The organism is Campylobacter sp. CNRCH_2016_3089 (genome assembly GCF_025772505.1).
In the GTDB taxonomy this organism is placed as follows: domain Bacteria; phylum Campylobacterota; class Campylobacteria; order Campylobacterales; family Campylobacteraceae; genus Campylobacter_D; species Campylobacter_D lari_D.
In genome coordinates, this window is record NZ_JAKMSF010000007.1 from 57,672 (window position 1) to 105,739 (window position 48,068).

Sequence of the window (48,068 nt, forward strand, 5' to 3'; positions counted from 1 at the left end):
TTTAATAGAATTAATATGCATGCTAGGATTTTTATCATCATGGAAAGGACAAACGCATACATAGCCTGAACCTTGTTTTTTTACTTCAACATAATGAGCTATAATATCAACAATATCTGTTTTTTGTAAAAGTTGTTCTATACTTGCTTGTTCTATCATATTTAAACCTTAAAGAAAATTATATAAGCATTTAGCTATAATTGTTATAAATTTGAAAGTTAAGTTGCAAGATTATGGATTTTTTCTTTGTAGAATACCGCGATCCTTTATTCGGTCTTATTGTTTTGACGGCTTTGATTTTTATTGTTGCTAGCTCACATTATATATGGCGGTTTTTTGCAAGCAAAGATCAAAAAAGCAAGCTTGATCGTTTTGTAAAAAAATTTGAAATCAATTCTACTCATCAGCAGATTTTAAAAAATGCCAATTTAAGTATAGAAAATTTAAATTTCCTAGCTCAAATTTTTACCAAAAGTGGTGAATTTGAAAAAGCTGTGGGAATTTATCTCATAGCTTTACAAAAGACAAATGAGGCTAACCAAAAAGAATTTATCTTTTTTTCATTAGCACAAGTTTATCTAAAAGCAGGATTTTTAGAGCGTAGTGTAGAAGCTTTGTTAAATGCTTTAAAAATCAAAGCACGCAATAAAGAAAGCTTAAAACTTTTAAAAATTGTGTATTTAAAACTTAAAGATTATGATAAGGTTTTAGATGTTTTAGAATGTTTGTTTGAGCTTGGAGAAAATATATATGCAGAAAAAGCTTTGATAAAGGCTTTAAAAATTCAATCAAGTTCTAAAGAGCAAGAGCAAAAGATTAAAGAAATTTTAATTTTTAGCAAAGATAATGAGTATGTTTTAAGATTTTGTTTTTTACACTATAAAGATAAACTTACTCAAATGCCTAAATTTGAAAATGTTATTGATTTGCTTAATGAGTGCAAAAGCCCACTTAATCTTGAAGATGAAAAATACCATGAGTTTTTTTATGCAAAAAATTTAAGTACAAAATCTATTCCTATTAAAAATCATAAACTAAAAATTTTAAAAATTTTAAATGATAATAAGCTAAGTGCTAATCTTAGCTTTACTTATGTGTGTAATAATTGCAAAAATCAAAGTCCTTTGTTTTTTTATCATTGTCCATTTTGTTATGAATTTGGAAAATGTGAGATTTATTATGAGGTAAAAGCTTGAAAAATATTGAAATTTATACAGACGGTTCGTGTTTAAATAACCCTGGTTTTGGAGGGTGGGCTTATGTTTTAACTTATAAAAATCATCAAAAAGAACAAAGTGGGGCATGTGAGAATACAACAAATAATCGTATGGAGTTAATGGCCATTATACAAGCTTTGAAAGCTTTAAAAGAGCCATGCGAGGTAAAATTATACACAGATTCAAATTTAATGGTGCAAAGTATTAATGAATGGCTTGAAGGTTGGATAAAAAAAGATTTTAAAGGTAAAAAAAATATTGATCTTTGGAAAGAGTATTTAAATGTTGCTAAAGATCATAAAATAACTGCTTTTTGGATCAAAGCACACAATGGCCATGAATTAAATGAGCGTTGTGATGAGCTAGCAAGAAATGCAGCCTTAAAGCTCCAAGAAGAAAGGTCAATAAATGCTTAAAAAACTCCAAGAAAGATTAAGTTATCATTTTAAAAATGAGCAATTGCTCATCGAAGCTTTGACACATAAAAGCTATAAAAAGCCTTATAATAACGAAAGATTAGAATTTTTGGGTGATGCTGTAATGGATTTAGTAGTAGGGGAGTTTTTGTTTTTTAAATTCCAAAAAGACTCAGAAGGAAACCTTTCTAAGCTTAGGGCAGCTTTGGTAAATGAAAAATCTTTTGCAACCTTAGCACAAAAACTTGATCTTGGAGCATGTATTTTTATGTCTATTGCAGAAGAAAATAATGATGGACGCAATAAACCTTCTATACTTTCTGATGCCTTTGAAGCTTTAATGGGAGCTTTGTATTTGGAAATAGGTTTTGAAAAAACTAAAAACATAGCATTAAATTTACTCAATGAAGTTTATCCACATATTGATACACAAAGTTTATTTAAAGACTATAAAACAAGACTTCAAGAAATTACACAAGCAAATATGGCAGGCACACCTGAGTATGTAGTGATGAAAGCTTTTGGACCTGATCATAAAAAGCAATTTGAAATTGCAGTAAAAATTCAAGGTATAGAAGTAGCAAGATCTATAGCAGGTAGTAAAAAAGAAGCCCAACAACAATGTGCCAAAATAGCACTTGAAAAATTAGGAAAACTATGAATAGCTTTGGAAAAAGATTTAAATTTACAAGCTTTGGCGAATCTCATGGTCAAGCTATAGGTTGTGTGATAGATGGTATGCCAGCAGGGGTGAAGTTTGACTTTGATTTTTTGCAAGAAATGCTAGATAAAAGAAAACCAGGTCAAAATAAATTTAGCACTCCTAGAAAAGAAGAAGATAAAGCTCAAGTTTTAAGCGGGGTTTTTGAGGGTTATACAACAGGAACTCCTATAAGTGTATTGGTGTATAATGAAAATACACGCTCAAAAGATTATGAAAAAGATGTGTTTCGTCCTGCACATGCTGATTTTACTTATTATCACAAATACGGCATTAGAGATTATAGAGGTGGTGGAAGAGCTAGCGCTAGAGAAAGTGTAGCAAGAGTGGCAGCAGGGGCGTTAGCTTGTATGCTTTTAAAAGAGTTTGATATAGAAATAATGAGTGGAGTTTTTGGGGTAGGAAGTATTGATAGCAAACTTAGTAATGATGAGTTCGATTTTAATTATGCTAAAAATAGTGAAATTTATGCTTTAGATAAAAATTTAGAGCAAAGTTTTAAAGATGAAATTTTAAAAGCTAAAAAAGCTAAAAACAGCATAGGCGCTAGAGTTTTTACTAGAGTGAAAAACCCTATTAAAGGCTTAGGTGAGCCTTTGTATGATAAGCTTGATTCTAAACTTGCTCATGCGATTATGGGTGTAAATGCAGTTAAGGCTGTAGAAATAGGAAGTGGCATTCAAAGCAGTTATATGTATGGAAGCGAAAATAATGATGAGCTAAAAGATGGAGTATTTTTAAGCAATCATAGCGGAGGTATATTGGGTGGAATTTCTAATGGAAATTTTATCGATATAAAAACATATTTTAAACCAACTCCTTCTATATTTTTACCCCAACAAACACAAAATATTCAAGGAGAAAATATTATACACGAGTTACAAGGTAGACACGATCCTTGTGTGGGTATAAGAGGCAGTGTTGTAGTAAATGCTATGGTAGCTATATGCATGGCCGATGCTTTACTTTTAAATGCAAGTTCAAATTTGCAAAATTTACAATGTATTTATGGAAAAAATAAATAAAAATTTAATACTTATTTTGATATGATGATAAAATATCTTTAAAAAGGGAGCAATATGAAAAAAAATATCGTATTTTTTGAAGTTAGAGGTGGTAGCGATAAAGGTGAAGATGGCCATAGAAAAGACACCATGCCTATGGTAAATGCTTTAAAAGAGCAAGGTTGGAACGCTGAGGTTATCTTTTTTGAAGTTGAAAAAAAAGACGAAATTTATGAATATGTAAAAAACAATGCTGATGCTTATGTTTCTAGAATTAACCCAGGAAATTTAAAAGAAGAAAATGAATACTTTGATATGTTAAGAAAACTTTGTGCAAATGGTGTTATAGGTATGCCTCATCCTGATGCGATGATAGGATATGGCGCTAAAGATGCACTTACTAAGCTTAATAAAACAGCTTTAGTGCCTGAAGATACTTATGCGTATTATGATATTAAAACTTTTAAAGAAAGTTTTGTAAAAACCTTAGCAAAAGGCGAGAGGGTTTTGAAGCAAAATCGTGGTTCAACAGGTGAGGGAATTTGGCGTGTGAGATTAATAGATGAACTGCCAGCAGGGACTACAAGTGTGCCATTAAATGCAAAAATCAAATGCACAGAAGCAAAAGACAATCATACAGAAGAAAGAGAGCTTGGTGAATTTATGGATTTTTGTGAGCAATACATTGTGGGTGATAATGGTATGCTTGTAGATATGACTTTTTTACCGCGTATTAAAGAAGGTGAAATTAGAATTTTAATGCTTTATCATACTCCAATTTATGTAGTGCATAAAAAGCCTGCAGAAGGTGCTGATGCATTCTCTGCTACACTCTTTTCAGGTGCAAAATATAGATATGATGAGCCAAAAGATTGGCAAGAATTGGTAGATTGGTTTTTAGCGACCTTACCAGAAATTCGTTCAAAGCTTGGAAATTACGATATTCCTTTAATTTGGACTGCCGATTTTATCTTAGATACAGATGAAAATGGTAAAGATAAATATGTTTTAGGTGAGATTAACTGCTCTTGCGTAGGATTTACTTCTCCTGCTGAATTTGTTGAGCCTATTGCTAAAAAAGTAGCTCAAAATATCATTAATATCGTGAGTAAAAATTAACCCTTGTTTAACAAGGGTTTTAACTCATTATGCTTTTAACTATACTTTATATTATCGGAATTACTGTTGATGCAATGACGGGGGCTATTGCTGCAGGACGGCACAAAATGGATCTTTTTGGAGTGATATTTATAGCTTTGGTAACAGCTATTGGTGGAGGTTCTATCAGAGATATTTTACTTGATCATCATCCATTAACTTGGATTAAAACTCCTGAATATGTCATTTTGATTTGTGTTGCGGCTATGATTACAACAAAAATTGCTAAATATGTTATAAGACTTGAAAAACTTTTTTTAATTTTAGATGCTATAGGTTTGGTTGTTTTTAGTGTTTTAGGTGCACAAATTGCAATAGAAATGGGGTATGGTTTTATAGTGGCTGTGAGTTCAGCTGTGATTACAGGTGTATTTGGCGGGATATTAAGAGATATATTATGTGCTAGGATACCACTTGTATTTCAAAAAGAAATTTATGCAGGTGTGGCCATATTAACAGGAGCTTTGTATTATATATTGCATATTTTAGGCATAGATGAATTATGGGTAATTCTTGCTTCATTGATTGTAGGAACTATAGCAAGACTTTTAGCGATACATTATGGTTTAAGTTTGCCTATATTTTCTTTTAAAGATGGAGAAAATAAAGAAAGCTAATTTTATTTTTTAGATTTTAAAATGCAAGTTTTGTTATTTATAATGTTTTTATAAAATCCCTGCGAGCTTTGCTAGTAAGCAATATTTATTTATATTTTATTTTAGAATATTTATTTGATATATTAAATTTATATTAAGCTTAAATATTGAAACTATCGTTTATGCTATTTTTATTTAGGAGTTAAAAGAGTGGTGACCCATACGAGACTCGAACTCGTGTTACCGCCGTGAAAGGGCGATGTCCTAACCGCTAGACGAATGGGCCAAAACATTAAATTAAGAAATGAAATTATATCTTATTTAATTTAAAAAAAGCTTAATTATTTAATAAAACGCAGGTAAAAATAGCCAAATACACCAGAAGCTAATGAGGCTAGTAAGATTGCAAAGTTATCTACAAAATTAAATATATCACTCACCTCATAAGCAAGAGCATCTATAAAAAAGCTCATGGTAAAACCTATACCTGTGAGTATGCAAACTCCATAGAGTTGTTTAAAATTTGCATCTTTTGGTAGTTTTGCAAGTTTGAATTTAATCGCCATATAGGCAAAGCCAAATACACCTAGTTGTTTTCCAACAAAAAGTCCCAAAAATATACCCATGCTTACACCACTAAAAAGCATATGAAATTCTATTTTAGAAAGATCAACTCCTGCGTTTGCAAAAGCAAAAAGTGGCAGTATTATAAAAGCTATCCAAAATTTTAAACCATGCTCAATTTCTTCTAATAAAGCATGATTGTTTTTTGTATATACAGGAATGAATAAAGCAGTAATAATACCTGCTAAAGTCGCATGTACTCCACTTTTTAATACACTAAGCCAAAGCAGAGCACCAAGTATATAATAAAATGATTTTCTTTCATTACCTAAGCGATTAAGTAAAAACAAGCCAATAATGCAGCAAAAGGCAACAAAAAAAGCCAAAGTTGAAAGCTCACCTGTATAAAAAATAGCAATGATTAAAATAGCTCCTACATCATCAAAAATCGCCAAAGAAACTAAAAATATTTTTAAAGAGCTTGGTATGCGTTGTTTTAGCATTGCAAGTATAACTAGAGCAAATGCAGTGTCAGTTGCTGTTGGTATAGCCCAACCTTTTAAAACATAAGTATCATTAAAATTAATAGCACAAAATATCAAAGCAGGTGCTACTATACCACCTATGGCAGCTATTAAGGGTAGAGTAATATTGCTAAGAGTTTTAAATTCTCCTTGAACAAATTCTTTTTTTAATTCAAGTCCTATTGCAAAGAAAAAAATTGCAATCAGTCCATCATTAATCCATAACAAAGAAGGTTTAAAAAGCTCCCAAGCTCCTATTTTTATACCCATTTCTACACTTAAAAAATTCATATAGTGTTGTCCATAAGGGCTATTTTTGAGTAATAAAGCAAAGATTGTTGCTATTAAAAGCAACAATCCTCCTAAAATTTCAAGAGATAAAAAGCTTTGGAGGTTTTTAAATTTCATTTTTTGAAACTATAAATGAGTTTTAAATAAACATAGCCAATCACAGCGCTTAACAAAGAGGCTATTAAAATAGCAAGCTTATCTGAATATGCAAAAATATCACTATTTTGGTAAGCTAAGCCATCTATAAAAAAGCTCATGGTAAAACCTATACCTGTGAGTATGCAAACTCCATAGAGTTGTTTGAAATTAACATTTTGTGGAAGTTTTGCTAAGCCTAGTTTTATACTAATATATGAAAATAAAAAGACACCTATTTGTTTTCCTAAAAATAAACCTAAAATAATACCTAAGCTAACCGAAGAAAACATAAAGCTTGGATCCATATCTTTTAAATCAACACCTGCATTTGCAAAGGCAAAAATAGGTAAAATAAAATAACTTACCCAAGGCGCTAAATCATGTTCGATTTCTTTTAAAAAAGATTTTCCATTTTTTGTTTCAAGTGGTATGAACAAAGCAGTAATCACACCCGCTAAAGTTGCATGCACTCCACTTTTTAGCATGCTTATCCAAAATACTATAGCTATAATGATATAAAAGGATTTTTTAGTAACATGAAAATGATTTAATAAATAAAGTGCTAATATACATACCAAAGCAGCGATCATAGCAAATACTGAAAGCTCGCTTGTGTAAAATAAAGCAATCACAATAATCGCACCCAAATCATCAAAAATAGCCAAGGAAAGCAAGAATAATTTTAATGAAGTAGGTACTTTTTTACCTAAAAGCATTAAAATTCCTACTGCAAAAGCCACATCAGTTGCTGTTGGTATAGCCCAACCTTGCAAAGCAAAAGCATCTTTATAATTAAAAAATGCAAAAATCAATGCAGGTACTATCATACCACCAAGTGCAGCAAATACAGGTAAAGACATAGCTTTTATACTATTTAGCTGTCCTCTTGTTACTTCATACTTTAATTCAAGCCCTATGGCAAAGAAAAAAATCGCAATAAGTCCATCATTAATCCATAAAAGCAAAGGTTTGAAAATTTCTAAACTTCCTGCTTGAAACCCAAAAGGAATATTTAAAAAGTTGGTGTATTGATCTGTTAAAGAGCTGTTTTGTAAAATTAATGCAAGTAAAGTGAAAAATATTAGCAAAACACCCGGAAAAGTTTCGCTTTTAACAAAGGTTTGAAGTCTTTGCATATAAATAGCCTTTTTAAATTTTTAATTAATGCGTTATTTTAGCATAAAAAGGCTTGAAATTTAAAAGTTTAAGCAGAAAAACTGCTTAAACAGGTATAACGCGTATATTTGGACTAAGTTCTTCTTGTAAGATATTTTCTATGGCATATAAAGTTGCGCCACTTCCGCTTGAGCAACCACTGCAAGCTCCAAGATAGCGTATATATACATCTATATTTTTACTTTCACTTTTTTGTATATCAATTACTTCCAAATCCCCACCATCTCCGTGTAGCATCGGACGCACATCGCTATCTAAAACAGCCTCTACTGCTTTTAATTGTTTAACCATGGTCATATCATCAAAAGCAATATCTGCTTTACTTTGATCTTTTAATCTCTCTCTTTCCATTTCAGCTCTAGTTTCAGCTAAAATATCTACAAGGTAATAATCTTTTTTCTCATGTCCTCCAGGTTTAACACAAGATTTACAAAAAGCTCCTGCTTTTGTAAATTGTGTGATTTCTTCTACTGTATGTAAATCATTTAGTTTAATTACCTCTTTGATAGTTCCAAGGCTTACCCTAGCACATTCACAAACTATAATTTGATCTTCAAAGTCTTCAGGATTGACTCCTTTATAATGTGCTGCTGCTTGTTTGATAACATCATAAGCCATAACCGAACAATGCATTTTTTGAGGTGGAACCGCAGGAGTTTGCGGATTATCTCTCATAGCAAATTCAACATCTAAATTTGTAATTTTAACAGCTTCATCCACGGTTTTACCTATGCAAAGATCAACCATAGTATCACTACTTGCTATTGCTGTTCCACAGCCAAAGCTTTTAAATTTAGCATCAATGATTTTATCTGTTTTTTCATCCACTAGCCAATAAAGTCTAACTGCATCACCACAGCTTTCAGCTCCAAAATCTGCAATAATAAGTTTTGCATTTGCTTTTTGTGCATCTTCTTGTGTAAATTCGCCCATATGTTGAGGGTTATTCATTCTATCTTGTACTTTTTGAGAATACTCATCCCAAATAGATCCGCCAATTAAATTATTTTTTGCCATTTTTTATCCTTTAAATATTTTCAGGCTTATACGCATAAGTACTTGAGATTGCTCTAAGTCTTTGCGTTGCTTTTTTTATCTGCTCTGCTGTATAATCAATTTCATCTTCTGTGTTAAATCTAGATAAAGAAAGTCTTAGGGCAGTATGAGCTAAATCATTTTCAGCACCAATTGCTTCCATGATAGGGTTGCTCTCAAGTGCTTCACTAGCGCAGGCTGATCCAGTGCTTGCTGCTATGCCATTTTTATTTAAATCCCAAAGCATAGCTTCACCTTCTACGCCTTTAATGCTTGCTAAAATTGTATTTGGAACTCTTCTTGATCTATCTCCAACTACGCTTGTATCAGGCATTGCTAAAATTAAATCTTCTAGTTTGTCTCTTAATCTTCTAATGTGTGAATTTTCAAAGTCAAGCATAGTATTTGCAATTCTTAAAGCTTCTGCCATTGCTATAATATATGGCACATTTAAAGTTCCACTTCTTCTGCCACCCATATGCTCACCACCATGTAAAAGTGGAGTTAGTTCTATATCTTTTTTAATATAAAGCCCACCAACTCCTTTTGGACCATGGAATTTATGTGCAGAAAATGAAGCAAAATCAACTCCAGCTTTTGCAAAATTAACTTTGATTTTCCCAACAGCTTGGGTTGCATCAGTATGGAATAACGCTCCGTATTCATGAGTAATTTGAGCCATTTCTTCTATAGGAAAAATCATACCAGTTTCATTATTTGCCCACATAATACTCACTAGGGCAGTTTTATCTGAAATAACTTCTTTTAAATCTTTTACGCTAGAAACACCCTCATAATCAACACCAAGTTCTATAACTTTTACCCCTAAAGATTTTAAAAACATAGCACTAGCAGCTACTGCGGGATGTTCCACGCTAGAAATAATTACTTCATTTCTATCGTTATTTAAAATTTTATCAAAATACACACCTTTTAACACCCAATTGATACTTTCTGTAGCACAGGAAGTGATAATAATATCATCTAAATCACTTGCTCCTACACCTATATAAAGTTTATCCATAGCTTCTTTTAAGGCAGGATGGGTTGCACTACCCCATTGATGAAGACTATTTGGGTTTCCAAAATGCTCTTTTAAAAAAGGCTTCATAAGCTCGTAAGCTTCTGGTGCAAGTTGTGTTGTTGCGTTGTTATCTAAATATACTTTCAAATTATACTCCTTTAATTAGGATAATTTTTATCTTTTTTGTTAATATACACTAAAATATTAAATTTAATATTAAATCAAGTAAGTTTTTAACTTGTGTAATAATTTACATTATTATTTTAGCACAAGTTAAGCCATAGCATTTAAATAAGAATGTAAAATTTTGTTAATACTAGCTTGTTTTTTTCTATTTTCTAAAAATTGAGTATCTAAAAGTTCTTTTTGAGTATTGATTTTTTCAAGATCAATATTAGGATTGTTTTGATTGAATTCTTCTTTTAAAACTTCAATTTCTTTACTAACTTGCTCGCTATAAAGACTATAAATAGAACTTGAATTGGCAAATTCTTTCATGTTAATGCTATGTTGATAGTTAATATATTGTTGAAAGAAAACTGAAAGCTTATCTTCTGAAGTGTTGTTTTTATCTACTCCATTGATATATAAATATAAATCAAAACTCATTTTTTCTTTATTGTTTTCATTAATATAATCTTGCATACTCATTTGACCTCTCATGAGTTTTTGAAAATTTACACTAGAGGACATATCCAACTCAATAGGCGATAGAAAAAAATTAGCTTTATTGTGATTTTGTTCTTTTAAATCATGATAAATATAATTGAGCAGCAATCCACTTTTAGAAACCTCCCCTTGTTTATTTAAATAAGGTTTGATAACAGGATTACTAGCTGTATTTTCTATGCTTGCGTTAAACGCAAAATCACCTATTTTATTATCAAGCATTAAGGTGTTTAAATTTTTATTTGATTCTTTTGCATTTTGTAAATTTTTAGCATTTTCATAAACTTTTAAAATTTTACCCTCATAAGTATAACTATAACCTTGATTTAACTCTGAAATTTGAGCTTTACTTAAAAAATCATTGTCATTGTTTTGAAACTGTGGATTTATAGTTTTTAATGTGTTGTGATAAGTGTTTAAAAGTCTTGGTAAATCTATTTTGTTATAATTTAAATTCTCATCAAGCTTTATAAGTTGTTTTGAAATTTCTCTTATACTTTTTATATTAATATCATAATCAAGAGGCAAAGCAGCTGCTTTATTAAGATCTTTTTCAAAAAAACCTTGCTCATTGATTCTAAAACCAAATTCACTTGCATAAGTAATTTTATAGTCCAAATTAGAACCATTGATATCAAGTAAATCACTTTTAATATTAGTATTTTCTTTTTTTTCTTCTATGTGTCCAGTTTTTGCAAAAGGATAATTTGCAAAATTCTGATACGGATTAACATTAGAATTTACAAACATAACTCTTCTCTTCAAAAATATTGCTTAACTTTTAAAAAGCAAAAGCTATGCCAAAATTTTTGAATTGAAGAGAAAAATTTTAAGCGTAAATGTCAAGTAATCCTGAACTAGCAGTAGGAGTAGTAGTTGGAGCAGGGTTTGCATTTACGCCTTCAAGTACTTGCATTACTGCATTTTCATTAACTTCTATGGTTTTTTTCATCATAGTAGTTGCAATGTTAAGCATTAAGTTTGCTTGATTGTTTGTAACTTCGCCCATAACATACTCCTTTTGTTTGGATCAAAGGTATTATCGGCAAAGTTTGGTAAATATTAAGCTATATTATAAATTTTTGATAAGTAATGATTGTGGGTGTTTTCTTTTGCTTCAAGCATATCGATATAATTTTTAAATTCATCCATATCTTTAAAAAGATTTTTCATTGTAGTGCTAATTTCATTAGAAAAATTTTGAAGATTATTTTGGGCTTTTAAATATCTTTCGATTTGATAAATTCTCGCCACTTCTCTTTCATATTCATCTTGAGTCATTCTTTTTGCACTGAATTCTTCATTTAGAACTTTTTTATTATTAATAATAAAAGATTTTTTTTGATTATTGATTTTAAATTCGATTATAAAATCTTCTTTTGAAGCGATAATTTTTAAATATTTTAATTTTGCTTTATCTTCTAGTAAAACAAAACTTATGCATTCTAAAAACATATGTGTAAAAATTTCTCTTTCAAAAATATTTTGACAAATATCGGTATATTTTAAACCTAAGCTTTGTTGATGATCTAAAAATGCTATATTTGACATGATCTATCCTTTTTTCATGACTTTTTTATCAAAAAAAGCAAAAAATATTCCAACTATTATGTATCAATCATCTTAAGCATATTAATCGTATCTTCAAATTCAAAACTTTCTTCAGGATTTTGACTTAAAAATTGCTGCATAAAATCTTTTTTAGCAATAGCTTGATCGAGTTCTTTATCGGTGCCTTTTTGATAAGCACCAATACGCAATAGCACTTCATTTTCTTTAAGCAAAGAATTTAAACGCTTAAATTTTCTAGCAGCTAGCTTATGTTCATCACTGATAATATCCCCCATAACCCTTGAGGCTGAATTTTGTATATTTATAGGTGGATAAATTCCAAAGTCAGTGAGTTCGCGACTAAGCACTATATGCCCATCTAGGATAGATCTGCTTTGATCAGCTATTGGATCACTCATATCATCCCCATCAACCAACACGGTAAAAAAAGCTGTTATGGTGCCTTTACCTTCTTCCTTTCCTGTTCTTTCCATAAGCTGAGGTAAAAGACTTAAAACGCTTGGCGGATAACCTTTTGTTGTAGGTGGTTCACCTAGGGCAAGACCTATTTCTCTTTGAGCCATAGCAAAACGCGTTACGCTATCCATGATAAATAACACATCTTTACCTTGTTCTTTAAAATATTCAGCCACACTCATAGCACAAAATGCTCCGTATTTTCTCATCAGCGCGCTATCATCACTTGTTGCAACGATGATGACAGTATCATCAAGTTTACCACCAAGATTTTTTTGTATAAATTCAGGAATTTCTCTACCGCGCTCTCCTATTAAAGCTATAACTTTAATAGGAGCTTTGGAATTTTTCACTATCATACCCATAAGAGTTGATTTACCAACCCCACTTCCTGCAAAAATCCCAAGCTTTTGTCCTACCCCGCAAGTTAAAAGTGCATCTATTGTTTTAACACCTACTGGAAAAACTTCTTCTATCAAACCTCGCTTCATTGCATCAATAGGTGCTCGCATAATAGGCATAAATTTACTTGCCTCAATAGGTCCTTTACCATCTTTTGGTCGCATAAAAGGATCGACTACTCTTCCTAAAAGTTCATCACTAACTCCTATTTGCATACCTGCATCGTTAATAAAAGCACGATCGCCTATTTTAAAACCTTCCACAAAACCAAAAGGACTCAAATAGCTTAAATTTTCATCTACTTCTACCACCATAGCCATAGCTTCTTTACTCTCATCTTCACTAGAAACTATTTTAATGATATCACCTATGCTAGTTTTTAAGCCATTTATTTCTATACTAGTACTTGAAATTTTAGTAATCTGACCAAAAACACTAGCAAGATTTTGTGAAGCAATTTTACTACGAAGTTTTTCTAAACCCATTAAAATCTAACCTGTTTTGCCGAGTTAATTAAAGTGAAAAATTCTTTTCTTGTTTTTTCACTTTTTAAAAAGCTACCTCTTAGTGCTGAAGTGCTAGTAGTAGAATTTGCTTTTTGCACCCCACGCATTTCAACACACATGTGTCTTGCTTCAATAACTACTCCAACACCTTTTGCACCTACATGTTCCATTAAAGATTCTGCGATTTGTTCTGTGAGTTGTTCTTGAATTTGCAAGCGTCTTGCAAAAACTTCCACAAGGCGTGGAATTTTACTAAGACCTACGACTTTTTTATCCGGTATATACGCAACATGTACGCGCCCAAAAAAAGGTAAAAGATGATGCTCGCAAAGACTATAAAATTCTATATCTCTTACTAAAACCATTTCGTTGTTTGAGCTTTCAAATAAGGCATCATTTAGTATTTGTTTTGGATCTTGTTTATAACCACTATTTAAAAATTCAAAAGCTTTAAAAACTCTTGTAGGGGTTTTTAAAAGTCCTTCTCTTTGCGGATTTTCCCCGATAATTTCTAACATATTTTTTACTGATTGTTCAAATTTTTCTTGCATTTTTTCTCCATCAAAAATTAAAATTTTAACATATTTTTATTTTTATATAAAGTGATAAGGAAAATTTTGGTATATTATCAAGAAATTTTATTTAAAAAGGGAAAATATTATGGAAGTTACAGCAAAACTAATTGATTTTGCAAATGCAAATGCTACTGTGAAAATTGCTCAAGGAGCTATTAAAACAGAAGTTGAAAAATTAGCTAAAAAAGCGTCTAAAACTATGAAAATGGATGGTTTTAGAGCAGGAAAAGTTCCTGTTGCTGCTATACTTAAAAGATATGAAAAAGAGCTTACAAGAGATGCGGAGCAAGATCTTTTAAGAAATGCTGTAGATGGTGCTTTAAAAGAAGTTAAAAAAGAGGCTAAAGATTTAGTAGGTGAGCCATATTTTGAAAAATTTGATAGAAAAGATGGCGATATTGAAGCTCAAATGGTATTATCTTTTAAGCCAGAAGTAAAATTAGATGGATATGAAGAACTAATTCCAACTTATAATACACCAAAAGTAACTCAAAAAGAAATTGATGCAAAAAAAGAAGAATTATTAAAAAGATTTGCTACTCCTGAAACGATTAAAGAGACAAGGGCTTTAAAAGAAGGCGATTTTGCTAAATTTGATTTTGAGGGTTTTGTTGATGGTAAAGCTTTTGATGGCGGAAAAGCTCAAAATTATGTTTTAGAGATTGGTTCAAAACAATTTATACCAGGATTTGAAGAAGGTATGATTGGTTTAAAAGCAGGTGAGGAAAAAGATATTAATGTAACTTTTCCAAAAGAATATGGTGCAGCACATTTAGCAGGAAAAGATGCGGTATTTAAAGTAAAAATTCATGAAATTCAAGAACTTAAATTACCTGAATTAAATGAAGAGCTTTTAAAAAACTTACTTCCTGAAGAAAAAGAGCCAAGTGTTGAAAAATTAGACGCAAAATTAAAAGAACAACTAAAAAATGAAAAAATCTTTAAACTTATTAATGATGAGCTTAAAAATCAATTTGCAGAAGCTTTAGTAGCTAAGTTTGACTTTGTTTTGCCAAGAAATATAGTAGAGCAAGAAACAGATATGCAATTTAGAAGCTCTTTAAGAACTTTAAGCGAAGAGGAATTAAAAGAATTTAAAGATGAGGCTAAATATAAAGAAAAAAGAGAGAGTTTCAAAGAAGATGCGCAAAAAAGCGTAAAATTAACTTTCATTATAGACGAGCTAGCAAAACTTAGAAATGTTACAGTAAGCGATCAAGAATTAATCCAAGCAATTTATTTTGAAGCTTATAGATATGGTTTTAACCCACAAGAACATTTAGATAATTATAAAAAGCAAGGTGCATTACCTGCCATTAAAATGTCTTTAATTGAAGAAAAACTTTTTGCTGATATTTTTAAAAAAAATGATAAAAAGAAAACCGAAAAAGAAAGTGAAAAATAATGAGTTCATATATACCCTATGTAGTTGAAAAAACAAGCAGAGGCGAAAGAAGTTATGATATATACTCAAGACTTTTAAAAGATAGGATTATCATGCTAAGTGGTGAGATCAATGATGATCTTGCTGCTTCTATCGTGGCACAGCTTTTGTTTTTAGAAGCTGAAGATCCTCAAAAGGATATTTATCTTTATATTAACTCACCAGGTGGGGTTGTGACAAGTGGATTTAGTATTTATGATACGATGAATTATATTAAAGCTGATGTAAGTACTATTTGTATTGGTCAAGCTGCTTCTATGGGTGCATTTTTGCTTAGTTGTGGTGCTCCAGGGAAAAGATTTGCTCTGCCAAATTCAAGAATTATGATCCACCAACCACTAGGTGGTGCAAGAGGACAAGCAACAGATATAGAAATTCAGGCAAAAGAAATTCTAAGATTAAAAGCGATTTTAAATGATATTTTGGCAAAAAATACTAATCAAAAACTTTCTAAAATAGAAAAAGATACCGATAGAGATTTTTTTATGAGTGCTATAGAGGCTAAGGAATATGGCTTAATCGATAAGGTTTTGGAAAAAAGTTTTAAATAAGGAAACAAAGCAATGCTAGATGATGATTTATTTGCTGATTTAAATTTAAATAGCGATCCAACTCCAGCCAAAGAAGCTCCAAAAATTCAAAAAATTAGTGGAGGCGAATTTGAGAAATTTGCGAAATCTATTTTAACTGAACTTGTAAAAGATAATGTGCCTCCAACTCCTACTAATTATGGGGTTTATTTTCAAAAAATGCTTGAAGAGCGTCCAGGAGCTTTTAAGAAAAAAGTTGGTGAGATTATGGAATTTGAGCAAAATGATGATGGTCTTAAGCGTGCAAATATAGAACAAGAAATAAAGAAAAGTTTTAATTCTACTTCGGCATTATTGCAATATATTGCCATGATTTATAGGCATCTTGAAACAGTTAAAGATATGCTAAAAAGGCGTAATTCAGAACTTGCTATTAGTACAGGAAATTTAGCTGTTTCTAATGTAATCCATGCCCTTGAAACAGACCTTTCAAGATTTTCTAGCATTTTAGATAAGTATTCAGATGAGATTAAAGAAAATTTTGATGAGGTTAGACAGACTTATAAACATATAGAAGAGCAGAGTGATTTTGACTCTAAATTTGGAGTTTTTAATAAAAAATATTTTTTAGAAAATTTGGAAAAAAGCATAGAGAGTAATGCTAAATATAATTATTATACCTCTTTGATATTCTTTAGAGTAAAAGAGGAAATTTTAGAGCAAACTTATACTCAAAAAGAGAAAAATGCCTTTTTAAAAAGTGTTTGTAAAATTTTTAGTAAAAATGTTTCTTCAAGTGATATAGTAGCACATTGTGGAAATAATATTTTTGCTATAATGATCTCTCATACTAATTTAGAAAAAGCACAAGAAATATGCAATAAAATTTTAGAATCCTTAGAAAATTCAAATTTTTTCTTAGCAGATAAAGAAATAGAGGCAGATGTGGAGGTTGCTATTAGTGCAGTTAATAGTGACAGCAAAGGTGAAGAATTAATAGAAAAATGCATTGAAGCTTTAAAAGACTCGGGAAAAAATTTAGAACCTTTTGTAATAGTGGAAAAAGAAAAATGATAAGAAAGATAATTACCTATCCTAATCCAAGATTATTTTTAGAATCAAAAAAAGTAGAAAATTTTGATAAAGATTTACATGTACTTTTAGATGATATGTATGAAACAATGATAGCTAATAAAGGTGTAGGTTTGGCAGCTATCCAAGTTGATGTGCCAATTAGAGCTTTACTTGTAGATATTGGTGATGAAGAAGGTGAGCAAAAAGAAGACAAACAAACTCTTTTAGAAATCATCAATCCCATTATAACACCTTTAGATGATGAAAGAATTTCTTGTAATGAGGGTTGTTTAAGTATACCAGGTTTTTATGAAGATGTAATGCGTTATAAAAATATACAACTTGACTATCAAGATAGGTTTGGAAAGCCACAAAGTTTGCAAGCACATGATTTTTTAGCAGTGGCTATCCAACATGAAGTTGATCATCTTGATGGACATTTATTTATAGAAAAACTTTCTTTTTTAAAGCGTCAAAAATTTGATAAAGACTTTAAGAAAAAATCCAAAAAGAATAAATGAAAAAGCTAAAATGTGCAAGTTTTTCTACAGAACTTGATATCATCGATGTAGAATCAACTTTCACAAGAGGTTTGCCAGGCTTTAGCATAGTGGGTCTTGCAAACTCTACCATCAAAGAAAGCACTGAAAGAATTAAAGCAACTTTGTTAAGTCAGAATTTTAGCTTTCCAGCACAAAAAATTACTATCAACTTAAGTCCTTCGGATATTCCTAAAAATGGTTCTCATTTTGACTTAGCTATTGCAATTTTGATTTTATTTCAAAAAGAAATTTTAGATGATTTTTTTGTTTTTGGAGAACTTGGATTAGATGGGAGTATAAAAAGCACTGCTAGTTTATTTTCTATCTTGCTTTTTTTAAGTACAAAAATACAAAATGCTAAAGTAGTAGTACCAAAAGCCATAGCACAAAAAGCTTCAATGATACCTAATTTAACAATTTATGCTTTAGAAAATTTAGCCCAGGCTGTAGATTTTTTTAAAGAAAAAAAATATGAGAATTATCATATATGCAATGCGCATCCTTTATTTGAAAATGCTATAAAATTTAATGGGGAAAAATATATAAAAAACACTAGCTTTCCTTATGATTTTAAGGAAGTTAAAGGCCAAGAAAATGCTAAATTTGCTTGTATAATAGCAGCTTTAGGAATGCATAATATTTTATTTGAAGGTAGTCCAGGTAGCGGTAAAAGTATGTGTGCTAAAAGACTTCCTTTTATCATGCCACCGCAAAGCTTGAAAGAAATTTTAGCTCAAAACGCTTATAAGTCATTAAATTCTTTAGATGATGATTTTAGCGCTAGTAGGGTTTTTAGAAGTCCTCATCATACAAGTACTAGAGCTAGTATTTTTGGCGGAGGAACTAAAAATGCCAAGATAGGAGAAATAGCACTTGCAAATGGAGGAGTTTTGTTTTTTGATGAGTTTCCTCATTTTTCAAAACAAATCATAGAAAGTTTAAGAGAGCCATTAGAGGATTTTAAAATTCTTATTTCAAGAGTTAATACCAAAGTGATTTATGAAACTAAATTTTTATTTGCTTGTGCGCAAAATCCTTGTCCTTGTGGAAATTTATTTTCTAAAAATCAAAATTGTCGTTGTCAAGAAATAGAAATAAAAAAATATAAAAACAAAATTTCATCTCCAATTTTAGATAGGATTGATCTTTATGTAGCTATGGATGAAATTTCACATAAGGATAAAATGAGTTTAACATCAGAGCAAATGAGCGAGATGGTATTTAAAGGATTTTTATTTCAAAAACAAAGACAGCAAGAAGAGTTTAATGCTAAATTAAATGATGAGCAGATGAAACAATTTTGTATTTTAGACTCTTCTGCTAATGAAATTTTGCAAAAGGCTATAAATTCATATAATCTTTCTCAAAGAGGGGTAAATAAAACTATAAAAGTAGCAAGAACCATTGCAGATTTAGAGCAAAGTGAGTTGATTTTAAAAACTCATATTTTAAAAGCATTAAGTTTTAGAATGAGAAATATTTAGGAGCAAAAATGGAAAATAAAAGCATAGCAATTTTTATAGATGCGGAAAATATTCCTTCAAAATACGCAAAATCGATTTTTGGTATTGCTTCTGATTATGGAGAAATTGTTATAAAGCGAATTTATGGAGATTGGACTCAAAAAAATATACAAAATTGGAAAGAACAAATCGCACAATATTCTATCATTGCTATGCAACAATTTAATTTTTTAGCTAATAAAAATTCAAGTGATATGTATTTAATTACTGATATTATGAGTGTTTTTTATGAAAAAGATATTGATATTTTTGTTATTGTATCAAGCGATAGTGATTATACTAGTTTGATACAGAAGCTAAAAGAAAATAAAAAACAAGTTATAGGCATGGGTTTAAAGCAAGCTGTAAAATCTTATGTGAATTCCTTTAGTGAATTCTTTTATTTAGATCAAGATAAATCAAAAACAAAAGTCATAATTGAAAAAGAATATATCAAAGATTTAATCAATATCGCAGAGGCTTTGATAGAAGAAAAAGGTCGCGCAGAATATGCTCAAATTCGTACCAATATGAACAGAAAACATGCAAATTTTATTCCACAAAATTTCGGCTTTAAAAATTTCAAAGCTTTGATGAAAGAACTTTTACCAAAGATGAAACAATTTAAAGAAGCAAATGAGAAAAATATTTATTTCCTTGAAAAAGCAAAGGCTTAAAAATGGAAAATATCTTAATAGCTTTTTTGGCTGTTGTAATTTTAGCTTTTGTATGGGTGGTATTTAAAAGTCAGAAAGAAAAAGTAAAGTTAGAATTTTTAAATCAAAACAATATGACTTTGCAAAATCAACTTTCTAATTTAGAGTTTGAAAAAACTGCACTTATGGAAAAAAATTCCAAACTTTTAGATGAAAAAATATCGTATTTATCTAAAAATGAAGCTTTAGAGGCAAAATTAGCACAAAAAGAACAAACTCAACAAGAACTTTTAAATATGCATTTAAAAGAGCGTGCAAATTTAAAAGAAGAATACACTCAAACCTTAATAAAATTAGAAGAAAAATATAAACAAAGTTTGGCGGGATTAAAACAAGAGCTAGAGCAAAATTTCCAAAAACAAAATGCTAGTATTTTAAATCAAAACAAACTTATGCTCAATGAAGATACAAAAAAAATCTTAGAAGAAATTTTCTTGCCTGTGAAAAAAAGTGTTAAAGAATATAGTGAAAAACTCAGTCAAAATGAAGTTAGCATTAAAACACAAATTGATCATATGTTTAAATTTAGTCAAAATATGGGAGAAAATGCAGATAAGCTAGCTAAAATTTTAAAAGGAGATAAAAAAATTCGTGGTAATTTTGCAGAATTACAACTAAAATCAGTTTTAGAAAATAGTGGTTTAGTAGAGGGTGTGCAGTATAAATTGCAAGAGAGATTTCAAGATGAGGGTAAAACTTACATTCCTGATGCGGTTGTGTTTTTAGATAAACAAAAAAGTATAGTTATAGATGCAAAATTTTCTCTACCAAGTGATTTTAGTTTTGAAGATATTAGTAAAAATGCCTGTCTTGATTTGGCTTATAATCTAAAATCAAGGATTGATGAGTTAGCTAAAAAGCCTTATATGCAGTATGATAAACACACTTATGAGTTTGTTTTGCTTTTTATACCTTATCAAAATATTCTAGATTTGATTTTAAATGTAGATCTTGAAATTTATCAATACGCTTACAAAAAAAAGGTTTATTTAACTACACCAAACACTCTTTTTATGGCATTAAATACTATAAATATTTCATGGAAAAATATACAAAGTAATGAAAATATCTTAAAAGCTTTTGATGAACTGGGTAAATTTCATGATAAATTTGCAGGCGTTTTGGATGATTTTGAAAAAATCAAAGAAAATGTTAAAAGATTAAACACAAATGTAGATAATATGCAAACAAAGCTTACTCATGGAAGTGGAAATATCGCTTCAAGAGTGATAAAGCTTAAAGAGCTAGGCGCTAAAACTCAAAAATTTATAAAATGTGAGATGAGCGATGAAAGCAGTATTTAAAGATAATATTTCTTATGAAAAAAAACTTATTGAAAAAGGTTTGGATGAGTTTTTAATGATGGAAAATGCAGGCATAGAGCTTGCAAATTTGATTAAGAAAAAAAGTAAAAACATAAAAAATGCCAAAATTTTATTTTTGCTCGGTACTGGTGGAAATGGAGCTGATGGACTTGTGGCTATAAGGCATTTAAAAAAAGCTTTTGCTTTTGTTATGCCATATAAAAAAAATACAATGTTTATCAAGCAAGAGCAAATTTTAAAAAATATAGGTTTTAAATTTTTAAAAAAAGAACCTAAATTTAAAGATTTTGACATCATTGTTGATTGTGTTTTTGGGAGTGGTTTAAATAAAGCTTTAGATGAAAATTTGCAAAGAATTTTTAAAAAAATTGCTAAAAGTAAGGCTTTAAAAATAGCTTGTGATGTTCCTAGCGGGCTTGGACAAGAGCTATGTTTTAAGGCTGATTACACTCTTTGCATGGGAGTGATTAAAGAAATTTTATTAGAAGATTTTGCAAAAGAATTTGCAGGTAAAATTAAAATTGCGAATTTGGGTTTAAAACCTTATATGCAAAATACTTCAAGTTTTTTACTAGAAAAAAAAGATTTAAAACTTATTACAAAAAAGATTAACTCAAATAAAGGCGATTTTGGCCATATTTATATTTTTGCAAATAAAAGTGCAGGTACTCTAGCAGGACTTGGTGCTTTAGAATTTGGAGCAGGACTTGTATCTTTAGTGGCTAAAGAAAGTTTTTCACCTTTGATTGTGCTAAAAGATGATATTGAAAGCAAAATAAATGCAGCTGCTATAGGTATGGGACTTGATGATTTAAGTATTTTAAAAGATGAAAGATTAAAAAACATTCCTTTAGTTTTAGACGCAAATTGCTTTCAAAGTGAAAATTTACTTTCATATCTTGCTAGAGAAGATGTTGTTTTAACCCCTCATCCTAAAGAATTTTGTATGCTTTTAAAACTTTGTTTTAATGAGGATATAAGCGTAGAAGAAATTCAAAACAAACGCTTTTTTTATGCAAGAAAGTTTAGTTCTAAATTTCAATGTGTTTTGGTATTAAAAGGAGCTAATCCTATTATTGCTCAAAAAGAAAAATTTTTTATAGTAAATTGTGGCAATGAAGCTTTAGCAAAAGGTGGAAGTGGGGATGTGTTAAGTGGTATGATAGCAGCTTTGCTTGGAGCTAAATTTAATGCTTTAGAAGCTGCTAAAAATGCAGTATTAGCTCATGCTTTAGTAGCTAAAAATTATAAGAAAAACAAAATTAGTTTTGATGCTTTAAAATTGATAAAGGGGTTAAAATGCTTATAAAATTAGCAATTTTATTTAGTGGTAATGGAAGTAATTTGGAAAATATTTTAGCAAAATTACATAAAAAAACTTTTGGTAAAAATACCTTTGAAGTGGTTTTATGCGTGTGCAATAAAAAAGAAGCTTATGGTATACAAAGAGCTTTAAAATATAACCTTAATACTCAAATTATAGAGCATGAAAAATTTACTTCAAGAGAAGAATTTGATGCAGAATTAGTAAAAATTATAAAAGAAAGTCAAGCAGATCTGACCATCTTAGCAGGATTTATGCGAATTTTAAGTCCTATTTTCACTCAAAATATAAAAGCTGTTAATCTTCATCCTTCTTTGCTTCCTTTATTTAAAGGTGCTCATGCTATCAAAGAAAGTTATGAGAGCGATATGAAAGTTGCGGGTGTTAGCGTGCATTGGGTTAATGAAGAGCTTGATGGTGGTAAAATCATTGCTCAAAAGGCGTTTGAAAAAGCTAAACTAAGCTTTGAAGAATTTGAAGATAAAATTCATAAATTAGAGTATGAAATTTTACCTGCAACTATTGTTGAAATTTTTGAAAATGATTAATTTTTTATCATTATAATTACGCTTTTTATTTTAAGGAAGTTAAATGTTTGAGTGGATTTTTAGTGTGGATGCGTGGGTAGTGTTGCTTACGCTTACAGCTTTAGAGATTGTGCTAGGGATTGATAATATCATTTTCTTGGCTATTTTGGTTTCTAAATTACCACCAGAACATAGAGATAAGGGTAGAGTTTTAGGCCTTGCTTTTGCGATGATTACTAGAATTTTATTGTTATTGTCTTTGTTTTGGGTTATGAAACTTGTTACACCTTTATTTAGTATATTAGGCAATGAAATTTCAGGTAGGGATTTGGTGCTTTTGCTTGGAGGTTTGTTTTTGATAGTTAAATCTATCAAAGAAATCAAAGAAAGTATAACACATCAAGAGGAAAGTCAAAGTAATATAAAAATCAGCAATAAACTTTGGATTGTAGTTGCTGAAATAGCTGTGATAGATATAGTATTTTCTCTAGATAGTGTTATTACTGCTGTGGGTATTGCTCAAGATATAGAGATTATGATTATTGCTGTTATTATTGCAGTATTAGTAATGCTTTTTGCTTCTAAGCCAATTGCAGATTTTGTAGAAAAATATCCAAGCATTAAAATTTTAGCTTTGGCATTTTTAGTAATGATAGGTTTTGTTTTAGTATGTGAAAGTTTTGATATTCATATAGATAAGGCCTATATTTATGTAGCTATGGCCTTTTCTTTGGTAGTTGAAATTTTAAACATTATTTCACAAAAAAAACAAACAAATAATTCTTAAAATATTTAGCATTTTTTATGCTAAATATTCTTGTTTATCTTGACTTTTAATATTTTTTTATGTAAAATAACGCTTTATTTTTATACATCGGGGTGTAGCGCAGTCTGGTTAGCGCACTTGGTTTGGGACCAAGGGGCCGAAGGTTCGAATCCTTTCACCCCGACCATTTTTATAAATGGTGAGTGTAGCTCAGTCGGTTAGAGCATCAGATTGTGGTCCTGAGGGTCGTGGGTTCGATTCCCATCACTCACCCCATCAGCGCTCGTAGCTCAACTGGATAGAGCGACAGACTTCGGATCTGTAGGTTATGGGTTCGATTCCTATCGGGCGCACCATAAGCCTATTGTTACTTTTATTTTTTTGCGCTCATAGCTCAGCTGGATAGAGCAACGGCCTTCTAAGCCGTAGGTCAGAGGTTCGAATCCTCTTGAGCGTACCACTTTTGCGGATGTGGTGAAATTGGCAGACACGCCAGACTTAGGATCTGGTGCAGCAATGCGTGAAGGTTCAAGTCCTTTCATCCGCACCACCATGCTTTGAAGCTACTTTCTAAAATTTTTAAAAAACTCAGGGAGCGGTTTTGGTAGCGGTTTTTTTCTCAAAAATTAATTTTTAACACTCCATATAAAATAATATAATTTACCATTATAATCTAAAAAAGAAATTGACTTTTATAAAAATATTTAAAAAAAGAATAAAATAAAAAATACATTTTACCTTTTTTATATTCAATTGCTAATTCATTTTCTATTTCTTTTTTTATTAAAAGAAGACAGTATAAAACTAAATACATTAATGTATTTGTTTTATTCATAAGGCTTAAAATTAGTTAAACCATTAAAACATATGAAATTTTATAATTATTAGTATTGGTAAAATAATGGTTTCTCAGCTTTTTCGGTTTTTTGCTTTTAGGATTAAGCAAATATTATTTTATATACATCTTAATCTTTTTATCAAAAATATAAAAAAAATTATTTTAATTTAAAATTATTATAAAATTATATCACTTAGTATTTTTAAGCTAGCGATTAGCTTAAGCTATGATCCTTTTTATATTTTATTAATTTATAAGAAGGTGATCATAATTGATATTAAAATAAAAATTAATCTGATTTTATCTTTTTTATTTTTTATAAAAATGAAATTTATTTTAGTTGGATCACTAGCTTAAAAATACTCTCATTTTTTTCTTAAAATATATCTTCATTTTTTTAAAGAGTTATGAAAAAAATATCCAAAAAATACAAGTTAATTTTTTCAAAAAATCTTACCTTTTTTGTTTTGATAAAAAGTTTAGTAAAATGGAAATTTTAAGCTGTATTTTAAAGCTTTCTTTTTGGAGTTTTATAGGTTAAAATTTATCAAAAAATAGCCCATTTTAAAACAATCACTACTCCATGCTAAGCAGATATACCATTTTCATTACCTTTAATGTAAAAAAGTATATATTTCGTATAAAATACTCTAATTTTTAAAATAATCACTACACCATGCTAAGCAGATATGTCGTTTTCGTTACCTTTAGCCTAAAAAGTATATATTTCGTATATTTTGATAAATTTTTGGTGTATTTTTTATAGATTTTTATAAAATTTGTCATTTTTGTTAAAAATAATCGTTTTTGCAATACATTACTTCGTAAGTATTAGATTATATGTTTTCGTTACCTTTAGTATTTTTTTGAGATTTTCTGTGTTTTTTTAAAAAATGAAAATGTTATGATTTTGTAATTTTTGTATGATAAAATATTATAAATTTTTGTTAAAAAAGGCAAGTTATTCTGTGTTTAAAAATATATTTTTCAAAAAAACTGTATCTGCTGATAATCCTAAAGATGAGATAAAACTAGATGAAACTCCTACGCAAAACAAAAGCGATAGATTAGAAAAAATAATTCACACTTGGGTAGTAAATTGCACTAAATATTCTTTAAAAAATCCTTATGATACAAGACGCATTAACAGAAAAAATGGCTGTATCAAATTTGTCTTAAAAGTATTTAACAAAACCAAAAATGAAGGTGCTTTAATTGGCATTAGCTCTTCACTTTATGATAAATATAAAAATCTCTATAAATCAAAACTTGCTAGAGTAAAGCAATCAAGTAAAATAAAAAGCTTACAAGAAAAATATCCCGATTTAGATATTATCAATGCTTATAAATATGCCATATTAAGCAATAAATGTGCTTTATTAAATGAAGATATTGAAGACTTTGAAAATATTATAAAGATTTTATTGCAATTAAATACCGCCAAATATAAACAAAAACAAGCCTAAAATCAAAAATCTACTATAAAGCAATATCAACCTAGCATTAAATAATTAAAATCGATTTATAAGCTTGTTTTGTTAGATTATGTTAAGGAAGTGGTGTTTAGTTATTATTTGTGTAATTTTGGCAAGCTCGAACGGATCTTACTTGCCGTGACGATTGTGTATTATAGCAATTTTATTTTTAAAAATCCACATAGTATATCTATCTATAATATTTAGCACTTTTTACTATCTTTTTTTAAAACATATTGCAATGGAGTTTTATAATTTAAGGCTAAATGTGACAAGAAGTATTGCAAATTACTAGCCACTTAGACATATCTTGCATTAAATCCTTTAAGATCTGTAAAAAAATAAATCTTTATAATAATTAGAAATCTTCTTTTAAACTTCTATTTTCTTCCAAATTCGCTTCATTACAAAATTATTGTTTATCTTTTATCAAAATGTTTTCTCACAAAAATAAGAATGATTTTATTTGTTTTTAGTGTTTTTTTACATTATTTTTTGTAAATTTATAATAAAACATAAATGCTTGTTTAAGGATTAAAAGATGAAAGTTATAGGTTTTGATATAGGAATTAATTCTATAGGCTGGGCTTTTGTAGAAAACGATGAGTTAAAAGATTGCGGAGTTAGGATATTTACAAAAGCTGAAAATCCGAAAAATAAGGAATCTTTAGCCTTGCCTAGACGCAATGCAAGAAGTTCTAGAAAACGCCTTAAAAGAAGAAAGTTGAGATTAATTGCTATAAAGCATATTCTTGCAAAAGAATTAAAATTAAACTACAAAGATTATATAGCAAACGATGGAGATCTGCCAAAAGCTTACGAAGGAAAGCTAACAAGCATTTATGAACTAAGATATAAAGCATTGACTCAGAAATTAGAAGCTAAAGATTTAGCAAGAGTGATTTTGCATATAGCAAAACATCGTGGCTACATGAACAAAAACGAAAAAAAATCAAACGACGTCGAAAAAGGAAAAATTCTAAGTGCTTTAAAAAATAATGCTTTGAAATTAGAAAATTATCAAAGCGTTGGAGAATATTTTTATAAAGAATTTTTCCAAAAATATAAAGAAAACACTAAAAATTTCATCAAGATTCGCAATACCAAAGATAATTACAATAATTGTATTTTAGCAAGTGATTTAGAAAAAGAACTAAAGCTTATCTTAGAAAAACAAAAAGAATTCGGCTATAACTATAGTGAAGATTTTATAAATGAGATTCTTAAAGTTGCATTTTTTCAAAGACCTTTAAAAGATTTTTCACATTTAGTAGGAGCTTGTGCTTTTTTTGAGGAAGAAAAGCGAGCTTGCAAAAATTCATATAGTACTTGGGAGTTCGTGGCTTTAACTAAGATTATTAACGAAATAAAAAGTTTGGAAAAAATAAGCGGAGAGATTGTATCAACTCAAACAATAGATGAAGTTTTAAATCTCATTTTAGATAAAGGAAGTATTACATATAAAAAATTTAGATCTTGTATTAATTTGCATGAAAGTATTAGTTTTAAAAGTCTTAAATATGATAAAGAAAATGCTGAAAATGCAAAATTAATTGATTTTAGAAAATTAGTAGAATTTAAAAAAGCTTTAGGGGAACACTCTCTTAGTAGACAAGAGTTAGATCAAATATCTACGCATATTACTTTAATAAAAGATAATGTTAAGCTTAAAACTGCTTTAGAAAAATATAATTTAAGCAATGAGCAAATCAATAATTTACTCGAAATTGAATTTAATGATTATATTAATCTCAGTTTTAAAGCACTTAGTATGATACTTCCTTTGATGAGAGAGGGAAAAAGATATGATGAAGCATGCGAGATTGCAAATTTAAAACCAAAAACAACCAACCAAAAACATGATTTCCTTCCAGCTTTTTGCAATAGTATATTTGTACATGAGCTTAGCAACCCTATTGTTAATAGAGCTATAAGTGAGTATAGAAAGGTCTTAAATGCTTTGCTTAAAAAATATGGCAAAGTACATAAAATTCATTTAGAATTAGCAAGAGATATAGGACTTAGCAAGAAAGCAAGAGAAAAAATAGAAAAAGAACAAAAAGAAAATCAAGCTGTTAATGCTTGGGCTTTAAATGAGTGTGAAAACATAGGGCTTAAGGCAAGTGCTAAAAATATTTTAAAATTAAAACTATGGAAAGAACAAAAAGAAATTTGTGTTTACAGTGGCAAGAAAATATCCATAGAACATTTAAAAGATGAAAAAGCCTTAGAAGTTGATCATATATATCCTTACTCAAGAAGTTTTGATGATTCATTTATGAATAAAGTTTTGGTTTTTACCAAAGAAAATCAAGAGAAACTTAACAAAACACCTTTTGAAGCTTTTGGAAAAAACATAGAAAAATGGAGCAAAATTCAAACACTAGTTCAAAATCTTCCTTATAAAAAGAAAAATAAAATTTTAGATGAAAATTTCAAAGATAAACAACAACAAGATTTTATTGATAGAAATTTAAATGACACAAGATATATTGCGACTTTAATAACTAAATATACAAAAGAGTATTTAAATTTTTTACCTTTAAATGAAAATGAAAATATAAATTTAAAAAGCGGGGAAAAAGGAAGTAAAATCCACGTTCAAACTGTCAATGGTATGCTCACATCCGTTTTAAGACATACTTGGGGTTTTGATAAAAAAGATAGAAATAATCATCTTCATCATGCACTTGATGCGATTATAGTTGCTTATAGTACAAACTCAATCATAAAAGCTTTTTCAGATTTTAGGAAAAATCAAGAGCTTCTAAAAGCAAGATTTTACGCTAAAGAGCTTACAAGTGATAATTATAAACATCAAGTTAAATTTTTTGAACCTTTTGAAGGGTTTAGAGAAAAAATTTTAAGTAAAATCGATGAAATATTTGTTTCAAAACCACCTAGAAAAAGAGCAAGAGGTGCTTTGCACAAAGAAACTTTTTATTCTGAAGATGAAATGATTAAAAAATATAATTCTAAAGAAGGTTTAAATATAGCATTAGACTGTGGAAAAATAAGGAAAATAGGTACAAAATATGTTGAAAATGATACTATGGTAAGGGTTGATATCTTCAAAAAACAAAACAAATTTTATGCTATACCTATTTATACTATGGATTTTGCCTTAGGAATTTTGCCAAATAAAATAGTGGTCATTGGTAAAGATAAAAATAACAATCCAAAGCAATGGCAAGAAATAGATGGAAGTTATGAATTTTGTTTTTCTTTGTATAAAAATGATTTAATTCTGTTACAGAAAAAAGATATGCAAGAAGCTGAATTTGCTTATTATAATGGTTTTGGTATCAGTACATCTAGTATTTGTGTTGAAAAACACGATAATAAATTTGAAAATTTAACACCTAATCAAAAATTATTATTTTCTAATGCAAAAGAAGGAAGTGTTAAGGTTGAAAATTTAGGGATTCAAAATTTAAAAGTATTTGAAAAATACATTATAACCCCTCTTGGAGATAAAATAAAAGCAGATTTTCAACCAAGAGAAAATATCTCTTTAAAATCAAGTAAAAAAAATGGCTTATGATGAAGCTTTTAAAAGCGTATTGATCGCAAATCAAGCAAAGCTAAGTCTTGAATTAAATCATCTTGTAATAAAACAAGATGATAAAGAGGCTAGAATTTTTCTAAAAGATATTAATTTTGTTATATTAGAATCTTTACAGGCAAGTATTACTTCAAGTTTGCTTAGCGCTTTAGCTAAATACAAAATTATACTTTTAACTTGTGATGAATCCCATAATATAAATGGAATTTTTTCTCCATTTTTGGGACATTTTATAAGTGCAAAAGTAGCTAAAAAACAAATTGCGGTAAGTTTGCAAAGAAAAGCAATTTTATGGCAAAAGATTATTAAAAACAAAATTTCAAATCAAGCTTATATTTTAAAAATTACCAATCATTCCAAAGAATCCAAAGAACTTTTAAATATGGCTAAGAATATAAATTTAAACGACTCTAAAAACTTAGAATCAACTGCAGCTGCTTTATATTTTAAAACTTTATTTGGCAAAGATTTTGCAAGAAATGATATATGTTTTATAAATTCAGGATTAAACTATGGCTATGCTATTATAAGGTCGCTTATCGTTAGGGCTGTTTGTATAAGTGGGCTTTTGCCGTGGCAGGGTATAAAACACGATAATATTTATAATGATTTTAATCTTTGTGATGATTTGATAGAAGTTTTTAGACCGTTGATTGATTTATGTGTATTTAAGCTAAAAGATACAAAAGATAGTGAATTTTTAGACAAGGAAACAAAGCAAAAATTAATTGGTATTTTGCAAGAAGAGGTGGTTTTTGAAAATAAATCTTATCCTTTAAACAGGGCTATAAATTTCTATGTTCAAAATTTTAAAAACGCTTTATTGGAAGATGATGAGCTGATGATGGTAAATTTATATGATAGAAGATAAATTTATGAGAGTTTTATTGATGTTTGATATGCCCACAAAAAGTAAAAAGGATCAAAAAAATGCAAATAAATTTAGAACTTCATTGATAAAGCTTGGATTTTTTATGATGCAATTTAGCGTGTATGTGAAAATTTGCAAAGGATCAGCTTCAGCTAAAACAACGATAAAATCTATAGAGAAAATTTTACCACCTTATGGAAATATAAGGGTTTTAACCATAACAGAAAAACAATTTGACAATATGCAAATTCTTTTAGGCGGAGCTTCTTTTAATGAAAAAATAAATGATGATAAAAATCTAGTTTTATTTGAATATGATGAAAAAAGTAAAGAATTTAAATACGGTAATGAAAAATTAAGTAAAGAAAAGAAAAAAACTAAGTTTATACAACCTAGTTTATTTGAATTTTAATGGTTTTAAAGGGATTGTAACCCTGCGTGGATGACCAAAAACCACTTATTTTAGTCTCTTTTTAAATTTCTTTAGCAAGAATTATAGCATATTTTAGGTTTTTTTCTATAGAAAAACACCTAGTTTTCTTTATTTGATAAAGATCTATTTTATCATAAAGAAATTTAAAAAGAGACTAAAACTTCCAACCCATCGCTTTTTAATACAAATTCATTTTATCATAAAGAAATTTAAAAAGAGACTAAAACATCATATTCTTGTTTATTTGGAGTATCGCCATTTTATCATAAAGAAATTTAAAAAGAGACTAAAACTTAATCCTTTAATCCTTTAATCCCTAAATAATTTTATCATAAAGAAATTTAAAAAGAGACTAAAACTGCAGTAAAGCACCTTTGTTATATTTTTGTAATTTTATCATAAAGAAATTTAAAAAGAGACTAAAACCAATCTACTTTCTTACCTTGATTAACCATTATTTTATCATAAAGAAATTTAAAAAGAGACTAAAACATAGAGCTTATCATCGCTATTAATTAAATTATTTTATCATAAAGAAATTTAAAAAGAGACTAAAACTATTGCTATGTTTGGATTATTACAACCATTATTTTATCATAAAGAAATTTAAAAAGAGACTAAAACCAATAATCGTTGTCTTCTTTATCTAAAAAAATTTTATCATAAAGAAATTTAAAAAGAGACTAAAACAGATAAACTTCCAAAATTCAATAATGAAGGATTTTATCATAAAGAAATTTAAAAAGAGACTAAAACATCATCATCATAATTTTTAGCTTCTCTATTATTTTATCATAAAGAAATTTAAAAAGAGACTAAAACATATTTCTATGATAGCTTATAGGTAAAATAATTTTATCATAAAGAAATTTAAAAAGAGACTAAAACTTTTTTACTCTCTCCGTTTTTATTATCACCATTTTATCATAAAGAAATTTAAAAAGAGACTAAAACTATATCACTAACAATAAAATTTAAACTTAGATTTTATCATAAAGAAATTTAAAAAGAGACTAAAACTATATCATATTTTTCGTATAAATCTTGCATATTTTATCATAAAGAAATTTAAAAAGAGACTAAAACATTATCATCGCTTGACTTTCTCTCATCATAATTTTATCATAAAGAAATTTAAAAAGAGACTAAAACTTCTTGCATACCTAAATGCTCTAGTTCTCTATTTTATCATAAAGAAATTTAAAAAGAGACTAAAACAAGATTCACACTCATTTTCAACACCATTATATTTTATCATAAAGAAATTTAAAAAGAGACTAAAACCGCAAGTTAAGGTAAGGTTAAACACTAATGATTTTATCATAAAGAAATTTAAAAAGAGACTAAAACTAGCCTAGCTAAATTTTGAAAAAGTCTTTTATTTTATCATAAAGAAATTTAAAAAGAGACTAAAACTTAACAATTTAACTTAAAGGATTAAACTATATTTTATCATAAAGAAATTTAAAAAGAGACTAAAACTAAGTAAGAATAATATCCACTATCCCACTTATTTTATCATAAAGAAATTTAAAAAGAGACTAAAACCTTCTTGCTTCAAACTCATACGCTTTAGTTATTTTATCATAAAGAAATTTAAAAAGAGACTAAAACAAGGTTTACCTTTATTTTCTAATCCAAGAAATTTTATCATAAAGAAATTTAAAAAGAGACTAAAACACTGGCGGTTTAAAGGTTACTCAAACTGGATTTTATCATAAAGAAATTTAAAAAGAGACTAAAATCATATACAAATTAATCAATAATATCTGAAATTGGTTTTTTTAGCTAAAACAATTTAAATATTTATGGGTAAGTTTGTTTTGTATTATTTTTGCAATTTTGGATTAATTTATATAATTGATCTTCCTCAAATCCATCATTTATTCCTGCTTCAGCAAACTCTAACTGTTCTTTGTGAAATTCTTCATCATCTTTAAAAGCCTCAAAACTTTTTATCCATAATGCTTTTCTCTGGTTTATATATTCTTCGTTTTTAAACATATCTATCCTTTTGTTTTATTATTTAATTTTGCTTATTTTAATTTTTCTAAGATAATTTCAAAAGTATTTTCGCTTACACCCATTAAAAATCCTAAGCTAATAATATAAAGAATATATCAAAAATAGACTTTATAACTTATAAACAATTTTTTCTGCAAATATATTATTTAAACTATTCTTAGTAGAAATTTGTAGATTTCATAAATATCAAGAATATCAACAAAGTAACTATGGATATAATACAAAGTTGATAAAAGCTAGATCTTTGAAATATTATAATTAAAAAATAATATTGTATTTTTAAAGTTGATTAGATAATATATTAATTTAATAATTTTTATAACAAAAAAAGGAAATAAAATGGGACAATATATTGTATTAGCCTTTGCAATAGCAGTTGCCATATTTGTGACATTTTATGACTTTGATAAAGATAAAAAAACCGATAATAATAAAAAATAATTGATTTTGATATTTTATAATAGAAGCATGTTTATATCTTTTAGCTTTTATTTTTTATTGCTAGATAATAATATAAATAAAAATTTTAAAAAGTATTATTTATAAAAATACCTGCGAAACAATCTTAAGATTCATGGAATCTATTGGCGTAGGATTATTTGTAAATAGTCTTTATGGTTTGCAAATGAGCGATAGTTGCACTATCATCGATCTTTCTTAAAGAATGATCTTTTTTTGAAAGAAAATGAGAGAGAATGGATGGTTATAATATAGCTATTTTAATTGGTGCTATCACTCTTATTTTTGGCACATTGGTTTTAGTAGCTCATTATTTTAACGATAAATACATTAATGAAAGAAAAAGTTAGTCTTTATTTTAGCTTCTTAGCACACCCTATAAGTTGGGAATAGATTTTTTTATTCTCTTCCTGGGCAATATAATTTTCTATTCCTTTTTTATTATCAAATCAAAAAAAAGGAAAAACATGTCAGCAATAATAAATACAAATCAAAATATAGAATTAAACAAAGAAAGAATCGCTCTAATTAAAAAACATTTCTTCCCTGCTGAAACTAAGATCAATAAAACAGAAATAAAATATTACCTTAGTGTCGTAACTAAATATGATCTAGATCCTTTCTTGCACCAAGTATTTTTTGTTCCTCATAGGGCAAAAGTTACAAAAAATGGTAAAGATGTGTGGGTTGAAAAAATAGAACCTTTAGTGGGTAGAGATGGCTTTTTAGCTATTGCTCACAAAAGCGGAAAATTTGGTGGTATTCGTTCTTATAGCGAGATTAAAAACTATCCAAAATTAGTGAATAATCAATGGCAATACACTCAAGATTTGGTTGCAATTTGTGAAGTTTATAGAACTGATACAAATAAGCCTTTTATAGTTGAAGTTGCATATAGTGAATATGTGCAAAAAACATTGAAAATGCCTACAATCTAGTATAAAATAGCTTAATATAAGTTAAATACAAAAGCTTGATATATAGAATAAATAACCTATCATAAATTGTGTTATAATGACAAAGGATTAAATATGCAAGGAAATATTATGGCTCAGCAAAAAGAGTATATACTTAATGAAAGTTTTAAAGCTTTATTGGAAAGTATTTTTTCTAATCCTGAACAATCACAAAAATTAATTAAAGCTTTTGAAGAGCTTGTTAATGGTAGAGCAACTACTCAAAGATTGAATTTTGAAAATCTTAAAAATCAAACTATAGAAGAAATAAGACAAGAGCTTGTAAGTAAAGATTTATTTCAATCAGAGATTAAAAGATTGGAAAGTTTAATTTATTCTGAAGTTGCAAGACTAGAAGGAATTATTAACACCAAAATAGCTGAAATTAAAACTGAAATAGCTGAAGTTAAAACTGAATTCTCAGAACAAATTTCTAGCGCTAAGCAAAAAGCGCTTTATTGGCTTTTAGGTACTGCAGTAGCAACTACAGTAACTATACTTTCAAGCATTTGGGCTATGATGAATTTTATGCTAGAAAGCTTAAAATAAAAATTATTTAAAGTTTTTACTATATCTTATTTATATATTTTTATAGTTAGGATAACATAGTTATCCTATGAATTTAAGTAATGTTTTTCATATAATCATAAATTAAAGCTGTTCGACTAATAATAAAATTCTCAAAATCATCATTTAATAAATATTCAACCATATCTTTTGTTATAAAATGTGTTTCTAAATCTTTAAAAAATTGTTCTTGTTGATTATCTTGTATTTTTTTATTTAGCAACTCTTTTATATATGTGCTTGGATTTTTATTATTGATTTTATTATTATATTCTTTTGTAATAAGTGCTATATTTGCTATATTATTAATTATATTATCATTAGATGAGATAAAATTTTTTAGATATCTCTTTTCCTAATATTAGAATTTATAGGAAAAATATGATATTCTTCTAAAAATTCACTAAACTTCTTAAAAACTGTTTGCTTTTATTATCACTCTTGATCTTCTGGCTTAAAACCTATTATTTTTGCCATTATACCCCTATAGCTTTCAAAACTATTCATTGCTTGCATATTGCTAACTCTAAGAAGTCTAACTTTGTGATCTTGTTTGTAAAAAACTTTAAAAACACAATCACTTTCTTTGTGTTTTACCATATCATCTAAACCACATTTTTCTATAAACTCATAATCTTTAGCAAAAACTTCATTTTCTACATCAAATAAATCTTGAAAATAGCCATTAGGATTAGCTGGATCATAAGTATAAGAACCTACTACACATTCTCTCATAGCTTTTTGTATTTCTTCTTGGGATAATTTTTCCATAGTGTTTTCCTTTTTTTCTTTTTATAGTGACATAAGTGACTTAATGTGTAGTTATGGATTTTATTAACTTGATTAATTTAACTTCAATTATTTAAAACAACTCACTATGAGAACCTATATTAATACAGGTTAAAATAAGCTTATCATCTTGTTTTTGATAAATTAAGAGCAAATCAGGTTTTACATGACACTCTCTAAGATCTTTAAATTCACCTTTTAGTTTATGATCCTTGTATTTTCTTTCAAGAGTTTCATTGTTAGATAAGCGATAAACTATTTCATCTACTAAATCTTTTTCTTTTAGTGTTAGCTTCTTGTAATTTTTCTTGTATTCTTTTAAAACTCTAATTTCATATTTCACGCATAGCCCTTTTATACTCATCAAAGTTTTTAAAAGTTTCATATTCTCCATTTTTCATTTCTTCTAAAGCTTTTTTCATAGAACTTTGTTTATTCTCATCTGGGATATCATACTCTAATAAACAATAACTAGCTCTTAGGCTTTTAGCCAAACTCTCAAAAACAGGCAAAAAATCCTTATCAAATCCACTAATTTCAATTTTTATAGACATCTACATCCTTTCTTATATAATTTTATTTTTTATTATAGCATAAAGGATTTTGTTGTGAATTTGAAAAACTTTTTATTTATGTAAAATTACATAAATAAAACAATCAAAATACAATATAAAGAATTAAAGAATAGCAAAAACGGTTATTTTAAAAACTAACAAATCTTTGTACAGAATGATTTCATATTCTGTTGCAAAATTTTAGCTGGTAAATAACAACCAGCAAATATTATCTGTTTTAATCCTTAAAAATTAAATAATTAAACGAATTAAGCTCATTTATAATTATTTTTTCAACATCTTTTCTTAAATCAATAAATAAAGCATTTACATCGATCTCATCTAAGTTGTTTTCTACCCACTCTATGGTATTTATTTTGTCTTTTTCACTTAAAATTAAAGAGTATAATTTGATATTTTTTAAAGAAATTTTAAATTTCTTTAACATGTTTATAAAATCTTTTTTACTCATTGTTGTGCGGCTTAATTCTATCTTGTTTAAATGTTTAATAAACAAGAGAAGAATTAAAAGCATTTTCTCTCCATTTCCACTCCAGCTTTCACTTAATTTCTCTATAAATCCTACACCTTTGAGAGAACGAATATGTTTAGATATTTTTTGAAGTTGCATATTTACAATGTTTGATTTTAAAAAATCATTTAAGCCATTTTTTAGCTGTAATTCATGTGTAAGTCTATTGTAATTTCTAAGATTTCTATGTAGCTCCATATCCGCTAAATTATTTGCTAGTAGCTCATTTGGACTAATTTGAAAATGCTCACATATTTTTAGTATTGTAGGAAGTGTAATATTGTTATTTCCTTTTTCCCACATACTTACTGTTTTTTGTCCTACATTTAAAATTTCGCCCAACTCTTGTTGTGTTAATTTGCGTTGTTTTCTTAAAAACTTAATATTTTCTTTTATCATAATAGAATTATCCTATATAAAAATTATTAAAATAGTATAATATTTTTATACAAATATGATAAAAATATTATATATTTTTTAATAAAAGCATTTATAATTCTAAAAAAGGATTATAAGATGGAAAACATAAAAAAATTTTCATTGAAATTGGAAAATTTTCAATCTTGTCAAGAATCATGGCTCTTAAAAGATTTGATACCGAAAGAATCTTTGGGTTTGCTTTATGGTAGTAGTGGTAGTGGAAAGACAAGTGTTTGTTTGTATTTTTGCAAGGAAATTTTAAAGAAAGATAATGAAATTAGAGTGTTTTATATAAATGCAGATATGGGACTTTCGAGTTTAAAAAAATATGGTTTCGCAAATCTTCTTGAAAATTTTACCAACCGTTTTTTTGTAATAGATTTAACATGCTCTGATAAAAAATTCATATATTTTGAAAACATATGCGACGAAATAATAAAAATTCAAGAGAAATTCAATGTATTTATAATTGTTGATTCTTTAAATTGTGTCACTAGAAAAATAGGAAGATTTATTGATCCAAATTATTTATTTTCAAAAGAGAAAATAATTCGAAAAAAAGGTGGAACCGTGCTTTTTATTCACCATTTAAATAAAAGCGGAGTTTTTTCTGATAGTCATCAAATTGTTGATTATGCTGATTTTAGCTATAGATGTGAATACACTGAAGAGATGAATTCTATTTTGTTAAGACCAGAAAAACTTGGAAGATTTATACTTGAAAAAATAGCATTCAAAGTTTTAAATTTTAGCAATTTAGAAAGAATGGAATTTGATAGTGTTGAGATGAGTTCTTATGAGATAGAGTTTATAAAAACTGTTTTAGAGATTTTAAAGATGGGTCGTTTTAAGCAAAATGAATTAATCAACCTAGTCTTAAGAAATTGCAAAAGATATGTTGGTCGTGAAAAGGCAAGAAAACTTTTGCAAGAATATGCAAAAAAAGGAAAATGGTGCATGCTCAAAGATCGTTTTGATAACAATTCGATTTATTATTACTTAAAAAATGAGGAAAAATAATGGATATGGATAATATAGTAATTTGCAAAGCTAGTGATCTTGAAGATATTTTTAAAAAGATTTTAAAAGAAAATGAATTAATCAAGAATAAAACTGATGAAAATTTAAATGTACAACAGGCTTCAAATTATTTAAAAATAAGCACTTCAAAACTTTACAAGGATTGTAATTTAGGAAAAGTTCCTTTTTGTAAAATTGGCAAAAAACTTGTTTTTAAAAAAGATGACCTTGATGAATATTTAAAACTTAATAGCTCTAAAAATAGTTTAAAATTTTAATCACACTTAACCAAAAAAACCGAAAAACCTAAAAAACCATTGTAAATTAGTGTTTTTCAGTTTTAAAATTACTAAAAATAGCATTTAGAGTATTATTAATAGTTTCATTTTTAATATTTGCATATCTTTTTGTAACTCCTATGCTTGAATGTCCTAATGTTTCTCCAATGGCTTCTAAAGATATACCCATATTAATACCTATATATCCTATTAAATGTCTTAAGTCATGTAATCTAATAGGAGTTTTTAATTTTTGATTTATTTTATCCCAATGCCATCTTATATCTTTATAAGGGTTTCCATCTTCTTTGATAAAAATATATCCTTTATTTTTTACTCCAATGCTTTTTAAAGCTTCTATTTGTAAAGAACTTAATGGAAATTGTAAGTTTTTCCTTGATTTATTTTGGCTTGAAGGTAAAAAATAAATTTTATTAGCAAAGTCAATATTGTCCCATTTTAATGTAAGAACTTCACTTTTTCTTCTTCCATGTAAAAGAAATATAAACATAGCTCTTATCATTAAATTTTCATAATTAATAATAGCTTTATAAAGAGCATTTCTATCCTCATCATCAATAGTAAAATATCTTTTGTTATCAAATTTTTGTATCTCTATTTCTCTTGCTATATTTTTTTCTATATAATCATTTTTAATAGCAAATTCAAATACTGGAGAAAGTATGTCTTTTATTGTTTTTGTTGTTCTTGGAGATTTGCCTTGATCAATCATTTTATTGACAATATTTTGCATATCTTTTAATTTGACTTGTTTTATTTTGATGTTTCCTATAATATCTTTTATATGTGCATTATATGAAAATATGGTTACCTCATAATGTTTTTTAGAAATAGTATTTTTTCGCATACTAATCCATTCTTCAAACACTTCATTTAGTTTGGGTTCTTTAATTTTAAATTTCTTTGCAAATTTTCCATTAATTCTTTGCAAGGCAATTAACTCACAATTCTTTTTAAGGGTCTGGGTGTTATTTAAAATAGGAAATATCTCATAACTTGATTTTTTTCCTTCATAATATCTTATAGCTAATTCGTATGGTATAGTTAATCTTCTTTGCAATTCTACTAAACTAATTTCTTTTATATCCTCTAATTTCTTATCTTTGTCTATAAAATATATACCCTTATATTCTTTTATTTTTACTAGATTTTTCAAGATATTCCTTTTTTGCTTTTAATTTACGCAGAAAATTTTATTATTTTTTACATAATATAAAATTAAAAATATACTAAAAATAGTATCTCAAATGGATTTTAGTGGTAGCGGTTTTGGTAGCGGTTTTTTTCTCAAAATGGTATAAAATAATACTATTTTTAAGATAAACTTAAACAATAAAACGCCTATTTTTCAATACTTTGATAAAAAATGATAACAAAACGCATTAGGCTTAGGATCTGGTGCAGTAATGCGTGAAGGTTCAAGTCCTTTCATCCGCACCACTCAAAACCCTATTTTACCATAGTTTGAGCAATTATACTTAAATTACGCTGAAGTCTTTGAAGTCCTATTGTATCATTTCGAGTTATTTCAAAAAGGTAACCTTTTAGCAGGTAACTTTTTAAAGTAACCGGATGAAAGGATAGTTAAAAAATCGTCCTTTTCATTCATTTAAGTTTTGCGGTAAAAAAGGTCAATTTTGGCTTTAACCTTAAAGCAAAGGTAACCTATAATAATTTAATTAAGTTTATAGGGCTTTTAAATACGCTATAATACAGCAAAAATACAAGGTTAAAAATGGCGATTGATAGAAAGGATTATAATATATCCATAGGAAAAGGAACACATCTAAAAAGACACAAAAATAAAATCAACGCCTTTTTATTTAGAATGCAAAACGGCGGTAAAGAAAAACAACACGCTTTCACTATCCCCTTACGCCCTACTTGGAATGAAAACGAATATATAAGAATAGCACTTGCAAGAGCTAAAGAATATGAAAACGAGTTTAAAAAGCTTTTTAGTGCTACTTATACTTTAAACTCTAGTATTTTAATAAAAAACCTTTTTGAGGTCTTTATAAAAGCTAATTATAATATTAAAGATTTAAACGAGCAACACAAAGGTCACATTAGAAACTTAATAAGCATTTTTAATAATCATATTTTAGAACCTTTAGGAAATATACATTTAGATGAACTTACGCTTTATAAGGTGCAAGAGTTTTATAATGATATGAAAAATAAGGGATTAGAACCAAAAACATATAATAGAGCCATTAAAGAAGTTTTAAACCCTATGATTAAGTATGCTATAAAAAACAAATGGATTAATGAAAATGTTACTCTAGGTTTAAAACTTGATAAGGTGCAAAATAAAAAGCTTGTTACCAACCCTAAAGGCAAATATGAAGCTATTTTAAATGCTATTTTAGAACTATACAAAGACAATTCACTTTATAAGGCTTTGTTTTTACTTATACATAGTGGTAGGCGTAGGGATGAGGTTTTAAGTCTTCTTTGGCAAAATGTAGATTTAGAAAGAAAAACTATATTTTTACCAAAAACAAAAAACGGCGAAGCGCAAGAGTATGCCTTAGATGATGAGTGTTATAAGGCTTTAAAAGCTTTAAAAGATGAGGTTAAACAAGATAAAGGCTTAGTCTTTGTTTCTAGTGTTAGTGGTAAAAAAATATCAAACTTAGCAAGACAAGAAATTAAAATAAGAGAGCTTAGCGGTGTAAGAGAATGGACGCCTCATTTTTCAAGGCATATAAAAGCTACTTTGCTAATACAAAATGGAGTTAATCCTGCAGTAATTAGCGGGACTTTGGGGCATAGAGACTTAAGCACTATAAACATTTATGCAACTAATGATACACTTAAGGCAAGTCAAAAAGCTAACGAGGCTTTAAAGAAATTACAAGAAGAATAAATGCAAGATTTAGAGTTTATCTTTTCAAAACAAAGATTAGAGTATTACAAAGATATAAACGAGCATTTTGAGAACTTAAAATTAATATCTAAGATAATTCCTAAAATAGCTATACTTGAGATTTATATAAGAAATGCGTTAGATTATGAACTAAGCTTTAAATGCAAAGAGTGGATAAAAATAAGCGATAATCCTTTTTTACTGGCAAAAATAAATGAGTTTAAAGACAAAGAAAGTTTAGAACCTCATCAAATATTGTCACGCCTTAGCTTAGGTGTGGTAGCAAAATTAATCGTATCTTATAAGGTGCAAAACAAGATTTTAGAGTTAAAGACTTTTGATTTTAGAAAGTATAGTCCTAGCAATAGAAACTTTTTTATTTATAAAAACACAAAACAGGGTTTTGATAATATAGATAAGGTTAATATTGTTTTAAACTTGTTACATACTCTAAGAAATAGAGCTTGTCATTTTGAAAATCTTTTAAAGCTTAGAGAAAATAATAATAAACTATATCCCCGCATAAGCACAAAAGAAAAAGGAACAAATATAGGTCTAATGCCTGATAAAATAGAAGATTTTTTGAATGATTTAATTTGTGGAATAAATAAAGATTTGTTAGATTATATTAAGTAGGGGTTGAGCCCCCCTTTGAATGTAAAAAAATTATAAAACACAAATACTTAATAAAATATAAAATACCTTATAAGACTTTAAAATGCTTTAAGATAATTATATATATAATACATATATGAGTAATAAAGAAAAGTTAATTAAAGAATTAGAAAATAACCCTAAAAACGCAAGTTTTGCCAATATAGAAAAGCTTTTAAGTTGGTATGGTTATAAACTTGTTAGCATTAAGGGAAGTCATCATAAGTTTAAGAAAAATGGAAAAAGTATTATTGTGCCTTTGCATAAACCTATAAAAGAAATTTATGTAAAGCAAATACTAAAGCACTTAAAGGGGGAAAAATGAAAAAAGATATAAATTATTATTTGAACTTACCTTATAAGATTAATTTGGTAAGACTTGAAGATGGAGATTACTTTGCACAATTTGATGATAAAGAGCTAAATAAACTTGTTTTAATGGCAGGAGATGGTAAAACACCAAATGAAGCAATAGAAGATTTAAAAAATGCTTTTGCTTGTTATTTAGAAGAAGCTTTAGAAAAAAACGAGTTTATACCTGAACCTATGCAAAATGATAAAAGTAAGAACCTAGCTATCACTTTAAAAAATAGTCTTATAGATGAGATAGATTTTTATTCTAAGAAAATGGGCTTATCACGCAGTGCTTTTTTAGCTATTTCTGCTAAGGCATATATTAAAAATCTATGATAAAAATAAGAATTATGAGTAAAAAATTTTGCTGTTTTTTAAGGAAACTACAATAAAAACTTAAAATCGCTTAAAAAAATAGCTAAAAAACTGCACAAATTAGCACAAACTAGAATAAAAAACAACAAAAAATAACAAAATAGAATATAAGAATTCTAACTAAGGTAAAAAACTTTAAAAACTGCTAGAATGCTTCATAAATATTTGCAAAGAATATTTTTGTAATTTAATGAAATCTTAAAGCTTTTTAAGGCTTTCAAATAAAGTGCGTTTTAGCCCAGTCGCCAAACAAGATTAAAACGCACAATTTCATTATAAGAGCTTTAGTTGAAGCCCTTAAAAGAATTGTATTGTAATTTAGCTTATCTATTTCTTTTAAAGGCTTTATTAATTCCATTAATAATTTTAGAAAGGATAGAAAATGGAAAGCAATACAAACAAAGATTTTTTAACTATACAAGAGGTAGTTACGCTTTATAATCTAAGCAAAGAAACGCAAAGCAAATATAGAATGCAAAAGAAAATCCCATATATTAAAATCGGAAAAAAAATATTTTATGAGACAGCAAAAATAAAAGAGTGGTTTTTAAGTCATAGAGTAAATTAAAAAAGATTATTTTATGTTTAATCTATGTGAGAAAGGCGAGGCTCTTTATAACTCTTATTTTGTTTATAAGGACTTTAAAAAAGAGTTTTTGGAGCTTTTTAAATACAAAAGCAAAAAGAACAAGCCAACTATTAAACTACCGAAAATAAATAAAGAAAAATTTTATACCAATGCTTTAGAAAGATTAGAAAGCTTTTTGAAATCTTTTAACGCAATATCAAAAGGCTTTTTAGAGGAAGATATTGCAGATTTTAAAGATGATGTAAAACACTTACAAGAAAGCAAAGAAATCTATATAAAAGCCTTAATGCTTTGCGAGCTTGTAAGGTTCTTTGAAATAAAAATAAACTTAAGATTTAAAGAAGTTTTAGAGTAAGGAAGCAAAATGGGTTTTATTTCTTGCAATAACAACTTAAAAAATCTTAAGTATTTTCAAAACAAGCTATATTATATATTCAACAAGCACTTTAGATATTTTGATTATGAAGTATTTTTAATTTTAAGCGATAAACTGAAATTTTTTATAAAAATGTTTAAGGATGAGGTTTTATACCTCATCGAAGAGCTAGAGCAAGAAAAAATATTATTTTTACACTCTACGGGTAATTTTATAAAAGATAATCAAGAAATACAAAAAATAATAAATTTATACTTAAGTGTTTGCAAGCTTGTTTCTATGAAAATATAAAGGGTTTGTTTTGAATAATAAAATAAGCCCTATAGATGAGCTTTTTAATCGTGTGGGGTTAGATAGCGTAAGTTTTATCATTCCTAAACTAGCTTTTGAAAAGTTTTTAAGAAAGTTTGATTTTAAAAAGCATATTAATAAGACAACGAGAAACTTACAATTAAAAGAGTATTGTGATGATAAATTTAAAAGCCATAACGCAAAAGATAAAAAAGCACCATTTGAAATAAAATATATTAACTTTATCAAGGGCAATAAAAGCCTTTCTAATACCGCTATTATTTTATATAATAGTAAAAAAGCCTTAGCAAAGGCAAAGAAAAATAAAAAAGCTAAAGGTTACTATATAGAAATTATAATTAATGGCATTAATCAACCAAGCAAAAACATCGCAAAAGAAACAATGGCATTTTTAACAAGACTTTTAAGGCGTTTTAAAACAGATAGTGTAGATTTATCGTTAGATTTTAGCGGTAATTTTGATATGAAAAAACAAAGCGTAAGGCAAGCTATTGATACTTTTAAAAACTTAGATATAAAAGGCGATTTTGTAGAGTATAATCAAAGCTTTTATATTAATAATGTAAAATATAAGCAATTATCGCAGTTAAATAGGCTTATTTTATATGATAAATTTCATAAGCAAAAGAATTATCACAAGCAAAATATTAATGAGAAATTTTGCAAATGGAGGCGATTAGAATTAAGATTAAATATTAAAAATAAACTGATGAGGTCATTAGATACAATCAAAGAAGCTTTAAAGCTTTTTAGCTTATTTTTAAAGAGCTTAAATAATCAAAACATTACAAGGAAATTTCTGAATTATCAATTTAGCGTTTTTAAAGATTTACGCAAAAATAAACACATTAAGGCACTTAATCTTTTTAATAGCGTATAGGTTTGCTTAGTAAAATACACCTCAATAATTACATATCATTTTTTATTAAGTCTTTGATTTTATTGTATTTTTGTGCTTTGATGTAGTTTTCAAGCCAAGATTTAACCCAATAAGGATAATCCCTACCATTAGTCCCCCAACCATTTATGGCATTATAACTTACTTCCAATTTTTCGGCAAAATCTTTTTTAGATAAGTTAGCATTATTCATTAGTTTTTTAAACTCATCTTTACTTAGCATAGTCATCCCTTATCATTTTAAATATAAAATTATATCATAATATTTAGTTTTAAATACAAATATACTTTAATTAAGCTATTTATAAATATAAAAATATATAATTATGATTTAAAATAAATACATTTGTATTTTTAATCGTAAAAAAGGAATTACAAAAATGGAAAATAGAAACATTGTTTTAGACAGCGATTTAGAGTTTTTGCCTGATGATTTAGATGGTTTAAGTGTTTTGGTTAGTGCTTTGTATTTATCTTGTAAAGAATTTGAAAGCGAGGATATAGGAAAAGCACTATCGCTAATTAATCAAAGAATAGTAACGCTAAAAGCAAATGCTAAAAGGTTGCTAGACACATCATTGATTTTATTAGATAAATTAGATAAAAAGGTGTAGGTTTAACCTACATCATCATTTTTATACTTTACTCATCAACACTTTTATTCTAAAATTAAAATCCGCTTAAAATAGATGTAAAAAATCAAGCTTAAAAACCGATTAAATACAAAAGGTTAAATGGTTAAAAGCCGATTAAAATACACATTAGCAAAACAAGCAAGAAAAGCTTATATAATATTTTATATAAAATGTTTTATATTTTGCGTTTTTGCATTTTGCTTTCTTAGTTAGGGCGAGAATTTAAAAATAAAAAATACAAAATTAAATTACTTTTATTACCTCATCAATCTTTTATATTATACTTCTAAGTAAAATTTAAAATAAGGCGTGTGTATGTTTGGTAAAAATGAAATAATTAATAATGCTGTACCCGCAAAGATTTTTATAGATAATCTTGGTTTATATGATAATTTTCATAGAAATGTTAATGATATTAAAAGCGGTTTTAAAGTTAAAAGAGTTGGTGGAAAATTCTTTATTTTGCTACCTGAATGGTTTATGAAGATAATTGAAGCCGGTTATAGTTGTTATGCTATTAAAGCTTATGATGATTTTGAATATGAATTTAAAATATCGCTTACAAAGAAGACTGAAATAGGTTTTTATAAGCTTTGAAGTATGAAACGGGTAGGGGTGTGAAATCTCTACAAAGCCTGATTTTTAGTCACCGACCGGCTAGTTGTGAAAAAATGCGAGCTGTTTTTTTACAATGTATATAATTGACTAACAAATTGACTAATAAAACAAAGAGCTACAAGTACTTTGCTTGTGTTTTTTAAACAAAAAAAGCATACAACTTAACCTTATTGTTATCAAAATGAAAAACACATTATATAAGTTTATATTACTTCTTTAGAAAGCAAATGGTATAATTAAACTTTACCCCCCCCCGCATAGCAAGTCATAACAATAAAAGCAAAAGAGCAAGAAATAAACAAGCTCTATATATTTTAAAGAACTAAATGCCGGTATGAGCTAGAAAAACAACTATAAAAATGTTTTAAATGATTATGAAAGTAGCAAGGTTAAATTAACGCATTTAGGTAGTGAGTAGATATAATGCAAATCCTAGAAAGCTTTTAAAAAATTACTTTTTAAGCTTTAGAGAAAAAACATTTAAGTTTTAAGCCAAAAAAGAGTAAAAAAGCAAGAAAACTTAAACCAAAAATCCGTGAAACATTAGATTTAAGCTAAATAAACTTAAAATACTTCAAAAAGACTTAAAAGATATTTTGTTAGAATATCGCAAAATAAGGCTTTGGTGCTTATATAAATATAAAAAAGTTTGAAAAGTGTAATTTTCAAAAACTATTTAAGTTTTATAAGAAATAGAGATTAATATGGCTGCATAAAAAAGGTAACTACTATAAAAATATTGTAATACAGATGTTTATTTTTAGTTATATATTTCAAGTCCTTTCATCCGCACCACTAATTTAGATTTTACTCAAATATGAAAACCTATATATAATTTATTTTTAGTTGCACAATAATAATATTTTAAATTAAAATATATTGCAAATATTAGGAAGATATCATGGTAAATATATATCAAGTTAAAATTATCGAAAATTTTTGCAAGGATAAATTTAAAAAAGATACAAGGCTAAAGGATTTTTTTCATATCTTTTTGGCACAAAATTTAGAAATTTATACCAATATAGAAGACCAAAATTATGTCAAAGGTACAATACTAATATATAAAATTTTTGATATATGTATAAAAGATGGAGTTTTCGTAGGCCAAGAGTATTGTCAATTTAAAAAAGCGTGATAGATTATATAGTTGCTTATACTGATGAAAATATGAATGATGGTAAAATATCGCAACTATTAAGAGGTAGTTTTACATTAAAAATAGATAAATCAAATTGTTATGATAATCCAGATATTAAAGTTGTGTTTTCAGAAAAAGGCTTTTTGTTTCAGGCTAAATTTAACAATTGTGAAAGTAAATTTAAAGATACAATGACTATGTTTGCACTTTCTTTGGCTTATCGTGAGAAAATGGAGTATTATTTGAATTTGACTTCAAGTATCATAGATAAAGAAAACTACCATGATGTTATTGATATTAAAAAAGATTTTTATGTTTTTAATTTGAAATATTTTTTTAGCAACCCAATACATTATAACTACCAACAAAAACACACAATATGGAAAATTATATTTCATTATTATAATATTTTAGAGCAACATCAAGAACTTAAAATCCAGATAGAAAATCTTGTTGATATTTTACATATTGAACAAAATCAATAAGAAGATAAAAAGGAAAAAATAAAAGAGAATAAAAGAAAAAATTAATTATCGGTGCTTTTGTTACTTTAGCTTCGCTAGTTAGTGTATACAAAGATGCTATGGAATTACTTGGTTAAAGTTATAGTATCACTTGTTTTGTGTTTTACTAAAATTTAACTCTCT

Annotated in this window: 54 protein-coding genes, 7 tRNA genes and 1 CRISPR repeat array (1 of these 62 only partly in view); of the genes, 42 read left to right on the forward strand and 19 right to left on the reverse strand. The window is 27.7% G+C overall.

Going from position 1 to position 48,068, the window contains the following annotated elements; all coding sequences use genetic code 11:
- Positions 1–159 carry the 5' portion of a DNA primase gene (gene dnaG / locus L8W69_RS05995; RefSeq protein WP_263666666.1) on the reverse strand. The gene continues 1,629 nt to the left of window position 1, outside the view, so 159 of the gene's 1,788 nt are visible here — the first part of the coding sequence; the start codon lies at positions 157–159; its stop codon lies off the left edge, out of view.
- 74 nt (positions 160–233) lie between these two features.
- On the opposite strand from dnaG, the gene L8W69_RS06000 reads away from it, so the two are divergent.
- The 6 genes from L8W69_RS06000 to L8W69_RS06025 are packed head-to-tail and all read left to right on the forward strand — an operon-like array spanning position 234 to position 5,133.
- Positions 234–1,196 (forward strand): hypothetical protein, encoded by a 963-nt coding sequence (locus L8W69_RS06000; RefSeq protein WP_133319007.1) that lies wholly within the window; start codon positions 234–236, stop codon positions 1,194–1,196.
- The gene (gene rnhA, locus L8W69_RS06005; protein ID WP_263661619.1) at positions 1,193–1,633 is read left to right on the forward strand and encodes a ribonuclease HI; all 441 of its coding nucleotides are present in this window, start codon (positions 1,193–1,195) and stop codon (positions 1,631–1,633) included. Before L8W69_RS06000 ends, rnhA begins: the two co-directional genes overlap by 4 nt.
- Positions 1,626–2,294 carry a ribonuclease III gene (gene rnc, locus L8W69_RS06010; RefSeq protein WP_220566461.1) on the forward strand — a complete coding sequence of 223 codons (669 nt, stop codon included), beginning with the start codon at positions 1,626–1,628 and terminating at the stop codon, positions 2,292–2,294. The genes rnhA and rnc overlap by 8 nt, the downstream gene beginning before the upstream one ends.
- Complete coding sequence (gene aroC, locus L8W69_RS06015) at positions 2,291–3,379, forward strand: chorismate synthase (RefSeq protein WP_263666667.1); 1,089 nt, start codon at positions 2,291–2,293, stop codon at positions 3,377–3,379. Before rnc ends, aroC begins: the two co-directional genes overlap by 4 nt.
- A gap of 54 nt (positions 3,380–3,433) precedes the next feature.
- Entirely contained in the window at positions 3,434–4,477 is a 1,044-nt protein-coding gene (locus tag L8W69_RS06020; protein ID WP_263661621.1) for a Cj0069 family protein, read from the forward strand.
- Between the two features lie 29 nt (positions 4,478–4,506).
- Positions 4,507–5,133 (forward strand): trimeric intracellular cation channel family protein, encoded by a 627-nt coding sequence (locus tag L8W69_RS06025; RefSeq protein ID WP_220566464.1) that lies wholly within the window; start codon positions 4,507–4,509, stop codon positions 5,131–5,133.
- 190 nt (positions 5,134–5,323) lie between these two features.
- Here L8W69_RS06025 and L8W69_RS06030 read toward each other — a convergent pair.
- The 10 genes from L8W69_RS06030 to folE all read right to left on the reverse strand — a co-directional run bounded on the left by L8W69_RS06030 (position 5,324) and on the right by folE (position 14,020).
- Positions 5,324–5,398 (reverse strand) — tRNA-Glu (locus tag L8W69_RS06030).
- Positions 5,399–5,453: 55 nt separating this feature from the next.
- Complete coding sequence (gene nhaA, locus L8W69_RS06035) at positions 5,454–6,608, reverse strand: Na+/H+ antiporter NhaA (RefSeq protein ID WP_263666668.1); 1,155 nt, start codon at positions 6,606–6,608, stop codon at positions 5,454–5,456.
- Complete coding sequence (gene nhaA, locus L8W69_RS06040; protein ID WP_133319000.1) at positions 6,605–7,765, reverse strand: Na+/H+ antiporter NhaA; 1,161 nt, start codon at positions 7,763–7,765, stop codon at positions 6,605–6,607. The genes nhaA (L8W69_RS06035) and nhaA (L8W69_RS06040) overlap by 4 nt, the downstream gene beginning before the upstream one ends.
- An 85-nt stretch (positions 7,766–7,850) precedes the next feature.
- Entirely contained in the window at positions 7,851–8,822 is a 972-nt protein-coding gene (locus L8W69_RS06045; protein WP_220566466.1) for an iron-sulfur cluster assembly scaffold protein, read from the reverse strand.
- Positions 8,823–8,832: 10 nt separating this feature from the next.
- Positions 8,833–10,011 (reverse strand): NifS family cysteine desulfurase, encoded by a 1,179-nt coding sequence (locus L8W69_RS06050; protein WP_263659576.1) that lies wholly within the window; start codon positions 10,009–10,011, stop codon positions 8,833–8,835.
- Between the two features lie 126 nt (positions 10,012–10,137).
- Positions 10,138–11,283, reverse strand: a complete 1,146-nt coding sequence (locus tag L8W69_RS06055) for a hypothetical protein (RefSeq protein ID WP_133319187.1) — start codon at positions 11,281–11,283, stop codon at positions 10,138–10,140.
- Between the two features lie 79 nt (positions 11,284–11,362).
- On the reverse strand, positions 11,363–11,542 hold the full coding sequence (locus tag L8W69_RS06060) for a putative motility protein (protein WP_133318997.1): 180 nt from the start codon (positions 11,540–11,542) through the stop codon (positions 11,363–11,365).
- A gap of 53 nt (positions 11,543–11,595) precedes the next feature.
- A complete protein-coding gene (locus L8W69_RS06065; protein ID WP_133318996.1) occupies positions 11,596–12,084 on the reverse strand; it encodes a hypothetical protein in 489 nt (162 codons plus the stop codon).
- Positions 12,085–12,140: 56 nt separating this feature from the next.
- A complete protein-coding gene (gene fliI / locus L8W69_RS06070) occupies positions 12,141–13,448 on the reverse strand; it encodes a flagellar protein export ATPase FliI (RefSeq protein ID WP_220566469.1) in 1,308 nt (435 codons plus the stop codon).
- Entirely contained in the window at positions 13,448–14,020 is a 573-nt protein-coding gene (gene folE, locus L8W69_RS06075; RefSeq protein WP_133318995.1) for a GTP cyclohydrolase I FolE, read from the reverse strand. Before folE ends, fliI begins: the two co-directional genes overlap by 1 nt.
- A gap of 109 nt (positions 14,021–14,129) precedes the next feature.
- On the opposite strand from folE, the gene tig reads away from it, so the two are divergent.
- The 19 genes from tig to cas2 all read left to right on the forward strand — a co-directional run bounded on the left by tig (position 14,130) and on the right by cas2 (position 30,955).
- Entirely contained in the window at positions 14,130–15,449 is a 1,320-nt protein-coding gene (gene tig / locus L8W69_RS06080) for a trigger factor (protein WP_263666669.1), read from the forward strand.
- Positions 15,449–16,039 carry an ATP-dependent Clp endopeptidase proteolytic subunit ClpP gene (gene clpP, locus L8W69_RS06085; RefSeq protein WP_220566471.1) on the forward strand — a complete coding sequence of 197 codons (591 nt, stop codon included), beginning with the start codon at positions 15,449–15,451 and terminating at the stop codon, positions 16,037–16,039. Before tig ends, clpP begins: the two co-directional genes overlap by 1 nt.
- A gap of 12 nt (positions 16,040–16,051) precedes the next feature.
- A complete protein-coding gene (locus tag L8W69_RS06090) occupies positions 16,052–17,092 on the forward strand; it encodes a GGDEF domain-containing protein (RefSeq protein WP_133318992.1) in 1,041 nt (346 codons plus the stop codon).
- On the forward strand, positions 17,089–17,613 hold the full coding sequence (gene def, locus L8W69_RS06095) for a peptide deformylase (protein WP_263666670.1): 525 nt from the start codon (positions 17,089–17,091) through the stop codon (positions 17,611–17,613). Before L8W69_RS06090 ends, def begins: the two co-directional genes overlap by 4 nt.
- Complete coding sequence (locus L8W69_RS06100; protein WP_263666671.1) at positions 17,610–19,118, forward strand: YifB family Mg chelatase-like AAA ATPase; 1,509 nt, start codon at positions 17,610–17,612, stop codon at positions 19,116–19,118. The genes def and L8W69_RS06100 overlap by 4 nt, the downstream gene beginning before the upstream one ends.
- A gap of 8 nt (positions 19,119–19,126) precedes the next feature.
- Positions 19,127–19,813 (forward strand): NYN domain-containing protein, encoded by a 687-nt coding sequence (locus L8W69_RS06105; protein WP_133318989.1) that lies wholly within the window; start codon positions 19,127–19,129, stop codon positions 19,811–19,813.
- A gap of 2 nt (positions 19,814–19,815) precedes the next feature.
- The gene (gene rmuC, locus L8W69_RS06110; protein ID WP_263666672.1) at positions 19,816–21,156 is read left to right on the forward strand and encodes a DNA recombination protein RmuC; all 1,341 of its coding nucleotides are present in this window, start codon (positions 19,816–19,818) and stop codon (positions 21,154–21,156) included.
- Positions 21,140–22,486: an NAD(P)H-hydrate dehydratase gene (locus L8W69_RS06115; protein WP_263666673.1), complete on the forward strand. Its 1,347-nt coding sequence runs from the start codon at positions 21,140–21,142 to the stop codon at positions 22,484–22,486. Before rmuC ends, L8W69_RS06115 begins: the two co-directional genes overlap by 17 nt.
- A complete protein-coding gene (gene purN, locus L8W69_RS06120) occupies positions 22,477–23,049 on the forward strand; it encodes a phosphoribosylglycinamide formyltransferase (RefSeq protein WP_263666674.1) in 573 nt (190 codons plus the stop codon). The genes L8W69_RS06115 and purN overlap by 10 nt, the downstream gene beginning before the upstream one ends.
- A gap of 43 nt (positions 23,050–23,092) precedes the next feature.
- Complete coding sequence (locus L8W69_RS06125) at positions 23,093–23,815, forward strand: TerC family protein (protein ID WP_263666675.1); 723 nt, start codon at positions 23,093–23,095, stop codon at positions 23,813–23,815.
- 88 nt (positions 23,816–23,903) lie between these two features.
- A tRNA-Pro gene (locus L8W69_RS06130) sits at positions 23,904–23,981 on the forward strand.
- 12 nt (positions 23,982–23,993) lie between these two features.
- Positions 23,994–24,070: transfer RNA gene (locus tag L8W69_RS06135), tRNA-His, on the forward strand.
- A gap of 3 nt (positions 24,071–24,073) precedes the next feature.
- Positions 24,074–24,150, forward strand: a tRNA-Arg gene (locus tag L8W69_RS06140).
- Between the two features lie 27 nt (positions 24,151–24,177).
- Positions 24,178–24,254: transfer RNA gene (locus L8W69_RS06145), tRNA-Arg, on the forward strand.
- Between the two features lie 5 nt (positions 24,255–24,259).
- Positions 24,260–24,344: transfer RNA gene (locus L8W69_RS06150), tRNA-Leu, on the forward strand.
- A gap of 1,256 nt (positions 24,345–25,600) precedes the next feature.
- Positions 25,601–26,098 carry a hypothetical protein gene (locus tag L8W69_RS06155; protein ID WP_263666676.1) on the forward strand — a complete coding sequence of 166 codons (498 nt, stop codon included), beginning with the start codon at positions 25,601–25,603 and terminating at the stop codon, positions 26,096–26,098.
- Positions 26,099–26,648: 550 nt separating this feature from the next.
- Positions 26,649–29,651: a type II CRISPR RNA-guided endonuclease Cas9 gene (gene cas9, locus L8W69_RS06160; RefSeq protein WP_263666678.1), complete on the forward strand. Its 3,003-nt coding sequence runs from the start codon at positions 26,649–26,651 to the stop codon at positions 29,649–29,651.
- Positions 29,641–30,543 (forward strand): type II CRISPR-associated endonuclease Cas1, encoded by a 903-nt coding sequence (gene cas1 / locus L8W69_RS06165; RefSeq protein ID WP_263666679.1) that lies wholly within the window; start codon positions 29,641–29,643, stop codon positions 30,541–30,543. The genes cas9 and cas1 overlap by 11 nt, the downstream gene beginning before the upstream one ends.
- Positions 30,530–30,955: a CRISPR-associated endonuclease Cas2 gene (gene cas2, locus L8W69_RS06170; protein ID WP_263666681.1), complete on the forward strand. Its 426-nt coding sequence runs from the start codon at positions 30,530–30,532 to the stop codon at positions 30,953–30,955. Before cas1 ends, cas2 begins: the two co-directional genes overlap by 14 nt.
- Before the next feature lie 146 nt (positions 30,956–31,101).
- Positions 31,102–32,721: direct repeats of the CRISPR family, unit length 36 nt; unit sequence ATTTTATCATAAAGAAATTTAAAAAGAGACTAAAAC.
- Positions 32,722–32,782: 61 nt separating this feature from the next.
- Here the strand turns inward: cas2 and L8W69_RS06175 are convergent.
- Positions 32,783–32,980, reverse strand: a complete 198-nt coding sequence (locus L8W69_RS06175) for a hypothetical protein (protein WP_263666682.1) — start codon at positions 32,978–32,980, stop codon at positions 32,783–32,785.
- A gap of 947 nt (positions 32,981–33,927) precedes the next feature.
- Between L8W69_RS06175 and L8W69_RS06180 the strand changes: the two genes are divergently transcribed.
- Positions 33,928–34,398: a recombinase RecT gene (locus tag L8W69_RS06180; protein WP_263666683.1), complete on the forward strand. Its 471-nt coding sequence runs from the start codon at positions 33,928–33,930 to the stop codon at positions 34,396–34,398.
- A gap of 93 nt (positions 34,399–34,491) precedes the next feature.
- Positions 34,492–34,965: a hypothetical protein gene (locus L8W69_RS06185; protein ID WP_263666684.1), complete on the forward strand. Its 474-nt coding sequence runs from the start codon at positions 34,492–34,494 to the stop codon at positions 34,963–34,965.
- Between the two features lie 73 nt (positions 34,966–35,038).
- Here the strand turns inward: L8W69_RS06185 and L8W69_RS06190 are convergent, their stop codons facing one another.
- From L8W69_RS06190 to L8W69_RS06210, 5 genes are all read right to left on the reverse strand, one after another.
- Complete coding sequence (locus L8W69_RS06190) at positions 35,039–35,206, reverse strand: hypothetical protein (RefSeq protein WP_263666049.1); 168 nt, start codon at positions 35,204–35,206, stop codon at positions 35,039–35,041.
- 212 nt (positions 35,207–35,418) lie between these two features.
- Complete coding sequence (locus L8W69_RS06195; RefSeq protein WP_263666685.1) at positions 35,419–35,754, reverse strand: hypothetical protein; 336 nt, start codon at positions 35,752–35,754, stop codon at positions 35,419–35,421.
- A gap of 91 nt (positions 35,755–35,845) precedes the next feature.
- Positions 35,846–36,115, reverse strand: coding sequence for a type II toxin-antitoxin system YafQ family toxin (locus tag L8W69_RS06200; protein ID WP_144667570.1), 270 nt, complete (start codon positions 36,113–36,115; stop codon positions 35,846–35,848).
- The gene (locus tag L8W69_RS06205; RefSeq protein WP_039628371.1) at positions 36,105–36,326 is read right to left on the reverse strand and encodes a hypothetical protein; all 222 of its coding nucleotides are present in this window, start codon (positions 36,324–36,326) and stop codon (positions 36,105–36,107) included. Before L8W69_RS06205 ends, L8W69_RS06200 begins: the two co-directional genes overlap by 11 nt.
- Positions 36,327–36,564: 238 nt before the next feature.
- Complete coding sequence (locus tag L8W69_RS06210; protein WP_263666686.1) at positions 36,565–37,257, reverse strand: helix-turn-helix domain-containing protein; 693 nt, start codon at positions 37,255–37,257, stop codon at positions 36,565–36,567.
- Positions 37,258–37,374: 117 nt separating this feature from the next.
- Between L8W69_RS06210 and L8W69_RS06215 the strand changes: the two genes are divergently transcribed.
- Positions 37,375–38,298 carry an AAA domain protein gene (locus L8W69_RS06215; protein ID WP_043019841.1) on the forward strand — a complete coding sequence of 308 codons (924 nt, stop codon included), beginning with the start codon at positions 37,375–37,377 and terminating at the stop codon, positions 38,296–38,298.
- Positions 38,298–38,576, forward strand: a complete 279-nt coding sequence (locus tag L8W69_RS06220; protein ID WP_167333027.1) for a helix-turn-helix domain-containing protein — start codon at positions 38,298–38,300, stop codon at positions 38,574–38,576. Before L8W69_RS06215 ends, L8W69_RS06220 begins: the two co-directional genes overlap by 1 nt.
- 46 nt (positions 38,577–38,622) lie before the next feature.
- Here L8W69_RS06220 and L8W69_RS06225 read toward each other — a convergent pair whose 3' ends face one another.
- On the reverse strand, positions 38,623–39,753 hold the full coding sequence (locus L8W69_RS06225) for a tyrosine-type recombinase/integrase (RefSeq protein WP_263666687.1): 1,131 nt from the start codon (positions 39,751–39,753) through the stop codon (positions 38,623–38,625).
- 107 nt (positions 39,754–39,860) lie between these two features.
- Between L8W69_RS06225 and L8W69_RS06230 the strand changes: the two genes are divergently transcribed.
- From L8W69_RS06230 to L8W69_RS06270, 9 genes are all read left to right on the forward strand, one after another.
- Positions 39,861–40,037, forward strand: a tRNA-Leu gene (locus tag L8W69_RS06230).
- A gap of 295 nt (positions 40,038–40,332) precedes the next feature.
- On the forward strand, positions 40,333–41,469 hold the full coding sequence (locus L8W69_RS06235) for a tyrosine-type recombinase/integrase (RefSeq protein WP_263666688.1): 1,137 nt from the start codon (positions 40,333–40,335) through the stop codon (positions 41,467–41,469).
- Positions 41,470–42,105, forward strand: coding sequence for a hypothetical protein (locus L8W69_RS06240; RefSeq protein WP_039642408.1), 636 nt, complete (start codon positions 41,470–41,472; stop codon positions 42,103–42,105).
- 115 nt (positions 42,106–42,220) lie between these two features.
- Positions 42,221–42,448, forward strand: coding sequence for a type II toxin-antitoxin system HicA family toxin (locus L8W69_RS06245; RefSeq protein ID WP_043020258.1), 228 nt, complete (start codon positions 42,221–42,223; stop codon positions 42,446–42,448).
- Positions 42,445–42,813: a type II toxin-antitoxin system HicB family antitoxin gene (locus tag L8W69_RS06250; protein ID WP_214124630.1), complete on the forward strand. Its 369-nt coding sequence runs from the start codon at positions 42,445–42,447 to the stop codon at positions 42,811–42,813. The genes L8W69_RS06245 and L8W69_RS06250 overlap by 4 nt, the downstream gene beginning before the upstream one ends.
- A 421-nt stretch (positions 42,814–43,234) precedes the next feature.
- Positions 43,235–43,420, forward strand: coding sequence for a helix-turn-helix domain-containing protein (locus L8W69_RS06255; RefSeq protein WP_039664631.1), 186 nt, complete (start codon positions 43,235–43,237; stop codon positions 43,418–43,420).
- Positions 43,421–43,433: 13 nt separating this feature from the next.
- Complete coding sequence (locus L8W69_RS06260) at positions 43,434–43,796, forward strand: hypothetical protein (protein WP_263666689.1); 363 nt, start codon at positions 43,434–43,436, stop codon at positions 43,794–43,796.
- A 9-nt stretch (positions 43,797–43,805) separates the two neighbouring features.
- Complete coding sequence (locus L8W69_RS06265) at positions 43,806–44,108, forward strand: hypothetical protein (protein ID WP_052243697.1); 303 nt, start codon at positions 43,806–43,808, stop codon at positions 44,106–44,108.
- Positions 44,109–44,118: 10 nt separating this feature from the next.
- Positions 44,119–45,009: a hypothetical protein gene (locus tag L8W69_RS06270; RefSeq protein WP_087690217.1), complete on the forward strand. Its 891-nt coding sequence runs from the start codon at positions 44,119–44,121 to the stop codon at positions 45,007–45,009.
- A 28-nt stretch (positions 45,010–45,037) separates the two neighbouring features.
- On the opposite strand, the gene L8W69_RS06275 is transcribed toward L8W69_RS06270, so the two are convergent.
- Positions 45,038–45,250, reverse strand: coding sequence for an XRE family transcriptional regulator (locus L8W69_RS06275; protein ID WP_263666690.1), 213 nt, complete (start codon positions 45,248–45,250; stop codon positions 45,038–45,040).
- Between the two features lie 157 nt (positions 45,251–45,407).
- On the opposite strand from L8W69_RS06275, the gene L8W69_RS06280 reads away from it, so the two are divergent.
- The 4 genes from L8W69_RS06280 (at position 45,408) to L8W69_RS06295 (ending at position 47,906) form a co-directional block, all read left to right on the forward strand.
- Complete coding sequence (locus L8W69_RS06280; protein ID WP_039664628.1) at positions 45,408–45,641, forward strand: hypothetical protein; 234 nt, start codon at positions 45,408–45,410, stop codon at positions 45,639–45,641.
- A gap of 336 nt (positions 45,642–45,977) precedes the next feature.
- Entirely contained in the window at positions 45,978–46,259 is a 282-nt protein-coding gene (locus tag L8W69_RS06285) for a hypothetical protein (RefSeq protein ID WP_263666691.1), read from the forward strand.
- Between the two features lie 922 nt (positions 46,260–47,181).
- Positions 47,182–47,418, forward strand: a complete 237-nt coding sequence (locus tag L8W69_RS06290) for a hypothetical protein (RefSeq protein WP_263666692.1) — start codon at positions 47,182–47,184, stop codon at positions 47,416–47,418.
- Positions 47,415–47,906, forward strand: a complete 492-nt coding sequence (locus L8W69_RS06295; RefSeq protein WP_263666693.1) for a hypothetical protein — start codon at positions 47,415–47,417, stop codon at positions 47,904–47,906. Before L8W69_RS06290 ends, L8W69_RS06295 begins: the two co-directional genes overlap by 4 nt.
- The last annotated feature ends 162 nt before the right edge of the window (positions 47,907–48,068 follow it).

What these genes read in the sequence shown, in the direction of transcription:
- L8W69_RS06115 (WP_263666673.1), top strand. Translation starts at nt 21,140, where the DNA reads ATGAAAGCAGTATTTAAAGATAATATTTCTTATGAAAAAAAACTTATT.
- cas9 (WP_263666678.1), top strand. Translation starts at nt 26,649, where the DNA reads ATGAAAGTTATAGGTTTTGATATAGGAATTAATTCTATAGGCTGGGCT.
- L8W69_RS06205 (WP_039628371.1), bottom strand. Translation starts at nt 36,326, where the DNA reads ATGTCTATAAAAATTGAAATTAGTGGATTTGATAAGGATTTTTTGCCT.
- rnc (WP_220566461.1), top strand. Translation starts at nt 1,626, where the DNA reads ATGCTTAAAAAACTCCAAGAAAGATTAAGTTATCATTTTAAAAATGAG.
- L8W69_RS06265 (WP_052243697.1), top strand. Translation starts at nt 43,806, where the DNA reads ATGGGTTTTATTTCTTGCAATAACAACTTAAAAAATCTTAAGTATTTT.
- L8W69_RS06065 (WP_133318996.1), bottom strand. Translation starts at nt 12,084, where the DNA reads ATGTCAAATATAGCATTTTTAGATCATCAACAAAGCTTAGGTTTAAAA.
- L8W69_RS06195 (WP_263666685.1), bottom strand. Translation starts at nt 35,754, where the DNA reads ATGGAAAAATTATCCCAAGAAGAAATACAAAAAGCTATGAGAGAATGT.
- L8W69_RS06240 (WP_039642408.1), top strand. Translation starts at nt 41,470, where the DNA reads ATGCAAGATTTAGAGTTTATCTTTTCAAAACAAAGATTAGAGTATTAC.
- aroC (WP_263666667.1), top strand. Translation starts at nt 2,291, where the DNA reads ATGAATAGCTTTGGAAAAAGATTTAAATTTACAAGCTTTGGCGAATCT.
- L8W69_RS06175 (WP_263666682.1), bottom strand. Translation starts at nt 32,980, where the DNA reads ATGTTTAAAAACGAAGAATATATAAACCAGAGAAAAGCATTATGGATA.
- purN (WP_263666674.1), top strand. Translation starts at nt 22,477, where the DNA reads ATGCTTATAAAATTAGCAATTTTATTTAGTGGTAATGGAAGTAATTTG.
- L8W69_RS06220 (WP_167333027.1), top strand. Translation starts at nt 38,298, where the DNA reads ATGGATATGGATAATATAGTAATTTGCAAAGCTAGTGATCTTGAAGAT.
- cas2 (WP_263666681.1), top strand. Translation starts at nt 30,530, where the DNA reads ATGATAGAAGATAAATTTATGAGAGTTTTATTGATGTTTGATATGCCC.
- L8W69_RS06185 (WP_263666684.1), top strand. Translation starts at nt 34,492, where the DNA reads ATGCAAGGAAATATTATGGCTCAGCAAAAAGAGTATATACTTAATGAA.
- L8W69_RS06100 (WP_263666671.1), top strand. Translation starts at nt 17,610, where the DNA reads ATGAAAAAGCTAAAATGTGCAAGTTTTTCTACAGAACTTGATATCATC.
- tig (WP_263666669.1), top strand. Translation starts at nt 14,130, where the DNA reads ATGGAAGTTACAGCAAAACTAATTGATTTTGCAAATGCAAATGCTACT.
- def (WP_263666670.1), top strand. Translation starts at nt 17,089, where the DNA reads ATGATAAGAAAGATAATTACCTATCCTAATCCAAGATTATTTTTAGAA.
- L8W69_RS06025 (WP_220566464.1), top strand. Translation starts at nt 4,507, where the DNA reads ATGCTTTTAACTATACTTTATATTATCGGAATTACTGTTGATGCAATG.
- L8W69_RS06060 (WP_133318997.1), bottom strand. Translation starts at nt 11,542, where the DNA reads ATGGGCGAAGTTACAAACAATCAAGCAAACTTAATGCTTAACATTGCA.
- L8W69_RS06000 (WP_133319007.1), top strand. Translation starts at nt 234, where the DNA reads ATGGATTTTTTCTTTGTAGAATACCGCGATCCTTTATTCGGTCTTATT.
- fliI (WP_220566469.1), bottom strand. Translation starts at nt 13,448, where the DNA reads ATGGGTTTAGAAAAACTTCGTAGTAAAATTGCTTCACAAAATCTTGCT.
- nhaA (WP_133319000.1), bottom strand. Translation starts at nt 7,765, where the DNA reads ATGCAAAGACTTCAAACCTTTGTTAAAAGCGAAACTTTTCCGGGTGTT.
- L8W69_RS06215 (WP_043019841.1), top strand. Translation starts at nt 37,375, where the DNA reads ATGGAAAACATAAAAAAATTTTCATTGAAATTGGAAAATTTTCAATCT.
- L8W69_RS06125 (WP_263666675.1), top strand. Translation starts at nt 23,093, where the DNA reads ATGTTTGAGTGGATTTTTAGTGTGGATGCGTGGGTAGTGTTGCTTACG.
- L8W69_RS06180 (WP_263666683.1), top strand. Translation starts at nt 33,928, where the DNA reads ATGTCAGCAATAATAAATACAAATCAAAATATAGAATTAAACAAAGAA.
- L8W69_RS06020 (WP_263661621.1), top strand. Translation starts at nt 3,434, where the DNA reads ATGAAAAAAAATATCGTATTTTTTGAAGTTAGAGGTGGTAGCGATAAA.
- L8W69_RS06245 (WP_043020258.1), top strand. Translation starts at nt 42,221, where the DNA reads ATGAGTAATAAAGAAAAGTTAATTAAAGAATTAGAAAATAACCCTAAA.
- rmuC (WP_263666672.1), top strand. Translation starts at nt 19,816, where the DNA reads ATGGAAAATATCTTAATAGCTTTTTTGGCTGTTGTAATTTTAGCTTTT.
- L8W69_RS06055 (WP_133319187.1), bottom strand. Translation starts at nt 11,283, where the DNA reads ATGTTTGTAAATTCTAATGTTAATCCGTATCAGAATTTTGCAAATTAT.
- L8W69_RS06275 (WP_263666690.1), bottom strand. Translation starts at nt 45,250, where the DNA reads ATGCTAAGTAAAGATGAGTTTAAAAAACTAATGAATAATGCTAACTTA.
- L8W69_RS06105 (WP_133318989.1), top strand. Translation starts at nt 19,127, where the DNA reads ATGGAAAATAAAAGCATAGCAATTTTTATAGATGCGGAAAATATTCCT.
- L8W69_RS06235 (WP_263666688.1), top strand. Translation starts at nt 40,333, where the DNA reads ATGGCGATTGATAGAAAGGATTATAATATATCCATAGGAAAAGGAACA.
- clpP (WP_220566471.1), top strand. Translation starts at nt 15,449, where the DNA reads ATGAGTTCATATATACCCTATGTAGTTGAAAAAACAAGCAGAGGCGAA.
- folE (WP_133318995.1), bottom strand. Translation starts at nt 14,020, where the DNA reads ATGCAAGAAAAATTTGAACAATCAGTAAAAAATATGTTAGAAATTATC.
- L8W69_RS06260 (WP_263666689.1), top strand. Translation starts at nt 43,434, where the DNA reads ATGTTTAATCTATGTGAGAAAGGCGAGGCTCTTTATAACTCTTATTTT.
- L8W69_RS06290 (WP_263666692.1), top strand. Translation starts at nt 47,182, where the DNA reads ATGGTAAATATATATCAAGTTAAAATTATCGAAAATTTTTGCAAGGAT.
- L8W69_RS06045 (WP_220566466.1), bottom strand. Translation starts at nt 8,822, where the DNA reads ATGGCAAAAAATAATTTAATTGGCGGATCTATTTGGGATGAGTATTCT.
- L8W69_RS06090 (WP_133318992.1), top strand. Translation starts at nt 16,052, where the DNA reads ATGCTAGATGATGATTTATTTGCTGATTTAAATTTAAATAGCGATCCA.
- L8W69_RS06210 (WP_263666686.1), bottom strand. Translation starts at nt 37,257, where the DNA reads ATGATAAAAGAAAATATTAAGTTTTTAAGAAAACAACGCAAATTAACA.
- cas1 (WP_263666679.1), top strand. Translation starts at nt 29,641, where the DNA reads ATGGCTTATGATGAAGCTTTTAAAAGCGTATTGATCGCAAATCAAGCA.
- L8W69_RS06250 (WP_214124630.1), top strand. Translation starts at nt 42,445, where the DNA reads ATGAAAAAAGATATAAATTATTATTTGAACTTACCTTATAAGATTAAT.
- L8W69_RS06255 (WP_039664631.1), top strand. Translation starts at nt 43,235, where the DNA reads ATGGAAAGCAATACAAACAAAGATTTTTTAACTATACAAGAGGTAGTT.
- nhaA (WP_263666668.1), bottom strand. Translation starts at nt 6,608, where the DNA reads ATGAAATTTAAAAACCTCCAAAGCTTTTTATCTCTTGAAATTTTAGGA.
- L8W69_RS06285 (WP_263666691.1), top strand. Translation starts at nt 45,978, where the DNA reads ATGTTTGGTAAAAATGAAATAATTAATAATGCTGTACCCGCAAAGATT.
- L8W69_RS06280 (WP_039664628.1), top strand. Translation starts at nt 45,408, where the DNA reads ATGGAAAATAGAAACATTGTTTTAGACAGCGATTTAGAGTTTTTGCCT.